Source organism: Methylophilus sp. YYY-1 (assembly GCF_029132825.1).
Lineage (GTDB): Bacteria > Pseudomonadota > Gammaproteobacteria > Burkholderiales > Methylophilaceae > Methylophilus > Methylophilus glucosoxydans.
This window is the reverse complement of sequence record NZ_WOVG01000002.1, coordinates 458885-515674: the sequence shown is the minus strand read 5'-3', so window position 1 is coordinate 515674 and position 56790 is coordinate 458885. Positions and strand designations below refer to the sequence as shown.

The following is a 56790-nucleotide window of genomic DNA, read 5'->3' as shown; positions in this document are numbered from 1 at the left end:
GCGGCAGTGACGTAAATCTGCGAAGAACGCAGCATGGACAGCACAGAAAAGCCTGACTCATCCATAAAGGTCAACAGACGCTCCGCGGAACGCGTACGCGGCATCACCCGCATGCCAACCAGACCCACAAATGTTTTATGTTTACGGACGGCTTTTTCTTCTGCCAGCAATTGCAAAAAGTCTTGCGTCGCACCGATATCAAATGCAGAAGGCGCCACGGGTACCAGTACCAGGTCGGCTTCAGTCACTGCATCAGAAATTTTTTTGTCCCGCAAACCACCAGGGGAATCGGTAATTACCCAGTCGGCCTTTTGCAGGGCGGACTTGCCAAGATCATCGGCATTGTAAACAGTGGCGACATGTGCGGGCCGACGCGCAAGCCAATCTGTGGTTGATTGCTGCCGGTCTATGTCTTCGAGCACAATCTTATGCCCCAGCTGAGCCAGATAGCCAGCAAGATTCGTGGCTAAAGTGGTTTTACCGCTGCCGCCTTTGGTATTTGCCACCAATACCCTGCGCATGCTTCGCTCCCCGTTTCAAGGTGTTGAATTTTGTCATGAAAACCAGCTGATATCACACCATATCAATATGAAATTTTTATGACAATTGATTTTGAACAAAAACAGTATAAACTGTTTTTACTGAACCCAACCAGGAGAATCTCATGGCCAGCAAACCAAATAACAAACCCTTGATCCAGAACAAACCGGCCACGACGCCAGCGAAACCGGCTGCCACCGCCAAAGCGCCTGTTGCCAATAAAACGGCTGCAAAGCCAGTGGCACCCGTAGCAGCCAAGCCAGCAGCCAAACCGGTATTAAAAACGGCTGCAGCGCCTAAAAAAGCGAGCGGCACACCAGCGATCAAGGTCGTGAACAAAGTCGCCACGGCACCTGAAAAAGACAAGGCCGACAAGGACAAACCAAAAACCAACAAGGTCAAAATGGAACGTGACAGCTTTACCATGCCCAAAGAAGAGTACGCACAAATCGCGACTTTGAAAAAACGCCTTGAAGCGCTGGATAAACCTGTCAAGAAAAGCGAATTGTTACGCGCTGGCCTGAAACTGCTGTCCGCCATGGATGATGCAGCATTGAAAGCGACACTGGCCAGCATTCCAGTGATTAAAACCGGCAGACCAAAAAAATAAGTTAGTTCACACGCGGCGCCTGCAGTGGCGGCAAGCCACTACGCGCTTACTTGATCAGCTCGGGGCTTTGCACGCTATATAATTTGTAGGGCGGCCCCGATTTGGGCAAGCGCAGCCACCAGACCGCGCCCTTCTTGATGCTGACCTGCCCCTCTGGCAAGCCCAAGGCATGCGCAACCAATTCGCCTATCCAGGGCTGATGACCGACCAGCATCATCGATTCAAACGGGCTTTGCGCCAGGATTTGCAGTAGCGGCTCTAGCGGCCTTTCCGGCGCCAGACGCGTATCTTCCTGCCAGTCGTCGCCCCAATAATCCACGGTTTCACGCGTACGCACGGCAGGACTCACCAGCACATACGTTTGTTTGGGCAAGTATTTTTTGAGCCAGGCGGACATTTGCTTGGCTTGTTTGTGTCCCTTGGCGGTCAACGGCCGCTCAAGGTCAGAGGCCCCATGCATGAGCACCTCTGCTTCTGCATGTCGCCATAAAATCAGGTTTTTAACAGGCATCACACACTTTTATAAAGAATGATACTGGCGTAGTAACAGGTGCTGGCAAGACAGGGGCTCGGCAGCTTCAGTCCGTGCGGCCTGTTGATATTGCCCATTGTCACTCAGTTGCCAGGCATCCAGATTATCTTGCAGATAAAGCTGCAGACTTTCGCGGTAAATGCGTTGCTGCATGGCGGGGTCTTTGATTGGCCAGGCCAATTCTACGCGACGAATCATGTTGCGGCTCATCCAGTCTGCGCTCGACAGCCACATCTGAACCTGACCATCCAGCTCAAAGTAAAACACGCGTGAATGCTCGAGCAGGCGACCGACAATGGATCTGACCCGGATGCGGCCTTTAACCGACGGCGCATCCACCGGCAAGATGCAGGCCCCACGCACAATCAAATCAATCTCAACGCCGGCACTGGCGGCCTTCATGAGTGCATTGACCAGCGGGACATCGGTCAGCGCATTCATTTTAGCAATCACCTTGGCGGGCTTGCCCAGTCTGGCCAGGCGCTGCGCCTTTTCCAGCTGCCGGATCATACTGTTTTGCAGGGTAAACGGCGCCACCAGCAGATGACGCATGGCCGGGATCGGCAGCTCGCTGGTCAAGTGACGGAAGACGGCTTCCATTTCCTTGGTCAGATTGGCATCCGCGGTGAGCATACTCCAGTCGGTATACAAACGCGTGGTTTTCGGGTTGTAGTTGCCGGTGGAAAGATGCCCGTAACGGTGTATCACCTTGCCCTCGCGGCGCATAATCAACAGCATCTTGGCGTGTGTTTTGAGGCCGACCACGCCATACACCACCTGCGCGCCCACCGACTCTAATGCTTCTGCCCAGTTGATGTTGGCTTCTTCGTCAAAACGCGCCTTGAGCTCAACCACCACCAGCACTTCCTTGCCACGGCGCACCGCCTCTTGCAGCAAGCGCAACATGCGTGGATCCGCCCCAGTCCGGTAAATGGTCATGCGAATGGCCAGTACATGCTCATCCTTGACCGCTTCTTCCAGTAGCTGGATCACCACTTCGAAACTCTCGTAAGGCTGGTGAATCAGCAAATCTTTTTCGCGCATTTGCGTCAGTAGCGAAACATTCTTTTTGATGTGCTGCGGCCAGTGCGGCTGGAATGGCACAAACTTGAGATGATCCCCTTTGGCCATGTCTGGCAGCTGAATCAGGCGGCCCAGATTCACCGGACCGTTCACGCGGTATAACGCCAGTGGCGGCAGGTTAAATTGCTTGAGTAAAAACTCGGCCAACGTGTCGTCGCATTCCTGTGTCACCTCAAGCCGTACCGCTTCACCATATTGCCGATGCGCCAGCTCTTCACGTAACGCCGTGCGCAAGTTGATCACATCATCTTCATCCACCTCAAGGTCACTGTTGCGGGTGACGCGGAACTGGGAAAAATGCAGGATGCTGGCGCCTTGGAATAAAACCTCCAGATTGGCGCGGATGATGCTAGTTAGTGAGACAAAGCACTGTTCACCTTTGCTAATAGACGGGGGCAATTGCACCAGGCGCGGAACCACACGCGGCGCACGTACGATGGCGATTTTCTCTTCACCATCGACGGCAATGCGCACAATAAAGTTGAGCGATTTATTGGCCACTTGCGGAAAAGGATGCGAAGGGTCCAGCGACACTGGCATCAAGAACGGCAACACTTCACGCTTGAAGTAATTGGACACCCAGGTGGTTTGCTCTGGGGTCCTGACCCCACCCGAGACCAGATGTACGTGCTCTTTTGCCAGCGCCGGCATCAGCGCATCGTTAAATAGCTGGTATTGCTGGGCCACCAGCGCATGCGCCATGGTCGCTACTTGCTCGCAGGTCGACGCAGTGACCGGGCCACTGGTCACGCCTTGCTGATATGCCTCCATCTGCAAAGGCATGCGGACTTCGAAAAACTCGTCAAGGTTATTGGTGACGATACACAAAAAGCGTAAACGCTCCAGCAAGGGATAGTCCTCTCGCTGAGCCAGAGACAACACTCGGGCATTAAAACTGAGGATACTTTGGTCTCTGTCTAGCAGGGCGGGCGTGTTATTTTTCATGGCGGATATTGTATCGGCTGCAATGCTTTCAATTGTGACAGTTTTATGAAATTACATCTTTCTTAATTCACGCCAGCCGCTTATAGCTGCGCGATGTGTTGCAATCGCAACCGGGCAGCCGTGGTGATCTCGTTCTTTTCTGCCGCGGAAAGTTTTGCCACATGTTTCACCATCAAACTGGTCCGCGGATTGCGTGCAAACAATGCCTCATGCTTGATTAAAAATGCCCAATACAAGGTGGTGAACGGGCAAGCCTGCGCCCCCGTTTTTTGTTTAGGGTCATATTTGCAGTGCTGGCAATAATTGCTCATGCGCTGGATGTATGCACCACTGGCCACATACGGCTTGCTGGTAAAGCGGCCGCCGTTGGCAAACAGGGCCATACCCGCGACATTGGGTAACTCCACCCACGCCACTGCATCAACATACACCGCCAAAAACCAGTCCGAAACCTGTTGCGGGGACAGCTCAGCCAGCGTTGCAAACAAGCCGAGCACCATTAGACGCTGAATATGATGCGCGTAACCATGCTGCAAAGTTTGCCCGATGCACTGCGATAAACAATGCATGCCAGTTTGCCCCGTCCAGAACCAGGCGGGAAGCGCCCCTTGATGGTTAAAATAATTGGCCTTTTCCAGCGCGGGCATTTCCAGCCAATATACGCCACGGATAAACTCGCGCCAGCCCAAAATCTGCCGGATAAATCCCTCTACACTGGCCAAAGGCGATTGCCCCTGCCGATACGCCTGCTCAGCGGCGGCAATTACTTCGCGCGGATTGAGCAATTTGAGGTTTAGGGCCGAGGCCAGCAGTGAATGCCACAAGTATGGCTCTGCTTGCCACATCGCATCTTGATATGGGCCAAACCGCGCCAGCTTTTCTGCAACAAAATGCGCCAGCAAGGTGAGTGCTTGCTCACGGGTGACCGCCCATTGAAAGTCATCCAAGGCTCCCGGATGATCATGAAAGGTCTGATTGACCAGGGTCATCACGGCCTGGGTCACAGCATCGGGTGCAAAAGTGGGTGGCGGCCGCAGGTCTTGTGGCCCCTGCTTGCCCAAAGACTGACGATTGTCCTGGTCATAGTTCCAGTCGCCGCCCTCGGGCGCATCCCCCGCCATTAGAATCTGGTATTTTTTACGCATGCTGCGGTAAAAAAACTCCATGCGCAAAGAAGTATTTTTTTCACCGTAGTGATCCGCCCAGCGCTTGAACTGGTCGATGCTGCACATAAAGTGGGTGTCTTGCAGCACCTGCAGTGGCGTGGCAGATTGCTCAGCCACGGCCTGTAATTGCTGCCAGATACGCCAGTCACCGGGCTCGCATACCTTGATGGCGAGTGGCCGATGCTGTTGCACCATCGCTTGCCAAACGGCTGGCAAATCGGGATAAGTGTGATCATCCAGCACAAAATAGGTCAGCGGAAAGGATTGTGCACGCAAGCACTCGGCAAAATGCCGCATGGCAGAAAGAAACAGGGTGATGCGCTGACGGTGGGACCAAACATGGGTAGATTCTTGCCTGACCTCGGCCATTACAATATGGTCTTGTGCAGGATCAAAATCCAGCAGGGCCGGGTTATCCAGCGTGAGCTGGTCACCCAAAATAATCACCAGATGCCTCATGACGGTGTTGTGCGAGGCTGGCGGCGACAACGTTCAGAACAATATTTGACCTGTTCCCAATTCTTGGCCCAGGCCTTGCGCCAGGTCATGGGCTTGCCACATTGCTGGCAAAGCTTGCTTGGTAGCTGTGTCTTGTTGCCTTTGAAGTCTGAAATCATGCCTCAAAGACTGGAATGGCGTCCGATGGTTCCTTAAATACCTTTTTTTGCTGATAGCAACGGCTGGCAATCTTGCAGATTTCGATAAAGTCTTCCGCCACCAGCGCCGCGCGCCCGAGCAAGCCGCCATCAATATCGGGCATGCTCAACAGGCTGTGGGCATTTTGCGGGGTCATGCTGCCGCCATACACAATGCGGATTTGGTCGGCAAATTCGCGATCACGCTCGGCAATCATCATGCGGATAAACGCATGCATCCGCTGCGCCTGATCCGGGCTGGCGTGCTCGCCGGTGCCGATCGCCCACACCGGTTCATAGGCGATCACCATGTTGAATTTTTTGGCCAGCGCAAATGCTTCGTCATCCAGGCCATATACCACATTCAGCATCTGGTTACGCACAATCAATTCGGCCATATCGCCATCGCGCTCATCAAGCGTTTCACCGACACAAAAAATCGGCGTCAGCCCGGCATGCAGGGCATTGAGCATGCGCTTGGTGGCAACCTGGTTGCTTTCCAGCTTGAGCGCACGGCGCTCGGAATGCCCGATAATGGTGTAGGTGCAACCGAACTCGGCGACCATTTTGGCCGAAATACAGGAGGTAAATGCGCCCTCTGTATACTGGCTGACATTTTGCGCGCCCCAGGCAATGGCCGAATCCTGCAACAGGGCTTGCGCCTGAAACAGGTAGACATAGGGCAGGCAGACCGCCGCATCCATGCCCTGCAGATCGTGCAGTTCTTGCTTGAGACGGTTGAGCAAGCCCTGGTTTTCGAGCAACCCACCGTGTAGCTTCCAGTTACCAACCACTAATTTTTGTCGCATGATGTTTCCTTTATTCATGCCCCCTCGTGCGGATTGTTGATGTGCTCAACTTATGTTTTACTTGTCTTGTCGTTTTACTGACCTTGTTGCTTGCGTTGATGCTGCGTATAACCCGGTGTCACCGGCGGTTAATAAATAGCCGCCATTTTCTCCAGTGAAATCACCTTGATTTTGCTGGCCTGACCGGCACTGCCAAAGGCCTCAAATCGCTCTTTGCACAAATGCTGCGCCGCGGTAATGGCTTCCTTGAAGTATTTGCGCGGATCGAACTCTTCAGGATGTTCGGCCATATGTGCACGGATCGCCGCAGTCATTGCCAGGCGGATATCGGTATCAATATTGACCTTGCGCACCCCGTTTTTAATGCCCTCGACAATTTGAGACACTGGCACGCCATAGGTTTCCTTGATATTGCCACCATATTGCCGGATCTGCTCCAGTAAAGACTGTGGCACGCTGGAGGAACCATGCATCACCAGATGCGTATTGGGGATTTTGGCGTGAATCTCGCGAATACGTTTAATCGACAAGGTTTCGGCTGAAGGCGGCCGTGTAAATTTATAGGCGCCATGGCTGGTCCCAATGGCAATCGCCAGCGCATCGACCTTGGTGGCCGCGACAAAGGCAGCCGCTTCATCGGGGTCCGTCAGCAGCTGTGACTCGTCCAGCTTGCCTTCGGCGCCTACGCCATCTTCCTCGCCAGCCATGCCGGTTTCAAGCGAACCCAACACCCCGAGCTCGCCTTCCACCGAGACACCCACCGCATGCGCAAACTCAACCACTCGGCGGGTCATCTCAACATTGTATTCATAACTGGCCGGTGTTTTACCGTCCTCTTTGAGCGAACCATCCATCATCACGCTGGAAAAACCACTACGGATCGCCATCTGGCAGACCTTGGGCGAAGCGCCATGGTCCTGGTGCATACACACCGGAATATGCGGATACTGCTCAATCGCTGCTTCCACCATTTTGCGCAGAAAAGACTCGCCCGCATAACCGCGCGCACCGGCAGAGGCCTGTAAAATCACCGGGCTATCCACTTCATCTGCCGCCTTCATGATGGAGAGAATCTGTTCCATATTGTTGATATTGAAGGCGGGCAGTCCATAACTGTGTTCGGCCGCGTGGTCCAATAATTGTCTGAGCGAAATTAATGCCATATGTCACACTCCTTTTAATCAGTGGCTTGCGGATGATCACTGTCTTGCCAATGATACTCGCGCAAGCGCTGTATTTCCTGTTTGGCGCCTAACAGTACCGGCACGCGTTGATGACAACTGTCCGGCTGGATAGCCAGAATCGGCTGCTTGCCGTCTATGCTCTCGCCCCCGGCCTGGCTTACCAGCAAGCTCATCGGGTTTGCTTCATAAAGTAATCTTAACCGCCCGGCCCTGACAGGTTGCTTACGGTCGTGCGGATAAAGAAACACGCCGCCTCGGGTTAAAATCCGGTGCACATCCATGACCATGCTGGCGCACCAGCGCATATTGAAGTCGCGACCGCGCGGACCATCGGCCCCTTGCAGGCATTCGCTGATGTACCGCTGCATGGCGGGTGCCCAGTAGCGCTGGTTGCTAGCATTGATGGCAAATTCCGAGGTCTCTTCGGCGATTTGTACCGTTTGCTGGGTCAGCATAAAGGTATTGCTGTCATGATCCAGCGTAAACACATGGGTGCCTTGCCCTAGGGTCAGCACCATTAACGTGGCCGGCCCATACATGAGATAGGCTGCGGCACGCTGGTCCTGGCCGGGTTGTAAAAAGGCCTGCTCACCGAGGGTAGAGACCCCAATATTCGGCAGCACCGAAAAAATACTGCCGACCACGCCGTTAATCGCCAGGTTAGAAGAGCCATCCAGCGGATCCATACTGACCAAAAATGGTGCATCCAGCGTCTCAAACAGCACCGGATGATCTTCTTCTTCTGACAGGACCCCAGCGACCACCGCAGAAGCGCGCAGTTGCGCCACCGCCAGTTCATGGCTGCGGATATCCAGCTTCATCTGGGTTTCGCCCTGCACATTGGTGCTGGTCATTTTTTCAGTCACGCCCTGCAGCGCCCCTTGGCGGATCAGCGCCGCAATCTCAATGCCCGCCTGGGCCAAATGAGAGACCAGTACATTCAGGCCGTGATTTACAGAGACTTTTTCTAAGAACACCTCTAATTGCATGGCAATCACCTTCAGGTTGAATATTGTTAGGCCATGTCACACTGTAACATTGATAGCCGTCATTAAAAGAGCGATGACGCACTGAAATCCAGTGCAGTTATCCCGCACAGGCTATAAAGAATTGCATGCAATGTTTATGCCTGCTATCTGGTAGACGCCCTCACACTGACAATGTTCAACCCAATTGATGACAGCCATGCTGTCGCAGCGGCGAATAGTTAAGTTGGCAGAGTGGAAGCTACTGCAGAAAGTAGCTGTTGAATCGCCTGCTGCGCGGCAATAAAACCCGCACTCGCCGTCACGCAGATACTGGAACCATAGCCCGCACAATGCAGGCCAGTCAGGCCGGCTTGAGGCGTCTCGCAAGCCTCCTGCGGGCGTTCCACGGGCTCATCTGAATACACGGCTATCAGGCCAAACTTGCTTGATTTTTTGTGATCCGAGGCTTTGGGAAAGCCATGGTCACGGCGCAATTGATTACGCACTTTTGACAGCATGCGGTCACCCTGCACATGCGCGAGGTCCGCCAGGCGCAACCGCGTCGCATCAAGCTTGCCCCCGGCGCTGCCGACCATCACCAGCGGTAAGCTGTGTTGTTTGCAATAAGCAGCCAGCGCAATTTTGGCTTTGGTATCATCCATGCAGTCCACAATCAGGTCTGGTTGCCCGGCCAGCATTTGCGTGAGATTGTCCGGCGTCACAAAATCCTCAATCTCGTTCACGACACATACGGGATTAATTTCGGCAATCCGCTCCTGCATGGCCGTGACCTTGGCCTTGCCCAGATTGCCTGACAGTGCATGAATCTGGCGATTCATATTCGATTCGGCAATATTATCCAGGTCTACCAGCGTGAGCTTGCCCACCGCATTGCGCGCCAGTGCCTCAGCGGCCCAAGAGCCGACGCCACCGATGCCGATCACCATAACATGCGCTTGCTGCAAACGCGCCAGGCCCGGCTCACCATACAAGCGGCGCACGCCGGAAAAGCGACGTTCCATGTCGACATCGACAGACAAGTCCAAATCCATTACCCCTAGCTCGTTTCCAGCACCACATACGCCAGGGCAAGATTTTTCTCATCACTGATGCTGATATGCGACTGGTGGATATGATGCTGTTTGAGAAAAGCCTGCAAAGCGGTAGATAATTGCAGCAAGGGACGCCCCAAGGCATCATGCGTCACCGCGATGTTATGGAAGCTGACTTCACCGCGAATGCCGGTACCGATGGCTTTGGCAAAGGCTTCTTTCGCCGCAAACCGTTTGGCCAGAAAGCGGGCTTTGAGCTGGCTAGCCTGGTAGTCAGCCCATTCGGCATCGGCCAGAATGCGCTTGGCAAAGGCCTCGCCAAACTGCTCCAGTGACGCCTGAATGCGCTCAACCTCAACAATATCCGCGCCTATGCCATAAATCATCGCCACTCCTTCTCTGCCATGGATGCGTGTTTATCTGCTGGAAAATTCTTTCATCAGTGCTTTCATTTCGCGCACGGCATGGTCCCAGCCCACAAACAAGGCATGCGCCACAATCGCGTGGCCGATATTCAGCTCTTCAAAGCCTGGCAAACGCGCAATATGATGCACATTGTGATAATGCAGGCCATGCCCGGCATTCACCACCAAACCGGCGGCTTTGGCATGATTGAGGGCAGTGGTAATTTTATCCAGTTCGGCCAGTTGCGCTTTTTCAGTTTCCGCATCGGCAAAGGTGCCGGTATGCAGCTCAATCACAGGTGCGCCCATCTTGGCGGCCGCATCAATTTGCGCCAGATCTGGTGCAATAAACAAGGAGACACGGATACCTTGCTCAGACAGTTTTTTAACGGCGTGTTCGACTTTGGCATAGTGAGTCAATACATCCAGCCCGCCCTCCGTCGTGCGTTCTTCCCGCCGCTCTGGCACCAGGCAGACATCCTGTGGTTTAACCTGAATGGCGATATCAATCATCTCGCTGGTCACCGCACATTCCAGATTCATTTTGGTTTGCAGTAACGGCCGCAAGGCAAAAATATCCGCATCCTGCATGTGGCGCCTATCCTCGCGCAAATGTAGCGTGATGCTGTCAGCGCCGGATTGTTCGGCACGCAATGCAGCTTGCACCACGCTGGGGTATTTGGTACCACGCGCCTGACGGATGGTGGCCACGTGATCGATATTGACGCCTAGTTTTAACATAGTTGACTGAGTAAGAGAACGGACAAAGCCCTATTTTACCTGCTGACAGTGTAAAACCATACCATTAAGCGTTGCCATCAACCATCAATCTGCGGAGCAGTCTGTGTAGATCACCAGCAAATGGAACCACAGTGCATGCCTAGGCCGCTGTCACGCGAATATATCTCGGCCGTCATCAAAGATTAACCCGCGTCCGCCATCATGCCCGCGTAGTAAACACTTTCAACACTACCATGCCCCAGCCTGGGGATGTTAATCAAGCGGGATAATTGTGAATAAATCAAAAGTATTTAAATCAACGGCCATGGTGGCCGCTGTCGCGGGCCTGTCATTCGGTGCCGTGTCGTTAGTCTCTGGCCTGGAAGTCAAGCCCATGCCTGCCCCTACCGAAGGTAAAGGTTCCTGGATGGCAGGTGACCTGCATACCCATACCGTGGAGTCTGATGACTCTCGCACGACGCAGACCCTGGACTTTTTGCTGGACAAGGCGCTCGGCACTTACAAACTGGACTGGATGATTCTAAGCAATCATTTGCGCTCTTCCAAATATGATCAGAACGGCAATTTGCTGGCCAAACCCGTGCCATTTGCCTATGCGATGGAGTCGATTGAGATTCCGCACGTGAAAGACATGCAGGCAGGCGGCACTTACGCAGACAAGATGATACTTTCGGCGGCAGAATGGGATATGCCTACCCACGACCATGCCAACGTGGTCATGTTCCAGAATGAATCGACGCTGGAGACGTCTACCGATGGCGCCAAAGAATTCCAGTACCTGTTTACCACCCTGTCTGAATCGTTGTTTAACCCGCAGGATGTCGCGGCCTGGAAAAACAGGAACGGCTCGGTGCGCCCGAACCAAACCGGGGCAGACGCATTATCAGCAATCGCCTGGTTAAAAGCCCATTATCCGACCACCAGCTTTGCCACCATCAACCACCCGTCTCGCAATCCAAACAAGTATACGATCAAGGACTTTCGTCAAATGAATGACTTGGCCCCGGATATCGTGTTTATGATTGAAGGCATGGTCGGTAACCAGATGGAGCCTGACCGTGGCGGCTATACCTCTGCCTATATTGACGCGAACCTGCCTAACCGCACCTATGGCGGCGTGGACGCCGTTGTTGCCAAAGTGGGCGGCGTATGGGATGCGCTTTTAGGCGAAGGTCGCCACGTTTGGAACATCGCAGACTCCGATTCACACTTCAAGATTGATGCGGCCAGCAATAGCAGCGGCTACTATCCAGGCGAATATGCCAAGAACTACGTGTGGATGCCAGAAAGCGGCAAAGGTACAGCCACCGGCTTGATCGCCAGTCTGCGTGAAGGCCGCATGTTTGGCGTGTTTGGTGACTTGATCAATGCCCTGGACTTCCGCGTCGTCGGTTCGTCTGGCACGGCATTTATGGGCCAGGAAATCAAGGTTGGTGCGGGTGAAAAAATCAAATTGACCATCCGCTTCAAGAGCCCGGATCTTAACAATTACCTGAAGCCGGTTGATGGTAACACCCTCGCCAACATGAAGCCTGTGGTCAACCATGTGGACTTAATTGTCGGTGATGTCACGCCCAAAGCCAGCCCGGACTCTGCGGCTTACAACGTTGCCACCAACCCGTCTACACGCGTGCTGAAGCGATTCACCGCAGCTGACTGGAAAGTAGGCAAAGATGGGTTTGCCTCGGTGACTGTGCAGCTGGTCGCCAACAAAAACCAGTACTTCAGATTGCGCGGCACCAATCTGGCGGTGGATGCGCCTGGATTCAGCTACAACGGCGAACCGCTGGCAGACCAGAAAACCTGGGTACTGAACAATCAGGGCGGCGTGGATAACAATGGTCGTGTCAACGCGATTAACGACCGCAACTACAGCAGCCTCTGGTTTTACTCCAACCCGGTGTTCGTTTCCGTTCGTTAAGATGAAAGAGGAGGCGCAAGACGCGCCTCTTCATCGACACATGACGGGCGTTTGATTGATTTAACTTTTTTAGGATTTGTGATGCAATTGATTAAATATTTAGTAGTGTTTCTGGCGCTCACCTTTGCTGGTAGCGGTGTAGCACTGGCCGATTATCGTTACAACATTGTGGCGGTCGATGATGTGAATGGCGACCCAACCTTCTCTGGCAGCATGACCACCAGCGCGCCATTTTCATTAAACTATCATTTCAGCGTGCTGGACTTTGTCCTGAATGACCCCTTGGACAACGTCAGCTATCGCTCTAGCGATTCCAGCATTAGCATAGACAAACAGGGGTTTACGTTTGCAGCCAATAACGGCGCGTCGACGTTTATCCTGACGTTGTATCCTGATAATAGCTATTTCTCTGAGTTCACCGCACAGGGACTATCCACGGTCAGCAATTCGGGCTATTTCAGTTTTGTTCAGCAAGCAACTGCCGTTCCTGAGCCAGAAACCAACGCCATGCTCCTGGCTGGCTTGGCTGTGTTTGGCTTGCTGGCACGTCGCCAACAGAAAGCCGCCTAAATTCAGGCCGGCTTTGTGAGACGTATTAAGCAAGGCCGAATCTAGCGCTGCCGGTCAGCTTATGACTGGACACCAAGCCAAGGTGAGTGCTGATCTGTCACTCACCTTGCACCCCCCGAGATCATTCCCAGTCGAACGCGAGATCGCGCCAATGACGGACTCAGAACCCTTGTAAATCCACCAGCAATTGCCGGGTATGCAAGGGCTTTTCACCCAGATAATGCTGTAATAAATAACGCATCAACTGCTTGCTTTGCGCTTGAGTGGTGCTATCGCTGTAGTCGCCACGCGCCATTTGTAGCAGCGTATTGCCCAGAATCAGCAGGCCGTTTTTAGTGGCAGACGGATCACAGGCGCCATAATCTGCCTCAAAACGGTAGGTGCTATCGGCATGGATGATTTCACCATGTTCATCATGGGTGAGCGGAACGGCGTAGCCGAGTTCTTGCAACATTTTGAGTTCAAACTTGCGCATGACCATGGCCAGTTGCGTGCCATCTACCGGCATCGGCAGGGCCGACAGTGTCTGTACGGTTTGTGCGTAATATTCAAATAGCTGCACATGGGCATCGTCGCGCGGCAGCAGCCGCAGCAACAGCTCGTTCATGTAAAAGCCGCACATCAGCGCATCGCCCCTGAGCAAGGTGAGGCCGGTCATCCACTCCAAGTCATGCAGGGTTTTGAGTTCATTTTTACCCGACCAGGTGCCAGCCAGTTGCTGAAAAGATTGCAGCATGCCACGCATGGCTGAAAGCGGGCGGCGCGCGCCTTTAGCCACGGCGGCAATGCGGCCCAGGTCGCGACTGAACATTTCGACGACCAGGCTGGTTTCTTTAAAGGGATAGGTATGAAGAATGAAAACCGGTTGCAGGCTTTGTTTGTGGCTGCCTGAATCAGAAGGTTTTACTGCCATGTGGATGCCAGTAGATAAGAACCTGCCAGGCTAGAAACCCAGGCTTTTTAGCGCGCGCGCATCGTCTGCCCAACCACCTTTTACCTTGACCCAGGTTTCAAGATAGACTTTGGAGCCAAACAGCTTTTCCATGTCCTGGCGCGCTTCGGTTGAAATCTGTTTTAATTTTTCGCCACCCTTGCCAATGATCATGGGCTTCTGGCTTTCTTTATCGACAATGATCGCGGCAAAAATGCGACGCAGGTTTTTCACCGTTTCAAACTTTTCAATTTCTACCGTCACCGAGTAAGGCACTTCATCACCCAACAGGCGGAACACCTTTTCGCGGACCAGTTCGGCGGCCAGAAAGCGCTCGTTTTTATCCGTCAGTTCATCTTCGGCATACATGGCAGCTTGCTCGGGCAGATGCTCGCGAATCGCGGCTAACAGCTCATCCAGATAAAGATTCTTTTTAGCACTAACCGGGATAATGCCCGCAAAGTCAAACAGCAAGTCAAAGTCCTGAATCAGGGGCAGCAAGTTGCCTTTGTCGCCCATGAGGTCGGCTTTATTCACCACTAGCAATACCGGTTTGTTCTTAGGCAGCAGTTTAAGCACCAACTCATCGGCCTCGCCCAGTTTCATCGGCTCGATCACAAACAGTACCACATCGACTTCGGTCAATACCTGGGTGACGGTCTTATTAAGCGACTTATTGAGCGCGTTAATATGCTTTTGCTGAAAACCCGGGGTATCGACAAACAGAAACTGCGTGTCTTCAGTGGTATGAATCCCGAGCAGACGGTGACGGGTGGTCTGCGCCTTGCGCGAAGTAATCGCCAGCTTCATGCCCAGAATATGGTTGAGCAAGGTCGATTTGCCCACATTGGGTCTGCCCACGATGGCAATGGTGCCACAACGGAAATGGTCTGAGGCTGTTGTCTGTTCTGTCATGATTGTATCTTGTCCATGGCCAATTTGGCCGCTTGTTGCTCAGCCACGCGGCGGCTGGTGCCCACGCCTGTGGTCGTCAACTTGAGTTTTTTAATTTCACATTGCACGGTAAACGTTTGTGCATGTGCTTCGCCTTCGATAGAGACCACCTGATATTCAGGCAAATCCATTTTTTTGCTTTGCAGGTATTCCTGCAACTGCGATTTGGCATCCTTGTCGATCGATGTTGGATCTATGGTCTGCAGCTTGTCGCGATATAACAAGGCCACTACTTGCTGCGCAGCGTCAAAGCCGCCATCCAGATAGACAGCACCGACAATCGCCTCCAGCGCATCGGCCAGAATAGACGGGCGACGCCAACCCGCACTTTTTAACTCGCCCTCGCCCAACTTGAGCGCATCGCCCAAATGCAGGCTGATGGCAATCTCGGCCAGACTGGATTCTTTGACCAGCTTGGCCCGCAATCGGCTTAAATCGCCTTCGGGGATATCGGGAAACAAATTGAACAGCTGGTGGGCAATGATAAAGTTTAAAACGCTATCGCCTAAAAACTCCAGCCGCTCATTATTAGTGGCCGAAAAGCTGCGGTGCGTGAGCGCTTGCTGCAACAAGTCAGGTTGCGAAAATTGGTAACCAATTCTGGTTTGTAAGACAGGCAGTACGCTCATTGAATGACGATCCCTTTTGCCACTAGGGTTTGCTGGCAGCATCAAAATCAATCAACAGAGACATGGTCTCAGTGAGCGGGATCTTTTTCTGGTAGCGCATGGCCACCGCCCCTGCACTGATTTCGAGCTCACGGCTGGAAACGTCTTTAATACTATCGACCTGCATCTGACGATCAAACGCCGTACGCATGTCCTGCTCGCTTTGCAACAGCGGGTCATGCGCAATCCGGTTAATCGTGGATTGAATCGAGAAATACTCCATATAGGCAGGCAAGGATTTCAAGGCGACTAGGCCCAAAATGCCAAATGCCGTCAATACCAGTAAAAAACCGATAAAGCCGATCCCGTGTTGATCAGAAATCTTTGAGTATTTCATAGATGCTTTCCTCAAAAAGAGACGTCTCGCCACGGCTGACCGCAGCATTAGCCGATACGTTGCCCGATACGGCGCCACTGGTCAAAATTGAACCAGATAAAGAAGGCTTTACCCACCAGATGTTTTTCAGCAACAAAGCCCCAGACACGGCTGTCAGAACTATTGTCACGGTTATCGCCCATGGCAAAGTATTCGCCTTCAGGCACGGTAATGGTTTCGCCCTGCATGAAGCGGTCACCCAGACTACCTGGGCCATATTGGTTCATGATGTCATGAATCAGCACATCATGCTTGACGTCACCCAATTGCTCGCTCAGGCGTGAGGCGGTGACATCCACCGCACGGGCGTTGCCGCTTTCGTCGTTGACGCTCAAGGCATATTGGTAAGGCGCGATAAAATCCAGGCTAATCACCTTGCCGTTAATAGTCAGCTGTTTGTCACGGTACTGAATCTTGTCGCCGGGCAGACCAACCACACGCTTGATATAGTCGATTGATGGGTCTGGCGGATAATGAAACACAAATACGTCACCACGCTGCGGCTTACCCATGGGGTAAAACACATTATTGAGGATGGGCACACGCAGGCCATAGGTGAATTTGTTGACCAGAATATAGTCACCCGCCAACAGCGTCGGCATCATGGAGCCGGAAGGAATTTTGAATGGCTCGACGATAAATGAGCGGACGGTAAATACCAGCAGAATGACCGGGAAAAAGCTTTTACTGTATTCCACATACCATGGATCAGGCACCTCTCCGAGCGCCCCGGCTTGGCGCTGCTTGCGCAGCACCAGGATATCCAGCAGCCAGATCACCCCTGACACCAGCAAAATCACCAACATAAAAATTGCAAAATACATGCTTGTTTCCTGAGTAAGCACCATCACGCGCGGTGATGATGAATCGTGATTATTTATCTTCTACACGCAAGATCGCCAGGAAGGCTTCTTGTGGAATTTCCACATTGCCCACCTGCTTCATACGCTTTTTACCTTCTTTTTGTTTTTCCAGCAACTTGCGCTTACGCGTAATATCGCCGCCGTAACATTTAGCCAGCACGTTTTTACGCATGGCCTTCACAGTTTCACGCGCAATAATATTGGCGCCAATGGAGGCCTGGATGGCAATATCAAACATTTGCCGTGGAATCAGCTCGCGCATTTTAGAAACCAGTTCGCGACCACGATAAATGCTGTTGGCGCGATGCACAATCAGGCTCAATGCATCCACACGCTCACCGTTCACCATGATATCCAGCTTGACCAGATCGGCCGCACGGAACTCGAGAAACTCGTAATCCATCGAGGCATAGCCACGCGAAACCGACTTCAGTTTATCAAAGAAGTCGAGCACCACCTCATTCAGCGGCATTTCATAACTCAACATCACCTGGCGGCCCATATACTGCATATTACGCTGGACACCGCGCTTGTTATTACACAAGGTCATCACCGGCCCGACATAGTCTTGCGGCATGAGCAGATTGACTACAATCATGGGCTCACGAATTTCTTCAATGCGTGAAGGCTCAGGCAGACGTGACGGGTTTTCGATTTGTATGACCTCGCCACTTTTGAGCAATAGCTCATAAATCACGGTGGGCGCGGTCGTAATCAGGTCCATATCGTACTCACGCTCCAGGCGCTCTTGTACGATTTCCATATGCAACAAACCGAGGAATCCGCAGCGGAAACCAAATCCCAGTGCTGTGGAGTTTTCTGGCTCGAACTGCAAGCTGGAGTCATTCAGGCTCAATTTTTCCAGCGCAGTACGCAATGACTCAAACTGGTTGGACTCGACCGGGTACAGCCCGGCAAACACTTGTGGCTTGACTTCTTTAAAGCCTGGCAGTGGCTCAGTGGCAGATTTCCCGGCCCCGGCAAGCGTCACCGTATCACCGACTTTGGCCGCCGCCAGCTCTTTAATCCCGGCAATGATAAAGCCGACCTCACCCGCGCTCAGTTGCTGGCGCTGCAGAGACTTGGGCGTAAACACCCCCACCTGCTCACACAGGTATTCGGCACCGGTGGCCATCAGGCGGATTTTTTCCTTGGCACGCAACACACCATCCACCACGCGCACCAGCATGACCACACCCACATAGTTATCAAACCAGGCATCGATCACCAGCGCTTTCAATGGAGCCGACACATCGCCTCTAGGCGGTGGCACTTTGGCAACCACTTCTTCCAGCACGTCTCGCACACCTTCGCCGGTTTTGGCTGAGCAACGCACCGCATCAGTGGCATCCACCCCAATCACATCTTCAATTTCCTGTGACACGCGCGCAGGGTCTGCCGATGGCAAGTCGATCTTGTTCAGGACGGGCGTCACTTCCACGCCGAGATCAATCGCGGTATAGCAGTTAGCCACACTTTGCGCTTCGACGCCTTGCGAAGCATCCACCACCAGCAATGCACCTTCACAAGCCGATAAGGAGCGGCTGACTTCATAGCTGAAGTCAACGTGCCCAGGGGTATCAATCAAGTTGAGGAAATAGGTTTCGCCATTATTGGCTTTGTATTGCAACGCCGCTGTTTGTGCCTTGATCGTAATGCCGCGTTCACGCTCGATATCCATGCTATCAAGCACTTGCGCTTCCATCTCGCGTGCTTCCAGGCCACCGCACAACTGGATAATGCGGTCAGCCAAGGTGGATTTGCCGTGGTCAATGTGGGCAATGATCGAAAAATTACGAATATTTTTCATGTTCTGTTATGCGTTATTTACAAGCAAGAAAGGCGCTTGAAGCGCCTTTCAAATCGTGCGTATTTTACAGCAAATGCATGAATATCAGTGATTTATTTTGTTTGCGGCAAGTGCGGGCGGCCCTGTAAAGCGCACAGCCAAACCCAGGAAAATTTCCCAATTAATCGCTTTTTAATGCGAACAGCATGCTCGCCTGACCGTTCTGCATTAAAGTTTGCAAACGTCCACGCTTATGGGGACGCTGCATTCACTAAAAACATATTTCAGGGAGTTAATCTTATGTACAAAGTCGTGCTTGTACTCACTTCAGCACTCTTGGCTGGTTGTGCCTCACCCGCCGCCATTGACAAAATGACAGTCAAACCGGCTAATAACAGCTCTTTGCCTAATGCTCAACTTAAAGAAAACGTCACCATTCAATCAGTTTCTGGCGGAAAATCGACCAATCCCCTGTGGGTTTCCAAGGTGGGCAATGATGGATTCAAGCAGGCACTTGAGGAGTCTTTGCGTAATGCACTGTTACTGAGCAACTCAGGACAAAGCAGCAAATACACACTGGACGCCAAATTACTAAGCCTGGATCAACCGGTTGCCGGGCTGGACATGACAGTGACAGCTGCCGTGGAGTACACCCTCACAGAACGCGCAACCCAAAAAGTCCTTTACTCAAAAATCATTTCTACGCCCTACACTGCAACGTTTAGTGACTCAGCGATTGGCTTTATTCGCATCAAAATTGCTAACGAGGGTGCCATCCATGAAAATATTCGCAGTGTGATTGAAGCGCTGAATCAATTAAAACTCAGCACTGACACTATTTCCATGCTCGCCTACTAAATCCCCCACCTCAAAAACAAAAAAGACAGGTCGCCCTGTCTTTTTTGTTCACTGCAAGCTGCCGTGCCTTATTTCACTTTAATCGGCACATACAGCGTGCTATCTCCGCGCTGCACCAGCACAGCAATCGTTTTGCCACTGGAAACCGCATTAATCTGCTTGTTAAATGCATCCACGCTCTGGCTTTCATTGTTATTCAAACCGAGAATGACATCACCGCGACGGATCCCGGCCTGTGCAGCCGCACCCACACTTTCAATCACAAGCAGGCCATTCTTGCCGTTGAGCTTTTTCTTTTGCTGTGGCGTCAATTCACGCAGGGTCAAGCCTATCTTGTTGGACTCTGCCTTAGTGGGTTCTTTGCTGGTTGCGGCAGCTTCAGGTTGCTCGCTCGGCATTTCACCAACGCCCAGTTGCAAGGTTTTGCTGGCGCCTTTACGCAGGATTTCTACCGGCACCACTTTACCCGGTTTGGTGGCTGCCACCACACGAGGCAAATCACTCGATGTCGTAATCGGCTTGCCGTCAAACTTGAGAATAATGTCACCGGCTTCCAGCCCACCTTTGTCGGCCGGGCTGTTTTTCTCGACGCCGGCAATCAAGGCACCGCTGGTTTGCTTGAGACCAAAGGACTCAGCCAGGTCCTTGGTCACTTCCTGAATGCCAATCCCGAGCCAACCGCGTGAAATGCGGCCATTGGCCTTGAGCTGGTTGGAAATATCAATGGCAACATCAATCGGAATACTGAATGACAAGCCCATGGAACCGCCATTCTTGCTGTAGATTTGCGAGTTGATGCCGACCACTTCACCGCGCAAGTTAAACAATGGCCCCCCCGAGTTACCCGGGTTAATGGCAACATCGGTTTGAATAAAAGGGACATAGTTTTCTTGCGGTAAGGCGCGACCCTTGGCACTGACAATACCGGCCGTCATTGTGTTTTCGAGACCAAATGGCGAACCAATCGCTGCCACCCATTCCCCAACTTTCAACGCATTCGGGTCCCCGACAGTCACCTTGGGCAAGCCAGTCGCCTCGATCTTAATCAAGGCCACATCGGTGCGCTTGTCAGCACCAATAATCTTGGCTTTGAATTCACGCTTGTCATACAGCTTCACCAGCACTTCATCGGCCTCGTTCACCACATGCGCGTTGGTTAAAATATACCCATCGCTAGTCAGGATGAAGCCCGAGCCCAGTGACTGGGTTTTATAATCCTGCCCACCTTCCTGACCTGGCATCCCGGGCATACCTGGAATGCCGAAGCGGCGCAAAAATTCTTGCAAGTTCTCATCGTTGGGCATGCCTGGAAAACCGATGGTACCGCCGCCATGCACCACCGAAGTAATGCTGATATTCACGACTGCCGGACCTTGTTTTTCCGCCAGTTCAGTAAAATCAGGCAAATCCTTGGCCTGGGCATGCAAGATTGGTTGGGTCAATGTGATGGCACACGCGAACATGAGGCCAGACATCCATCGTCTCATCATGATTATTCCTATCATTTAATGATTATTAAAAATTAAGTTGTTGATTGTACACGCCGAACATCCCTGACCAGCATGCGTTTGCTATTGCATGTAAATGGTGCCAATACCGAGAAATACAAGCGCCAGCTGACACGCGCCAAAGCACACCATAACAGCGAATGAAAGAGGATAGCAATGAAATATTGCGGCATGATTTCAAGGATGCGGGACCAAGGCTGGCACAAACAGACAGGCAGCCATTACTTTTTGAACGTCACTTGCTGCGCAATCTGTTCCACGGTTTGCGCCGGAACTTCCCCCACCACCACCAACTGGTAGCCATTGAGGACATGAGCGTACACATTGGTTGAGCCCATATTTTTCTTACCGACGCGGGGCTGCATGCCTTTTACCATCGGCTCGACAAACAGTGACACCGAAGCCAATCCATCAGAAAAAATCCATTGCTGCACGGGGGCAGTCCTGCCGGGCACTTTTAAACTGATCTGGTCAATTTTTTTATAGCCCGTCGGTAAATTCGGCACCACCACGTTATCTTCTACGTGCGTAAGCTCGGTGGTGTCATCCATCACATAAGGCTTGGTCGCATCAATCTTGGGCTGAAACCAATCCAGATCTTTGGTATGCAGCATAGACACCTGGTTAAACCCAATTTGCTCCAAGGTATGCCCTTGCATATCCATCATGCTCATTTTGAGCAACAAGCCATATTCAGTATCCGACCAAATGCGGTACTGGTAACGCAAATTGTCATTCGGCACCATGTCGATGACCTGTGCCAGACGCCCGGCAATGCGTTCCTGTCCGACAAACTTGAGCTTGTAATTTTGCTTGAGGGGATACAGCTGTGTGGGCAGCATGGCCGGGAACAGGTTTTGGCCACGGCGTTTCTCGATCACGACCTTGTCATTTTTGGCATTAAAAATGACGATATCATCGCCTTCACTGAATACTTCACGCGGGCGGCCATCCAGCACCACATTACGTGTGAATTCGCGGCCACCTTCATAAATGTGGGTGATTTGAACCGAACGGATCATGGAGCCATTGTGATAGACAAACAGCCCCTGATAATTGAGCTCTCTGGCAGCAGAGGCGGTTTTCTGCATGGTTGACCATAAATCTTCTTCAGCAAAGGCTGCCTGCTGCACCATGAACAGGCATGAAATCGAAGCAACAATCCGCCAAAACATAGCAGTAGCAACAACCAAATGATGAGTGAAAGAAATTTTATTCGCCAGCCGTATAGGCAACATTATGCGTGTAATAAGTCACACTACTCGGCGCATAATTATGATGAGCCAATACATATTGCTCGGTATCATTGTCGGCAATCTGCGCAGGGGCAGGCGCCTCAGGTTGATTAAGCACAAACATGCCAACAAAAAAGGCAGCAGCCACAGACGCGGCAATAGACCAGGTGTACTTGTCAAAACGCGGGCGGATACGCGTCACTTTGTCGGCATTGGCGATGGCTTGCGGCGCCAATAGTGTCGGTTCATCTTCAAGTGCGGTCATAATGCGACTGGTCATGTATGACTGCATCCACAGCTCATCGCGCATGACGTCACGGATCACATGATACTCGCGCCAGGCTTGTGCGACCTCGCCAGAAGATTTGGCCGCCAAGAATATATGTTCACAGCGTTCAACATCGACCTCACCGTCGACCAAGGCAGATAATTGCTGCTTCATAATAACCCCAAATCAATCAATGTTTTTATGTTAGCATTTAACAAAAAATTTGTCATAACACCTACACACCCAATCAAATTTTTATAACAAATCATGCCACTACCAGCGCTTATTGTGTGGCGTATCCAACAACGGCCTCAATTTGGCGGCAATGGTCTCACGGGCACGGAAAATACGGGATCGCACTGTGCCAATCGGGCACTGCATGACGCTGGCAATGTCCTCGTAACTCAAACCCTCTAGCTCACGCAAGGTGATCGCAGTGCGCAACTCATCTGGCAACGCAGCAATCGCATCATTCACGGTTTGCGCAATTTCCTTGGTCATCAGGGATGTTTCAGGCGTCTCCATCGTACGCATGTCTTCACCTTCATCGAAATTCTCGACATCCTCAATTTCGACATCCTGCATCACCTGCGGCTTGCGCCCCATGGACACCAGATAATTCTTGGCCGTGTTAATGCCAATCCGGTACAGCCAGGTATAAAACGCACTGTCCCCACGGAAACTGTGCAGCGCACGATAAGCCTTGATAAAAGACTCCTGCACCACATCTTCCACTTCTGCCTGATCGCGGATCATACGCGACAGCAAGCGGCCCAACTTGCGATGGTATTTTTCCACCAGCAATCCAAAGGCGCGTTTATCGCCTTGTTGAGCGCGTTCAACCAGCATCTGGTCAAACTCTTTATTCTCTTGCTGTTTGGCGCTCGCCGCCTGAACAGTCATATCGCGATGACTCCCTTGGGTAATTTTATGATTGGGAGTAGTATACGCTTTTGTGTTATTTTCGACGAACCCAGTGCGCGTTAACGCCTCTAAATTTGCTGTGTGTAACATCGTCTCATCCCTTAGTATTGTTTGCAGTTGCAACACGCAATGCGAACACTAGTACGACTGACCACCCTCTTCAAAAGTTCCGTTGACCACGCCCGTTTATGAATAAAGTGTTTGATGTCTTGATTATTGGTAGTGGCCTGGCTGGCCAATCGCTGGCCTTACGACTGGCCAATCAATACCGGGTATGCATCTTGAGCAAACGCGAACTGACCATGAGTGCCAGCAACTGGGCACAGGGCGGCATAGCGGCGGTACTCAATAGCGAAGATTCGGTAGAGGCGCATATCAAAGACACGCTGGACGCTGGCGCGGGCCTGTGCGACAGCGAAGTCACCCGCATGGTGGTAACCAGTGGCCGCGACAGCATAGACTGGTTATTGCAGCAAGGCGTGAATTTTACGCGTGAAGCTCAAGATGACCGCCTGCATCTCACCCGCGAGGGGGGGCACAGCCACCGGCGCGTCGTCCACGTGGCCGACGCCACGGGCCAGGCGGTGCAAACCACACTGACCGATCGCGTACGCGCGCATCCCAACATTACCATTCTGGAACACCATATTGCGGTGGACCTGATCACCACACACAAACTGTTCAAGCAAACCGAAAATGATGGCCCCAACCGTTGCCTGGGGGCCTATGTGCTCAACAACCAGACCGGCAAAGTAATCACACTGTCTGCCCAATACACAGTGACGGCCACAGGGGGCGCGGGTAAAGTCTATTTGTATACCACCAACCCTGACATCAGCACCGGCGACGGTATTGCCATGGCCTGGCGTGCGGGTTGCCGCGTGGCTAACCTGGAGTTTGTGCAGTTTCACCCTACTTGCCTGTATCACCCGCACGCCAAATCATTTTTGATTTCAGAAGTGCTGCGTGGCGAAGGCGGCTTGCTATTATTGCCTGATGGCACCCGCTTTATGCCTTGGCATGACGAGCGTGCGGAACTGGCCCCGCGCGATGTAGTTGCGCGCGCCATCGACTTCGAGATGAAAAAGCGCGGCCTGGATTGCGTTTACCTAGACATCAGCCATAAACCATTGGATTTCATCCAGTCCCACTTCCCGAATATTTACCAGCGCTGCCTGCAATTGGGCATTGATATCAGCAAACAACCGATTCCCGTGGTGCCTGCAGCGCATTACACCTGTGGCGGCGTCATGACCGACATCCATGGCCGCACCGATATTGACTGCCTGTATGCCATTGGCGAGACCGCCTGCACCGGCCTGCACGGCGCCAACCGCCTCGCCAGCAACTCCTTGCTGGAGTGTCTGGCCTTCAGTCGCAGCTGTGCCGAAGATATCCGGTCACAGGGTCAGCAACCGACCATTTCCTTGCCGGACTGGGACGAAAGCCGCGTTACCGATGCCGATGAAGAAGTGCTGATCACCCACACCTGGGACGAGTTGCGCCGGTTCATGTGGAACTACGTAGGGATTGTGCGGACCACCAAACGCCTGAGCCGCGCACTGCATCGCATCCATATGCTGCGCGATGAAGTACATGAGTTTTACAGTAACTTTAAAGTCAGTCACGACCTCATCGAACTGCGTAACCTGTTACAGGTGGCGGAATTGATTGTCCGCAGCGCCATCGAACGCCATGAAAGCCGTGGCTTGCATTACAGCAAAGACTACCCAGACCTGCTGCCCGAAGCCATTCCTACCGTCCTGACCCCGGACAACTATACCAGCTTGCTTGATTAGGACATGACCACTCGCGTTCGTGTGTTGTGCAGATGGCTGGCCCCCTGCCTGTGTCTCATGCTCTGCAATACCAGCATTGCAGCCCCAGAACTTGAAAAAATCATTGATGGCGACACGGTATTGATACAGGCTCAAGGCAGTCGTTATCGCTTGCGTTTGCTGGACATTGATGCGCCTGAGCTGCACCAAGCATTTGGCAAGCAATCCCGCCGCAGCCTGAGTCAACTGTGTACCGGCGCAAAGATTACGGTCAACACCCAAGACCAAGATCAATACGGCAGGCAACTGGGCCACCTCTACTGCGATGGCACGGAAGCCAGCCAGTTTCAGGTGGCGCAAGGGATGGCCTGGTTTAATGCGCGCTACTCCAAACGCACCGACTTGCAGGCCCTGCAACAGCAGGCACAACAACAAGGCTTGGGGTTGTGGCAATCAAGCGAGGCGATGCCACCCTGGCAATGGCGAAAATTATACGGTCAACATTATCGTCACCAAGACTGACACTGTCGCCACAATATCCTTTAGAATATTGTTTTAACAGCGAACTTTAGGATTCAACACATGCAAGTAGCAATGAACACCGTGGTCTCCATGACCTATAAACTGCAAAATAGCGATGGCGACATTCTGGAAGAAAGCCAGGAGCCGGTGGCCTACCTGCACGGCGGTTATGACAACATTTTCCCCAAAGTAGAAGAAGCCATGCATGGCAAAAATGTCGGTGACAAGGTAGAAGTGAGCCTGGACCCTGAAGACGCCTTTGGTGAGTACGACGACAATCTGGTGCAAATTGAACCGGCCAGCGCCTTTCCGAGCAAAGATCTTAAAGTCGGTATGCAGTTTGAAGGCGAAGACGAAACCGGCGACGTGATCCTTTACACCATCACCGATATTGCAGATGGTAAAGTCGTGGTCGATGGCAACCATCCGTGGGCCGGCCAGCGTCTGCTGTTCACGGCAACGATTGCCAGCGTACGCTCAGCCAATCAAGAAGAAATCGAGCACCAGCATGTGCATGGTGCCGGTGGTCATCACCACTAATCAACCCGCCAGCGCAAGCTGGCCTATCGCTTCTGGCTGGCGCAACTGCCCCTGCGCCAGCACATCATCGGCAATCTCTGCTAATTCAGCCCAGGCGATTTTTAAGCTTATCCCACCAGCACAAGCCGGTCAGCGACTGTTTGACATAAATTTCAACCGGAACGGGCAGGATACCGCGCGAGTGCCATCTGTTTGACCAAAGTCCCGCCCCCCCTCTATATCGTCATAACTCGCATACTTATTTACTGGCTATATTGTCTAAAAACTGGTTCATGCATCCGTCAGGCTGGCTGCCGCGAATATCATGCGTTTTTTTTCTTCAGCCCTGCTGAGCAATACATGTGTCATCAAGCGGATGAGACCGGCGACCAGCCATAGCACTTTATTCCTGTAGAGTGTGCCGCATCCCAGATCTTAATCATGCGCGCCTGATTGATGGCACGCGATAAAGCAAGGCTGTGATGCTATCATCGTTATATTCAAATAAATGTTATGGAACTTAAAAATACGGTTTTTTGAAAAAATCAGTTTTTTTGCAGATGCTGGGTGATAAAGCCAAGCTCATTCGCCGCTGCTTGCGCAGACTTTTGCAGGATGTGCTCATAGGCCTGGATGAGTGCCAAACCGAAGGCCGTGACCTGTGCGCCGCCGCCGTGCGCGCCTCCAGCGGCACTGATGACGACCGGCTCGTCAAAACAATGATTCATCAAATCAACAAGCTCCCATGCCCGGCGATAAGACATGCGCATTTGCTTGGCAGCGGCTGAAATGGAACCGTGTTGCACAATGTGCTGCAACAACTCGATTTTGCCTGGACCGAGCGCGATGTGGCCTTGATAGCTAATCCTGATTTTAAGCAGTGAGGCGGACATAGGTAAACTACTCTGACTGAATATCTGTTTGCACAAAGGTTTCAAAAGGCGGCAACTCGGCCAGCGAACGCAAGTTCAAATCATCAAGAAAATGTTTGGTCGTGGCATACAGCGACGGGCGTCCAGGCACTTCACGCTGCCCGACCACATCGATCCAGTCACGCTCCTGCAATTGCCGGATCACATTCGGGTTAACCGCCACGCCGCGGATCTGCTCGATATCGCCCCGCGTCACCGGTTGCCGGTAGGCAATAATCGCCAGTGTCTCCATCACTGCGCGTGAGTATTTTGGCTGCCGCTCAGGACTCAGACGCGCCAGGTATTCGCTGTATTGAGCTTTGGCCTGAAAGCGGTAGCCGCTGGCCACTTGTACCAGATCCAGCGTTTTATCCGACCAGTCGGCCTTGAGTTCATCGAGCAACATGCGCAATGTCGCACGCTCCATGCGTCCGGCAAACAATTTGAGCAAATCGTCCAGAGACAGCGGCTGCGGCGAGGTGAGCAAGGCAGCCTCCAGCACTTGTTTCATCTCGGTAATGTTTTCCGGGGTATGCACGTCAAGCCTCCCGGCCAGTGGTATTGGCTTGCAGGTAAATGGTACCAAAAGCCTCCTGCTGCGTGATCAGAATCAAGCCTTCTTTGGCCAGCTCCAGCATGGCCAGGAAATTCACCACCAGCTTGGGCACGCCCTCAGTTCCCACATCGAACAGCTCGTCAAACCGTAATACCGGCGTTGCCGACAAGCGCCGCAACAACAGACTCATATGCTCGCGTACAGAGAGTTCCGCCCGCCCCAGTTTATGGTGCTGATTGAGCCTGGCACGCTTGAGCACATTGCGCCACGCCTCTACCAGATCGTCCAGACTGACTTCAGGCGGCTTGACCAGTGACAGCCGCTCGTAATAGGCCGCAGCCACCTCAATGTCTACGCCGACTTTGGGCAAGGCATCCAGCCGCTGTGCAGCTTGCTTGATCGCCTCATACTCCATCAGCCGTTTGACCAACTCAGCGCGCGGGTCGTCTTCCTCCTCCAGCTCTTGCGGCTTGGGCAACAGCATGCGTGACTTGATCTCAATCAGCATGGCTGACATGAGCAAATAGTCGGCAGCCAACTCCAGATTCACCGCTTTCATTTTTTCCACATAGCCCATGTACTGCGTGGTCAGCTCAGCCATGGGGATATCGAGAATATCCAGATTGTGCTTGCGGATCAGGTACAGCAGCAAATCCAGTGGCCCTTCAAAGGTCTCCAGATACACTTCCAGCGCATCCGGCGGAATATACAAATCTTGCGGCAAAGCCGAGAGCGGCTCGCCATTGATTCTGATCTGGGTGCTGTTGACGGAAAGCTCCATGCACGGATTGTAGCGACTTGTCGCCGGCGCTTAAAGTTTATTCTGCATAAGGGTTGGGGAAGCCCAGCTTTTGCAGGATGCCGATCTCCAGCGCCTCCATCAGCGCCGCCTGCGCCTCAACCTCATGGTCGTAGCCATGCATGTGCAGGACGCCATGCACCGTCATGTGCGCATAATGCGCCAGCACGGACTTGCCCTGCTCAGCGGCCTCTCTGCTAATCACCGGCGCGCAGATCACAATGTCGCCCATCAGGCAGGGCTCCTCCGCCAACGGGAAGGTGAGCACATTGGTCGCGTAATCCTTGCCGCGGTAACTCGCATTCAGTTGCTGGCCTTCTTCAGCATCCACAATACGGATCGTCAGGCTGGTATCTACGCGCAAGCTGGCGCGGATCCAGCGCTTGAATTGCGACACGCTGGGCACATCTGCCGCAGGTGTCGCCACTTGCAATGAAAAATCGAGTTGAGGCATAGCATCAAGTTTTATGTACAATATCCGACATTATAGAAACAAAACCGTCAAAGGAAATGGTGTGATGACAAATCGCCCCAAGCTGGTGGTTGCCAACCGCAAAATGAACGGCAACCTGCCAGACAATGCCCGCTTTCTGCAAAGTGTATTGCAAGAGACGCGCCATCACCGGGCGCGCTATGCGGTGTGCCCGCCACATCCCTATTTGCAGCAGGCGCAACAATTACTGCAACACAGCCATGTGGCCTGGGGCGGACAAAACATGAGCCGCTTTGAGCGTGGTGCCTACACAGGCTCCGTCTCGCCGCTCATGCTCAAGGAGTTTGGCTGCACCTACGTCATTATCGGCCACTCTGAACGCCGCTTACGTGGGCACGAAAGTGATGAAAGCTGCGGAGAGCGTTTTGAAGCAGCCCTCAAGGCTGGGCTGACGCCCATCCTGTGTATAGGCGAAACCCTGGAAGAATACGAACTGGGCGAAACCGATCTCGTGGTAGTGAGGCAGTTGAACCCCGTCATTTCACATGTAGGCATCCAAGCGCTCGCCAAAGGCGTCATTGCCTATGAGCCGATCTGGGCCATCGGCACGGGTAAAGCCGCCAGTCCGCAACATGCCCAAGCAATTTTGTCTTTCATCCGCGGCCATATTGGGCTACTGGACGAACAGGTTGCAGAACAGATAACCTTGCTCTATGGTGGCAGCGTCAATCCCGGCAATGCTGCGCAATTGATGAGCATGCCAGATGTCGATGGCGGGCTGATCGGCGGTGCATCGCTGATCGTCGAAGACTTTATTCAAATCTGCCAGATTGCCAACGAGTTATCCTCCCTCAAGTCAGCTGCCTGAAAACACGTACCGTCCCGCCCCTGAGTGGTTGAGGTGCTCAGCGCGCAGCCAATAAAAAAGCCGACTTTCGTCGGCTTTTCTACATCCAAGTAAAACCAGATTACGGATGTCTGGATTACTTAGCTTCTTCAGCAGGAGCAGCTTCAGCAGGTGCAGCTTCAGCAGGAGCAGCTTCGGCTGGTGCAGCTTCAGCAGGAGCTTCAGCAGCAGGAGCTTCAGCAGCTGGGGCTTCAGCAGCAGGCGCTTCAGCAGCAGGTGCTTCTTCAGCTGGTTTTTCACCACAAGCAGTCAAAGCCAAAGCCAACAATGCAGCCAACAATGCAGAACGTGTCATCTTTATTTCCTTAGTATGTATGAGCAAAAAATTATGTACGGGTAACGCTGCGGGTGCAGAATCAACCGAGTGAAAAAATTGTATCAGCAATTGATTAAAAAAAGAACGAAAAACCAGTGAAAAAGAAAGGATTTTTTTGTGTCAGAACAACAACTCTGTGTTTTTTTCACAAAAAATCCGCCAAATCCTTTGCAATCAATGCAAAATTAACCGGCTCAATCAGAAAAATGCACGTATCCAGACAGGTAAATCCCCTGCAACCAGGGCAACAAGGGATGAATGGCTGCTGTTTGGCAGTCTGCGGCCGTCAACAGCCGCTGGTTAGCGAATGTATTGAGCAAAGGCCCCGCCTCCGCTGACACACTCACGCGCTCGCCATTGATAAAATACTGGCCTTGCCAATGCAACATCTGCGTCTGCAAGTCCATCACCAGCCCAGATTGCTGGGCGCGTTGCAAAAACTTCTCTGCACTCAGTTTGCGGTTGGGCGAAAACACAACATACGCTTTGGGCTCTGAAAAATACTTTGCCAGAAACGGTCCCAGTTGCTCGGTCTCCCAGGGCAAGCGGCGCAACATGCCAGCCACTTGACTGACCATCTGCTGGTCAATCGCTGCGGCATCTTGAGCGGGTTGCAACTCAGGGTCGCGATACAGTTCGTCAGGCAGCATCTCCTGGCGGCAGGCCTCAAGAAACTCAATGGCCAGTTCACGCGCGGCGGGCGCCCGGAAGCCGATGGAGTAGGTCATGCAATCATCATCTTCTGCAATGCCCCAATGCGCGACATTGGGCGGCAGATAGAGCATGTCGCCCGGTGCCAGCACCCACTCCTGCTCACATTCAAAGTGCGACAAAATGCGCAAGGGTGCATCGGCAATCAATCTTAAATCTGTTTGCTGGCTGATACGCCAGCGGCGGTGCCCCGCGCCCTGCAGCAAGAAGACATCATAGCTGTCGATATGTGGCCCGACGCCACCACCGGTCGGCGCATAACTGACCATGACATCATCGAGTCTGGCGTTGGGGACAAAGCTGAACTGCGACAGCAAGGCTTGTGCCTCTGGCAGCACATGGTTCACCCCCTGCACCAGCAGGGTCCAGTCGCGTGCAGGCAAACTGGTAAAGTCTTCGTCATCAAACGGGCCTTGCCTGACCTGCCAGCCATCTCCCTGATTCATGCGCTCAGAATCAAACTGTATTAGTCTGGCCGGCACCTCAGCCTCACAGGCCAGCCCCGCCAGCTCGCTTGGCGTCAGCAACCCCTCAAAACCAGGGATAGCACCCCGGATTAATAGTGGTTTCTTTTGCCAGTAGTCTGCCATGAATTGTGCAGGGCTTAATCCGTTCAGTAGGGTCAGGGCTTGATGCATGATGATGAAGATTATCTAAAAGGAAGAAAAGGGGCGGTCGTGATGCTTTGTGTCAGCCGCGAGATCAAGCGCTGCGACTTCTCGGCCAAGGTCAAGGCCAGCAAATCTGTGCGGGCAACCAGCTTGCTAAACTCGCGCTCAAAGCTCAGATTCTGTACCTCACCTGTCAGGCTATTGGTCAGCAACAACAGTTCGCCCTGGGCATTTTTGGCATTCGCCAGTTTCCACATGGCGATTTCAATATTTCTGGCGGCATTGTATAGGTTTTGCGGATCTATGCTATCCAGCAAGAAAAAAGACGCCTTGCTGCCATGCGCGCGGTAAAGCATGGACTGGATACCCACCACCAGTGCCAGTACGCGATCGCCACCAAATTGCGGGTTTAATGCCAGCTTGATCGCAGCGGTGTCTTGCGCATGCCCAAGCGCCTCCAGTTGCCAGCCATGCACGTGAGCCTGCTCAAACACATAGGTGGCGATCTGTTCGGGCCCGCCCAAGCCAGATTTCTGCGCTTCAGCCGGGTTGCGTTTATACAGTTTGAGCATCAGCAAGCGCAAGGTGCTGACGTTTTCGGCATATTCAATATCCGCCAGGCGATCCAGATCGGTTTTCACCAGTTGATGCAAGGCATTCCGGTCTTGCCGCACTGGCACCGGACGTCCATTCGGCGAATCGACATACCCTGAATGAGGGGAGGTCGTACAGGCGACCAGCAGCAATAGCAACATCAGGCCACTGCAGCCGATGCAACTCATGCAGGCAAGATCCTTTGCGCAGGAAACACGATGCGGAAACAGCTCCCCAGCCCAGGCTCACTCTCCACCTGCAAGCTGGCCTGATGATGATGCAGAATATGTTTGACGATAGACAAGCCCAAACCTGTGCCGCCGGTATCGCGGCTCCGGCCGCTGTCCACACGATAAAAACGCTCGGTCAGTCTGGGTAAATGGTGTGCTTCAATACCGATGCCATTATCTTGGACGCTGAACACCACGTCCTCCCCCCGCATTTGCCAATAAATATCAATCTTGCCTTGTGGCGGGGTATAGCGTACAGCATTGGTGGTCAGGTTGCTCATGGCACTCATGAGCTCATTATAACTGCCCGTCAGGTTAACGTTCGCCTCCATATGCAAGGTGACCTGATGCTGCCCCTGGCTCAATGCCTGAGCATCGCGATGCAATTGCTGCAACATGGCCTTCATGTCAATCTCGGTTTCATCCTTGAGCGTGACATTATTCTCCAGGCGTGACAAGGTCAGCAAGTCCTCGATAATGCGGCGCATGCGCGTCGTTTGCGCCTGCATCATGTCAAAATAAGGCTGGATATCGGGAGAAATCTCCCCCTGCATGTCGCTGATGGTTTCCAGAAAGCCACCAATCACGGTCAGCGGTGTACGCAACTCATGTGACACGTTGGCAATGAAATCGCGGCGCATGACTTCGGTTTTTTCAATGGCGGACACATCGCGGCAAATCAGCAGTCGCTGCTTGCTGGCAAACGGAATAATCTGCAACTCCAGCGTGATATCGGGGCTGCGCCAGGATTTAAGCTTGAGTGGTTCGCTGTATTCTTCGGCTTGCAGGTATTCCACAAATTCGGCCTGGCGCAATAAATAATAAATCGGCTGACTTTCGTCATGGTGGCGCTTGAGACCCAGGCGTTGTACGGCAGGCTCATTAAACCATTCGATTTCATTACGATTATTGAGTACGACCACGCCATCCGGCAAAGCACTGGTGGCATGACGCAAGCGCTCCAAGGTACTGCTTAACTGGCTTTGGCTACGCGAATGGCGGCGCATTTCATGATAGAGATTGGCAAAAATATCTTCCCAGATACCTTTGCCGTTGGGGATGAAATTCAGGCTGGGCTTAAGGGCCCACTGGTACAGACGGTGTATCCAGTACAAATGTCCAGCCAGATAGGCCAGCACACCACATAAATAAGTCAACCACGCCAGATGCGCATTTGTGAACCAGCCAAGGAGCAAGCAACCAAATGCCCACAGAAACAAAGTCCAAAACGCTTTTAAACGAATATCTTGCACAAGCCAATCTCACCGGATAGATGGCAGCGATTATACGACACAACGATGCAGGCACAATGACAGGAAAATGACGTAAGCGCAGGTGCAATGACCATCGCTCACTCATCCACCACCTGGACGCTTTTGGCGTAGGGTTTGGCCAGCGGCTCGCCAATAAACACGCCCTGCATCGGCCATTTCACGCTTTTCCAGTAGGCCTCAATCAGGGTTTCACCGGCCAGATAATGGCCAATTAACACCTGCGGGTTGGGGAATTTTTGCCAATAATTACAAGGCTCAGACACAGTGCCATAACTGCCGGTAACCCCCGCATCCAGCCAGCGCGAGGCAGGCATTTGCGGATTGTAATTAGACAAAATGCCTCCGGTCGAGGTCAAATGATCGGCAATGGCACCCGGCAAATAACTGTTGGTAAGCAGATAATCGACCGATTTTTGCCCGGTGAAATAAAACATGACTGAGGGCTGTTTTTCTATCGTCTCCTGACTCAAGGTATGCAAGGTCAGTTTTTTGGATTTGACCGTCATGCCCTCTTGCGGGAAAAAAGGTTCACGTGGCTTGGAACGTGCCGCATCCTGGGTTTTTAGAAAAAACCCATTCGCGTCATTTAAACTGAATTCACTCATGACGCCACGGTCTATGAGTGCCTTGGCCGCAGCGACACTGGTGATGGGCAACAACATGGACAAACGCAAATGGTGATCCGCCCATGGCCGTAATGAGGGGCTGTTAAAGTAAGGGCTGTCGCGGCCGGGGTCACAGGTCTTGCGGCATTGATTGAGATCCAGCCCGAGCGTCAGCGCACTGGTAAGGCTGTTACATTGCACGGCAAACGGGGTGCGCCAGACCAGCAAGACCACTTGCTGCGTGGTCAACTTGGCGTCCAACTGGGCTTTGAGTGACTCAAACTCGGGAACCGTCAGCGCATCTTTAAAATGCCGGGGCAATTCCACTCCGATCAGATTTTCCGCAGGGACTTGCCTGGCTTGCAGGTAGTAACGGGCGACCTCTTCGCTTTGCGCGTCATTGAGGTTATACACCACTGCCACATCTTCCGGCTTTAATAATGAGGGCCGCAACGGGATTTGCTTGCTGAGGTCTACCGCGCCAGCAACACTGCTCACCATAAAAAGCAGGCAGATACCCACTGCCCCCCACTGACTGATCAGCCACTGCTTTACTGCCTTCAACTCAACACTCCATTGCGATTGCAAAGATACTACGCCTGTCATTTCAACCCGCGTAGAATGACATCATAACTTAAATTAAACCACTGCATGAAGGCGAGGTTCACAGCATGAATACACAAACCATCTTAATCACTGGCGGCAATCGCGGCCTCGGCCTCGAGTATGCCAGGCAATATGCCGAAAGCGGCCAGCAGGTCTACGTTACGGTACGCGATCCCGCCCAGGCCCCCGCGTTACAACAACTGGCCAGTCAACACAGCAACCTGCAGCTGCTTGCGCTGGATGTGGCTGATGTCGATTCAATCCGGGCGCTGGCAAGCCAGCTGTCAGCACTGACGCTGGACATTCTGATCAGTAATGCGGGCACCTATCCTGAGAGCAGCTTTGGCCAGACCGACGTGCAAGCCTGGTTACAGGCTTTTCAGGTCAACACCCTGAGCACTTACTATCTTGCAGAGGCTTTCTTGCCGCAGCTGCGACGTGCCCCGCAGGCAAAGCTGATTGCCATGACCAGCAAAATGGGCAGTATAGAAGACAATGGCAGTGGCGGTGAATATATCTATCGCAGCAGCAAAACTGCACTGAATATGGTCGTCAAAAGCCTGTCTATCGATTTGCGCGGCTTTAACATTGTCGTTGCTGCACTGCATCCGGGCTGGGTGCGCACAGACATGGGCGGTCCAAACGGCCTGATTGATACCGAAACCAGCGTGCAAGGCCTGCGCCAGGTGATTGCCAGTTTGACTGCTTCACAATCGGGCCAGTTTATCGCCTATGATGGCAAACCGATTCCCTGGTAACGCAATCACGTCGATAAAGGGATATGCGGTAGGCCAGTGTCATTGATATCCGGTATGTTTTTGTATGGACTGCGCTCCTCTAGCTCATTGACATATTGCTGCATGCCCTCGGCCTCCCGGCGCAGAAAGCGCGCCACACTCTGGTGAAAATCGGGATGGCTGAGCCAGTGGTAAGAACAGGTGGGGTAAGCGACAAAGCCACGGGCAAGCTTATGCTCGCCTTGTGCACCGCCTTCAAAATAGCGGATCTGCTCGCGGATACAGAACTGCTGCGGCTGGTAATAGCACAACTCGAAATGCAAGCAAGAAATATCGCGCAAACTCCCCCAGTAGCGGCCATACAGCGTCGCTTCACCCAGCACACACAGACTGGCCGCCACATCCTCGCCATGCTGCGAAGCAATAAATAACTGTAAATGCCCGGGCAGGTAGCGCTGCAAATGCTCGAAAAATGCCAGGGTCAGATAAGGTGAACTGTGGTGGCGGAGATACGTCTGGCAATAGCATTGATAAAACAAGGCCAGGTCTTGCGCAGTCATGTCGTGACCACTTACCACGCGGCAGGTCACACCCTGGTGCGCAACTTTTTGCCGTTCTTGCCGGATTTTTTTGCGCTTGTCCCGGCTCAATACGGCCATAAAAGCATCCCAGTCGACATATCCCGCGTTTTCCCAGCGGAACTGCACGCCCTCACGCCTTAGCCACCCCTGCTGTTCACAAAAGTCAGCCGACATGGCATCGGGAAACAACAGATGCGCGCCGGACAGGGCATGTTCCTGACAAAAAGCCTGCAGCTGCTTGAGCATGGCCTCTGCAATCAACGCAGGCGCGTCACAGGCCGGGTCTATCAGCAGGCGTGGGCCAGTGACGGGTGAGAAAGGAATGGCGGAGATCAGCTTGGGATAATACTTCCCACCCGCTTGCTCACAGGCCTCGGCCCATGACCAGTCAAAGACATACTCGCCGTAAGAGTGCGTTTTGAGATAACAAGGCATAGCTGCCACCAACTGCCCCTGGTCAATCGCAGTTAAATGATAGGGCATCCAGCCCGTCTGCGCACCGACACAAGCGGTGGCCTCAAACGCCAGCAAAAACTGGTAGTCGAGCATGGGGTGCGTGCCCGCCAGGCGCTGCCAGTCGGCAGGGTCTATCTCCTGCAGGCCACGGGACCAGACAAAGGATAATTGCGAGGGCAGCATCAAGCGGGTCCAGAGTCAGCGACAAAGCCACTAAACAGCAAAAATAATGAAGGCAATCTGCTGGTTTGACACGCCGAAACGCTGAATGGCATGTGCATGTTGAGACAAAGGAAATTAACTGGGACGCTTACGAATGACCGAAACGTCTTTACCGCTTGAATTGACAGGGCTATTGGCAGGAATCACTGCCGAGCTTGCTTTGGATTTGTTTCTGGACTTGGCATCAGGCTCTGAGTCGCTGACGATATTTTGCTGATTTTCGATTTTTGCTTCGGTTCTGGCTTCGGCTTCACGTTGACGCTCGACCATTTTGGCATAGGCGGTTTCAAGTTCGTCTAGCGTGATCACGCCATTGCCATCAAGATCAACATAGGAAAAATGGCGGGCCACTTGTGGCAAACACAGCGTCGCCTCTTCGCGGTCTAGCGAGTCGTCATTGTCGCGGTTACACTCATTGAACCGTTGCGCGATGCTGTCATGCATGGCCTTGCGCTTTTGCAACATCAACTGATGGTCGGGATCGGTGTTACGGGCGTAATCAGAAAGGGCCTTGCGCAAACGTGCACGGTCTTCTGGGCTAAAGTTGTGCTCTAGCGTTTTGGAAAGGCCGGTATCATCATTGTCAGCCAGACGGATCTCTGTCAATCGGACTGGCAATTTAAGATCAGCCAAAGCAGGGAATGCCAGCAACATGGAGGTTGTCAGCAATACAATTCGTTTCAAATGTTTAATCGCTCTACACATCCAAACGCAATACCTTTATTCCTGTTCCATCGAAAGCACTTGTGTTTAAGCTATTATTGGGTGCTCTCAAGCATGAATCTCATGGCAAACGAGGGACCGATTTTAAAATCAGGTCGATCACATTAACGCAATTGCAACTTTAGCGGCAACAAATTTAACAAAAAATAGCGTTTTCGGATGCCCCTGCCGATAGCAGAAGGCAATCATGCATCAGGATTGTAACTGCAATATTTCATCCCCAACGCTATTTGTAACGAAGTTGTAACTGGCACACTTCATGCGCTCCAATGCTTGGAGTATAATTATTAAGGATAAGTTTTTGGCCTTGCCGTATTTATCTTCCTGCGGTCATCCTGATCGCAATAAAATGCGTTAAGCAAACACTTGCTTCAAATAACAAAGGTCCGTATGTCAGAACAGTTAAAAAAAATCTTGATGGTCGATGATGATTTACGTATGCGCGAGCTGTTACAGCGCTACCTGACTGAACAAGGTTTTAATATCAAGTCCGTATCAGATGGCAAGGAGATGGACAAAACGCTGGCCAATGAACATTTTGATCTGTTGATTCTGGACCTGATGCTGCCGGGCGAAGATGGCCTCGCCATTTGCCGCCGACTGCGTGGAGCCAACCACATGACCCCCATCATTATGCTGACTGCGCGCGGCGATGAAGTGGACCGCATTGTCGGCCTGGAAATGGGGGCAGATGACTACTTGCCCAAACCCTTTAACCCGCGTGAACTGCTGGCCAGAATCAATGCGGTCCTTCGCCGTCACGAGATTTCGCCCAAACAGGCAGTTGAAGAAAAATCCGCTGCGTTCCAATTCGGCGAGTTTGTGTTCGACACCAGTACCCGTAGCCTAAGTAAAAACGGCGTACCCATTACGATTACCAGTGGGGAATTCACCTTGCTGAAAGTCTTCACCGAACACCCACGCCAACCGCTGTCACGTGACCGACTCATGCAACTGGCACGTGGCCGCGAGCTGGATGTATTTGATCGCAGCATAGACGTGCAGGTCTCGCGCCTGCGCCGCATTATCGAGCCAGATCCGGCACACCCTCGTTACCTGCAAACCATGTGGGGCTTTGGCTATGTGTTTATTCCAGATGGTGAATCTCCGCAATAATCCGGCCATGCTTTAATCCCCGTGCGCTTACTGCCCCGCCGACTGCTGTCCCGCATCATGTTGCTGATCGCCATCTTACTGGCGGTCAGCATCTATGCTTCGCTCAAAATCTTTGATTATTTTGACCGCGAACCACGCGCAACCGCCGCTGCCCTGCAAGCCGTCACCATCGTCAATTACACCCGCGCCTCACTGATCGCCTCGCACGAAAACCGCCGCCTGGCCTTGTTATCCGAATTATCAGGCCGTGAAGGCGTGCGCGTCTATGCCGCCGACTTTCTGGAAGATATCGAGCCCTTACCCGCAGACCCTTTTATTAATCTGGTCGCACTCAAAATCCGCGAACGGCTGGGCGAAGAAACCATTATCACGGTCAATCATTATGATATCCCTGGCTTGTGGATCAGCTTTAATGTCGGCCAGGATGACTTCTGGGTGGTCATCCCCAAAATTCAGGTAGACCGCCCTTTCCCCTGGCACTGGCTAGGCTGGGCGGCGGTGGTCGGCTTGCTTTCACTGGTGGGTGGCTATTTACTGACGGCCCGCATCAACCGGCCGCTGACCATGCTGGTGCATGCCGCAGAACGGCTGCGTAATGGCGAGCCCGCGCCTAAACTGCCGGTGGATAGCGTCGAAGAGTTACGCGAAGTGACGCAGACCTTTAACGAGATGGCGGAATCCCTGGCCCGCCTCGATGCGGAACGCACGCTGCTGCTGGCAGGGGTCTCACATGACATCCGCACGCCGCTGGCGCGGTTGCGGCTAGCGGTAGAAATGCTGCCGCAAGAAGCCGATTATATGAAACAGGGCATGATTGAAGACATCTCCGATATGGACAATATCATTCACCAGTTTCTGGATTTTGTGCGCGGCGTAGAGGGCGAGCCCACGCGCATGATGGATATTAACGATTTGCTCAATGCACTGGCAGAACGTCAGCGTCGCGCGGGCCGCGAGCTCAAAATTTCGCTAGGCCCCAAATACTTTATCCCCATCCGTCCGCTAGCCATGCAACGCCTGCTCGACAACCTGGTCGGCAATGCTTACAACTATGGCAAAGGCAAGGTCGAGGTGCGCAGCCAAGTCATGGCCGACAAGATCGTCATCAGTGTGCTGGATAACGGCCCCGGCATACCGCCTGAACATGCAGACCGCTTGCTGCGACCTTTTGAGCGCATGGACAGCGCGCGCAACAAATACGAAGGTGGCAGCGGCCTGGGCCTGGCGATTTGCAACCGCATTGCCGCTTTACATAGCGGTCAACTGGCCTTGCTCAACCGCCCGGAAGGCGGGCTGGAAGCCAGGCTTTCACTGCCGATCCTACCTAACACTTAAGCTGGCTGAGCGCAGCGATTAATCCGCCGACGGCGTAAACCAGTTCAGTCGCTCGCGCAATTTCACCACTTCGCCAATAATCGTCAAACTGGGCGGCTTCAAGCCCGCGGCCGCCACCTCTGCTGCCAGATGCTGCAAGGTAGATTCCACCACGCGTTGCTTCTGCGTCGTGCCCTGCTGGATCACTGCCGCCGGCATGTCCGGCGACACGCCTTGTGCCATCAGCTTGCTGCAAATCTGCTCCAGCCCTACCAGACCCATATAAATCACCACCGTCTGCTTGGGTCTGGCCATCGCCTGCCAGTCCAGATCAATGGTGCCATCTTTGAGGTGGCCGGTAATAAATAAACAGGCCTGGGCGTAATCCCTGTGCGTGAGCGGAATCCCGGCATAGCTAGAGACACCGTTGGCCGCGGTAATGCCGGGCACCACTTGAAATGGCACCCCATGCTGCATCAGGGTTTCGATCTCTTCGCCGCCACGCCCAAAGATAAACGGGTCGCCGCCTTTAAGCCGCAATACGCGCTTGCCTTCCAGCGCCAGCCTGGCCAGCAAGGCATTGATTTCTTCTTGCGGCAAGGTGTGCTGGTCACGTGATTTACCCACGTAAATCAGCTCGGCATCGCGACGCACCAACTCCATCACCTCTTTGCTCACCAGCTTGTCATAGACACAGACATCGCATTGCTGCATCAGTCGCAATGCCCTGAACGTCAGCAGATCCGGGTCACCCGGCCCACCGCCCACCAGATAAACCTCGCCACGCGCAGGCGCATCTTCACGCTGATTGAGCAACTCGGCCAGCAAAGCCCGTGCTGCCTGCTCCTGCCCCGACAACACGCGCTCCACCAACGGCCCGTTCAACACATCCTCCCAAAAGCGACGACGTGCAGGCAGGTTGGAGAATTTGGCTTTCACCTGGTCGCGGAATTCACCTGCGATGTTCGCAATCCGGCCATAAGCCGCAGGCAACATGGTTTCGATTTTGCTGCGGATATGCCTTGCCAACACCGGCGCATTGCCTTCACTCGAAATCGCAATCACCACCGGGCTGCGATCAATCACCGAGCCCATGGTAAACGTGCATAACGCAGGCGCATCGACGACGTTCACCGGAATATTCAGCCGCTTTGCCGCCACAGAGACCGCTTCATTCACCGCTTCGTCATCGGTGGCAGCAATCACCAGGCAAGCACTGGTCAATTGTTCGGCCTGAAACTCGGCAGCCACATAGTCAATCTCGCCCTGCGCATGCATCTCGCGTAACTCATCGCACAATTCGGGCGAGATCACGGTGACCTGCCCTTGTGCCTTGCGTAGCATGATCACCTTGCGCGTCGCGACATCGCCACCGCCGATGACGATACAAGGGCGTTGTGCAATATTGAAAAAAATCGGTAAAGCTTGCATGCAGATGGGACTTCAACAAGAAAAGCGTATTTTACCGCAGTCCCCAGTGTTAGCTGGGGTTTCCCCTGCAAATACGCTAAAATACTGTTTTTGTGAGAAATTTAGCGTTCGATGAAGCACGAAAGCGGAAAAAAGATATTCATTAAATCGTTTGGTTGCCAGATGAACGAATACGATGCGTCACGCATGATAGACCTGATGCGCGAGCATGAAGGCATGACGCAAACCGAGAACATGGAAGAAGCAGATGTGATCCTGCTTAATACCTGTTCGGTCCGCGAAAAAGCCGAAGAAAAAGTGTTTAGCCATCTCGGCCGCATGATTCCGCTTAAAGAAAAAAATCCCAACCTGGTGATTGGTGTCGGCGGTTGCGTGGCCAGCCAGGAAGGCGAGGCCATCATTCAGCGCGCGCCCTATGTCGATGTCGTGTTTGGTCCGCAAACCCTGCACCGCCTGCCCGAGCTGATCAAAGCCAAACAGGCTGCCGACAAGCCACAGGTAGACATTGCCTTCCCCGAGATTGAAAAGTTTGACCATTTGCCGCCGCCCCGCGTCGAAGGGGCGACTGCCTTCTTGAGTATTATGGAAGGCTGCAGCAAATATTGTAGCTTTTGCGTAGTGCCTTATACCCGTGGCGAAGAGTTCTCGCGTCCGTTTGAAGACATCATCACCGAGGCGATCCAGTTGGCTGAGCAAGGCGTCAAAGAGATCACGCTGCTCGGCCAGAACGTGAACGCCTACCGCGTGCCTTATCAAGGCATCGAGGCCGATTTGCCACTGTTGATTGAAACCATCGCAGAAATTCCGCAAATCGAGCGTATCCGTTACACCACCAGCCACCCCAACGAAATGAGTGAGCGCCTGATTGCGTGCCATGCAACGGTGCCCAAGCTGGCCAACCAATTGCACCTGCCAGTGCAGGCAGGCAGTGACCGTATCTTGATGGCAATGAAGCGCAACTACACCGCGCTGCAATACAAAGGCCTGATCCGCAAACTGAAAGCTGCCAATCCGGCGCTGACTATCACCAGCGACATCATCGTCGGCTTTCCTGGTGAAACCGAAAAAGACTTTCAGGCCACACTCAAACTCATGCGCGATGTGGGATTTGATTACAGTTTCAGCTTTTTATACAGCCCGCGCCCAGGCACGCCGGCCAGCTACCTGCCCGACGAAACCCCACAAGCCGACAAAGCGGCCTGGCTCAAGCAACTGCAAACCGAGAACGAAACCAATGGCGACGCCATCAGCCGCGCCATGCTGGGCACCGTACAACGCGTGCTGATCGACGGCCCATCGTGGAAAGACCCCAATTTGTTGGCAGGCAAAACCGATAACGGCCGCGTGGTGGATATCGCAGCCGATGCCCGCTATATTCACCAGATGGTGCAAGTCAAAATCACCGACGTCTACAACCCCAAACGCCTGGTTGGCGAAATTGTGAATTAAGCATGGAAATTACCCTCAGCCCCGAAGACAACCTGATGCTGGCCAACCTGTGCGGCCCGCTTGATGAAAATATCCGCCAACTGGCGAATGGTCTCGATATCGACATCAACCGCCGCGGCAGCACGTTTTACTTGAGCGGCAACCAAACCAATATGCGGCTGGGCGCGCAAATGCTAGAAAACTTCTACGCCCGCTCAAAAAAGCCGATTGAACTCGAAGATATTCAGCTCGGCCTGGTAGAAATCGACAAACTCAAACCCGAAGAAGTCAGCAGCAGCGCTATGCCGACACTGATGACACGTCGCGGTGACCTGCATGGGCGTACTCCACGTCAGGTTAGCTACCTGCAACAGATACAAGACCATGACATCACCTTTGGCATCGGCCCCGCAGGTACAGGTAAAACCTATCTGGCTGTCGCCAGTGCAGTGGATGCCATGACACGTGACCGCGTGAAAAGAATCGTGTTAGTTCGCCCGGCCGTAGAAGCAGGCGAACGCTTGGGCTTTTTGCCCGGCGACCTCAACCAGAAAGTCGACCCCTACCTGCGCCCGCTTTATGACGCACTTTATGACTTGGCCGGTTACGACACCGTGAACAAAATGTTCGAACGCGGCGCAATTGAAGTCGCCCCGCTCGCGTATATGCGCGGCCGCACCCTCAACCAGAGCTTTATCATTCTGGATGAAGCGCAAAACACCACGCCCGAACAAATGAAAATGTTCTTAACCCGGATTGGTTTTGGCACCAAAGCGGTGATTACCGGTGATGTCACGCAGATTGACCTGCAACGCCACCAGAAAAGCGGCTTGGTCGAAGCACAGAAAATTCTCAAGGAAGTCAAAGGCATCGCCTTTACACATTTTATGTCGCAAGACGTGGTAAGACATCCGTTGGTGCAGAAGATTATTAATGCTTATGAGAAGTTTGAGACCTCGCAGAAAGATTAGTCATAACGATACATCAACTTTAACCTAGCCCAATTTACTTTGATTCAATTGAGTAGTTTCTGATTACAATCGCCATATAAATTTAAGAATAAATCTTTTTGGTCACTACCGATAGATTTTATAACGCTAAACCCCTGAACCTTAGAGACAGTTAACTTAACTGTATGAGGACTCATTCCCATAATACTGAATCAAAAGTAAAAGATTCATAGTCCCTACGCCAAATCACTTCTTGAGTATTCACAACCAGCCACCAAGTCTGCTTTTCTGGTCTAGGCGTATTCTCTTTAAACGCTTGCGGAGTTAATACTGCAATACACCACGCTGGTTGCGGGTCTCTCACAGAGGTGTAAATAATGGCGCCTAACTTCACCTCCCTTGCGGTTACAGCCAAAGCTTGGGTAGGTTGACAGTTGGTTTTGTGTTGCCATGCCGGGTCTTGATTAAACGGTGGATTTCTTAAATCAATGGCTTGTGTGGCGAGTGACACTTGAAAAGCGGTGTGTGGCACGGGCTCTATGCGGCTGAGTGCAGGCGCATCCATGAGAAAGCGCCAGCGCCAATAGCCTAGCTCGGCTGCGGCGGTACGTACTGTTTCTGCGGCATAAAACACGCCGGGGTCATTTGGACCGCGAAAGCGTGAACCTCCAGCGCGGCTGGGGTAACGGAATGGTGTGGAGAGCAAGTAATCAAGATGCTCGGTATCCGCGGCGTACGGTGGCTTGTTGCTATCGAGCAATGCTTCAAGCAGGGTTTGCTCGGCCTCAGTATCGACCAGCTTCATGGTGGAGGCGACATGTTGCGCCTCGACCATGCGCCAGGCCAACGATGCCCAAGCAAAAGCCTCAGACGATACCGCGTGAGGTGTCCAGATATTGGACGACACGAACCAGGCCTTCAGTTTGTTTAATCAGGTCGATGGGGCGCGCATTGAGCGCCAGGTTTTGATTGTTTAACCAGACACGGGCGGTTTCATCATTGTTGACAATGGAATCCAACGAGCGGAACGCTCGGACAAATAGCAAAGCAAAATCCCACTCTTTGCGTTTTTGGTCGAGGACATATTCACCACTATACAGGCGGGTGATGGTGGCAGGACTCAGGCCAAGAATGCTTGCCAACAAGGCTTTGGAAATCTGCAAACGCTCAGCCGCGCGACTTACCGCTTTGGTTAACACGGATTGTGCATCGGCTTGGGGGACGTTATTTTGTGTGGTCGCGACCATAGAAATTCCTTTCCATGGAAACTCTAACACAATATTATTTCAACAGGAATATTTACTGTGTGTAAGTTGGAAACTTCTGCATCACTTTTTCAAATAATGGGCTTTGCAACCACCCTTCTAACCAGACACGCAATTTTGGATATGCGCTGCTGGCAAACCAATCCGCATCAACCGCTGCAAACTGGCGGATAAACGGAAATATGGCGACATCGGCCATGCTAGGTTTATCCCCAAGCAAATAGTCATGCTGCTCTAATGCAGCTTCTAACCTCTGCAAAAACTGCTCACCTTGTTCACGATAACCCAGTTGCGCTTGCTCGTGGTAACGGTCAGGGTATTTATAGCGGTCAAGTGCTTGTTTAAACTCACCATCATTGATAGTTATCAGCGCGTTCACTGCATCGTGGTCTGCATTCAACCAACCTTGAGGATCGTTCTGGGCAAGTGCCCACTGCATAATATCCAGACTTTGCTCCAGCACAGTGCCGTCAGGCAATTGCAATACCGGCACGGTGCCTTTGGGGGAAATCTGTAGCAAATGTGCAGGTTTTTCACGCAATGAAATCTCGCGCACTTCTACCTGAATATTCGCCGCCCAGATCGCCATACGGGCGCGCATGGCGTAGGGGCAGCGGCGGTAGGAATAAAGGATGGGCTTCATTCTGATGGGCACTTCTATAAACTAAAATTCCGTCGCGATACTGCGTTGCTCATAAAAAATTTCTCCTGACATATCAACTATATGTGGCGTCACAATTTTTAATCGCGCCTTGTCTGGCTTAGCAATTTGAATTTATAGAAGCGCCTGATAACAAGGGAGCTTTAAATAAGTGATTGAGTGTGATGAAGTGCAAGGCGCACGGAACACAGAAACCGGAGCGTACAGATAGTACGTGAGGATTTCGCGTACCGCGTAACGCCGCAATTCGCCCAATCAATCATTTAGTTAAAGTTTCCCAGCGCTTTGCGGCAGTCTTTAATCAGTTGCGGGCCTTTATAGATGAGTCCGCTGTAGAGTTGAACCAGGCTGGCACCGGCCGCTATTTTCTCTTTGGCATCGTCGCCATTGAGAATACCACCGACGCCGATAATCGGCAGGCTGCCTTGCAAACTGGCCGCCAGTGTTTGAATCACGCGTGTAGAACCCGCTTTTACCGGTGCGCCTGACAACCCACCCGCCTCTTCCGAGTTTGGCAAACCGGCCACTGCATCGCGCGACAAAGTGGTGTTGGTGGCAATCACGCCGTCCATTTGGTGCTGCATGAGCAGTTCAGCGATTTCTTGTACTTGTTCGGTGGTTAAATCGGGGGCGATTTTGAGCACAACGGGGACATATTTGCCATGCAGTTGCGAGAGGATTTTTTGCTCGGCTTTGAGCGTCGCGAGCAGTTGGCCCAGCGCCTCTTTTTCTTGCAGGGCGCGCAGGTTTTTGGTGTTGGGTGAGGAGATATTCACCGTGATATAACTGGCATAGTTATACACCTTGCGCATGCAGCTCAGGTAGTCTTCAGCGGCACGGTCGTTCGGCGTATCGAAATTTTTGCCGATATTAATGCCCAGGATGCCTTTGAATTTGGAGGCCTTCACATTCTGGATCAGTTGATCGACACCGAGGTTGTTAAAGCCAAAGCGGTTAATAATGGCCTCGGCTTGTGGCAAACGGAACAAGCGTGGTTTGGGGTTGCCCGGCTGCGCGCGTGGCGTGACGGTGCCCACCTCAATAAAGCCAAAGCCTAGCGCGGCCATGCCGTCAATCACAGCGGCATTTTTATCCAGCCCGGCCGCCAGGCCGACCGGATTGGGGAACGTGAGGCCCATGACCTGCGTCGGTTGTGCAGGTAAACGGCAGGCGGCGAGTGCGAGCAGGCCGAGCTTTTCTGCACGTTTAAGCGATTGCAAAGTAATATCGTGTGCTTGCTCTGCATCCAGTTGAAACAGCAGAGGTTTAAGCAGCGAGTAAACATTCATCCGTTTGATTCCTGAACTTTTAATTTTCCAACTCTATCGTTGCATTTTGCCAGCAGTGACTACTAGACAATACAGTCACCAGGTGTCGCTGACATGACTTTTGCGTTACATCAAAAACCATGATGTCATAAGGGTTCAAAATCCTCTACAGATTCATTGCGTGCAACATGATTCGCTTACTGGAGGAAACCCATGAAAATTTTGATTGATTTGTTATCGACTGACTACGGTTTAATGAGTTTTATCGTGATTGCTGTGATTTTAGTGGTCATGATTTGGGCAGGTATTTATGTCTATGTCAAAGCGCGACAATCATAAATCCTTTGCGCTGACACGATACGCCGCCACTTGAACAAACCCCGCTTGCGCGGGGTTTGCGGGTTTACAGCAATACTTTCTCAATGCCACCGTTATTGGCCTTCTGGATGTAATTTTCCATCCAGTTTTCACCCAGCACGTGCTTGGCCATTTCCACCACAATGTAGTCAGCTTCAATGCCAGTGTCATCGCCATAGCGTGACAGACCTTGCAGGCAGCTAGGGCAAGACGTCAGGATTTTGACTGGCTGCTCGGGGGCGCCTACGGTCAAGCCCATTTTCTCCATGCCTTTTTCCAGCTCTTCCTGTTTGCGGAATTTGACCTGGGTAGCAATGTCAGGACGCGCCGCAGCAAAAGTGCCGGACTCACCGCAGCAGCGGTCATTCAACGCCACCTCGGTGCCCATCAGCTTGTTGGTGACTTCCAATGGCTTGTACGTCTTCATCGGCGAGTGGCATGGGTCATGATACATATAACGCGTACCGGTCACGCTTTGCAGGCGCATGTCTTTTTCCATCAGGTACTCGTGGATGTCGAGCAGACGGCAGCCCGGGAAAATCTTCTCGAACTCGTATTTCTGCAACTGATCCATACAGGTGCCGCAAGACACAATCACGGTCTTGATATCCAGGTAGTTCAAGGTGTTGGCGACACGGTGGAACAGCACGCGGTTGTCCGCCGTAATTTCCTGACCCTTGTCGTGGTTGCCTGACGCCGTTTGCGGATAACCGCAGCACAGGTAGCCTGGCGGCAAGACCGTAATCGCGCCCACCTCGTACAACATGGCTTGAGTCGCCAGGCCGACGTTAGAGAACAGGCGCTCGGAACCGCAGCCCGGGAAGTAGAACACGGCTTCCGAATCCTCATTCACCTTTTGCGGGTTGCGGATGACCGGAATCATGGTGTCATCTTCCACGCCCAGCATGGCACGTGAGGTCTTGGACTGCATTTTCTTCGGCATCGGCCGGTTGATGAAGTGAATCACCTGCGCCTTGATCTCTGGCTTGCCTACCGTCGCCGGTGGTGCTTTTTTGTCCTTGAGCAGGCCAAATTTCTTGGCCAGGCTGTTAGCAATATTAATCGCCTTGTAGCCCATGCCTATCATGGTTGCACGCAAGAACTTGATGGTGGCCGGATCTTTGGCATTCAGATACAGCATACCCGCAGCCGTGCCAGGGTTGAATTTCTTCTTGCCTTGCTCGCGCAGGAAGTTACGCATCTTGACGGACACATCACCAAAGTCAATATTGACCGGGCAAGGTTTTTCACAACGGTGGCAGACCGTACAATGGTCAGCCACATCGTTGAACTCGTCAAAGTGCTTGAGCGAAATGCCGCGACGGGTTTGCTCTTCGTACAAGAAGGCCTCGATCAGCAAGGAGGTGCCGAGAATCTTGTTACGTGGGGAATACAGCAAATTGGCGCGTGGCACGTGGGTAGAACACACGGGCTTACACTTGCCGCAACGCAAGCAGTCAGAAATATCATCGGCAATCTCGCCTATGGCAGACTGCTCCATGATGATGGACTCTTGCTCGAGCAAACCAAAGCTGGGGGTATAGGCGTTTTCCAGCCCGGAACCCATCATGAGTTTGCCTTTGTTGAAACGGCCTTCGGGGTCTACCTTGGCTTTGTAAGCAGCAAAGGTATCAATGGTGGCCTGATCCAGGAACTCCATCTTGGTGATACCGATCCCATGCTCGCCAGAAATCACGCCATTGAGGCTACGTGCCAGGGCCATCACACGCGCAACAGCGGCGTGGGCGTCTTGCATCATGCCGTAGTCGTCAGAGTTAACCGGGATATTGGTATGCACGTTACCGTCACCAGCGTGCATGTGCAGCGCGATAAACACGCGGCTCTTCAACACGGTTTTCTGAATCTCATCCAGCTTGTCCAGAATCTTCTGGTATTCACGGCCAGCAAAAATATCCGCCATTGGCCGCTTGAGTTCACGCTTCCAGGAAACGCGCAAATCGTAAGACTGCACGGCGCGGAACACGTTTTCATATTGGGCATAGGCCTTGCCCATCTCGCCCAGCACAGACACGGGCTCGTCCAGGGTATTCAAAATCAGGCGCCATTTGGCACGCACATCACGCAACAACTGCAGGGCAATGTTTTGTTTGGATTTGACACCTTCGGGGTCGGAGTTGCCGTCTTCATCCGGCTGCAAAGGCAGGTCGCCAGCGACAAAGGCTTCCAGCGCATCCACCAGACGCAGCTTGTTATTGATAGACAGCTCGATATTGATACGCTCAATGCCGTCGGAGTATTCGCCCAGGCGCGGCAATGGAATCACCACGTCTTCGTTAATCTTGAAGGCGTTGGTATGGCGCGCAATTGCCGCCGTGCGTGAACGGTCCAGCCAGAATTTTTTACGGGCCTCGGCCGAGACGGCAATAAAGCCTTCACCGTTACGGGCATTACACATGCGCACTACGGCAGAAGCCACTTCACCGACGGCGTTTTCATCATCAGACGCGATATCGCACAACAACACCATTTTCGGCCGTTGCTGACGCGCAGCCTTGGTCGCATAGCCCACGGCTTTCACATAACGCTCATCCATGTGCTCCAGACCGGCCATGATCACCGACGGGTCTTGCTTGGCAGTAGCGTCCAGATAATCCTTGATCTCGACAATCGCGGGCACGGCATGCGACACATTGCCAAAAAACTCCAGCGCAATGGTGCGTACATGTTTGGGCATGCGGTGCAAAATAAAGGTCGCAGAGGTAATCAGGCCGTCACAACCCTCTTTTTGCACACCAGGCAAACCGGACAGAAACTTGTCGGTCACGTCTTTACCCAGGCCGACCTTACGGAAGCTCGGTCCCGGAATTTCAAGAATCTCAGGCTCGGACAGCAGGTTTTTATGGTCGATGTCGTAGCGGCTGATTTTAAAGCGCGCCATGTCAATATCGTGAATTTTGCCCAGGTTGTGATCCAGACGCTCCACTTCCAGCCAGGTCGCATCTGGCGTCACCATGCGCCATGAGGCGAGGTTATCCAGCGCGGTCCCCCACAGCACGGCTTTTTTACCACCGGCGTTCATGGCGACGTTACCGCCAATGCAACAGGCATCGGCAGAGGTCGGGTCGCAGGCGAATTCCAGGCCGGCAGCAGTGGCCGCATCCATGGCGCGACGGGTCACTACGCCCGCGCCGCACTCAATCGTAGCCACCTGACGGGAGACGCCGGGCAAGGTGCGCATTTGCACACCTGTGTGTTGGTCCAGTTTTTCGGTGTTGATGACTGCAGACAATGGCGTCAACGGTACCGCGCCGCCCGTGTAACCCGTTCCGCCCCCACGTGGAATAATGGTCAGACCCAATTCGATACAGGCGCGCACCAGATAAGATATCTCGGCTTCAGTATCCGGGTTGATCACCACAAATGGATATTCGACGCGCCAGTCGGTGGCGTCTGTCACATGTGAGACACGCGCCAAGCCATCAAACTGCACATTGTCTTTGCGAGTGTACTTGGTCAGTTTGGCCAGGGCTTTTTTGCGTAACTCGGCCGTTTGCTTGAAATCATCGGCAAACTTCTCTACCGCTTTGGTCGCGGCAGACACCAGTTTTTGTACTTTTTCATTGCCACCGCTACGTTCTTGAATGGCAGAAATACGATGATATAGCGCCTCGATCAAGGCCTTGCGACGCTTGGGGTTTTCCAGCAGGTCATCTTGCAGATAAGGGTTGCGTGACACCACCCACAAATCGCCCAACACCTCAAACAGCATGCGCGCACTGCGGCCTGTTTTACGCTCGGCGCGCAGCACATTGAGGATTTCCCAGATTTCTTCGCCGAGAAACCGGATGACGATTTCGCGGTCAGAGAAGGAGGTATAGTTGTACGGAATTTCGCGTAATCGTGCGAGAGGGGTAGAATTGCGCTTTAACAAATCTGCGTTGACAGGTGCGTTCATTGATAATTTATCAAAAACAAAAGTCAATTATACCATGTCGTATACAGCACAAACACGTTACACGGCCTATGGTTTTTAGCGTGCATTTTTGAGTCATCCGTTTCTTAAGAGGCTAAGTTGAAATCAATATTCAGAACATGGGGCGTAGCAATAGTTGCATTGGCGCTCATCGCAGGCCTGGTATTTGCTGTCATGCAAAAACCGCAGGCACCAGAAGTCACCTTCACCACGCTGGATGGCCAGAAAATCAGCATGCAAAGCCTGCGCGGCAAAACGGTGCTGGTCAATTTCTGGGCGACAGACTGCCCGGGCTGCATCAAGGAGATGCCTGACCTCATCCACACTTACCAGCAATACAAAGACAAAAACCTGGTGGTGATTGCCGTGGCGATGCCCTACGACCCGCCTGCGCAAGTGCTCAATTACACCAAGGAAAAAGCGCTGCCGTTTGCCGTCATGCATGACGGTTACGGCGAAATGGTCAAGGCGTTTGGTAATGTCAACCTGACCCCGACCACCTTTATCTTTGACGGCAACGGCAACCGCATCCAGAAAACCATAGGCGAACTCAACTTTGCCGAATTACGCAAACTCCTGAATCAGAAAGCCAGCTAAATGTTGTGGGTCAAAGCGCTACATATTATTTTTGTCACCAGTTGGTTCGCCGGCCTGTTTTACCTGCCCCGTATCTACGTCAACCTGGCGATGGAAACTGAAACTCACGCCTATGCGCGCTTGCTGCTCATGGCGCAAAAACTCTACCGCTTCATGCAGCCCCTCATGCTGCTGGCGCTCGCATTTGGCTTATGGTTATGGCTGGGTTACGGCATCACTGGCGGCTGGATGCATGCCAAACTGACCCTGGTCATCCTGCTGATTGGCTACCATCACTATTGCGGCAAACTCCTTAAACAATTTCTTGCGCAGCAAAACAAGCGTAGTCATGTCTGGTTTCGCTGGTTTAATGAAGTCCCGGTGCTGATCCTGTTCGCCGTGGTGATTCTGGTGGTCGTCAAGCCATTTTAAGCCGGTATGTTGCACGCATTATTACAATCAGATTGGCTGATAACCATGCTGGACAAGTCCGGCAAGCAGGCCGCGCACAAGCTGCTAGGCTTATTCAACATTCTGGATGACTTGCTCTCCAGCCCGCTCGCAGAGGTGCAAACCACGCCCGCGACAACATCTACCCAGCCTGGGCGACTGCAGGCATACCTGAGCACACAGGCACAACTGGCAGGCGCGCGCCTGCCTGACATGCTCGCTAACCAGTTATATTTCATGGCACTCAGCGCCTGTCAGGAAAAGCTGGCACACAGACAATCCAGCGCCCTGCAACATGCAAAACAGGCAGCAAAAGCACTTATCGACGAGCAAACCAAACTGCAAATCGACTGGCTGGCCATCCGCAACTATGGCGTGGTGGCGGTCACCTTGGTCTGTGGCGTCGTGGGCGGTTATTACTGGCATATGCAGCTCGAATCCGCGCCCAGCCTCCAGACCGCAGCGGTGCATCAGCCTCCGCCCCGCCCGTTATCATTCGAGGCCAGTCCCACCGAAACCGCAGCCATTTACAGCCGCCTCGAAACCATGAAACATGGCGATTGCCGACTGATCGAAGCGATTCAACTGCCAGAACGCTTGAAAAGCGTTTACATCGAAAACATCATCAATGGTCACGTCACAACCAACCGCGACGAACAAGTACTGGTCAACCAGCTGCTTGATCAGGTGCAGTGCAATTACACGCCCAAACTGATGGCCAACTCCAGACAGTAGACTGCCTGACAATAAAACAGGCCGTCATTGCACAACAAAAAAGCCGCCACTGCTCGTGACGGCTTTTTTTTACAGCAAACGCTGATTTATTGGAACAGAGTTTTAAGCTGATTCAAACCACCATCGTAAACGCCTTTGATCGCGTCAGAGGCTGCTTTTTCATCTGCAGGCGCTTTTGGCAAGAAATGACTTTCCCACACCACCACAGACTTGCCATCCCCATTGCTATGCACACTGACGGTAGATGCGTAGTCATTCACAGGCAACACGCCATCAGTGATTTTGTAGCCATAGCTTTTCTGTTTTGGATTGTAAGCAGTCAGTGTTTCATTCACTTTGCCGCCATCCTTGAGCGTCAGCACGCGCTTGGCGCCCACGCTGTTATTTTTACCCGAAACGATCTCGGTTTTGGCAACGGCTGGATGCCAGGCACCCAAATCGCCAAAGTCAGAGACTTTTTTCCAGACCACGTCTACCGGCTGATTCAGCTCCACAGATTTAACGACATACAGTGGCTCGGCCGCAAATGCCGTGCTTGAGAGGGCGAACAGGCTAGCTAATAATAATTGACGCATGATTTTCTCCTTGTTGTAGATGAAGTACATTGTAAATAAATTGACCATAAATGTATACTATACGGTATAGTATATTTAACACGACAAGCAAAGTCAAACAATAGGATTTGTTCCCTGGCTGAAAGTTCTGGGGGTATACAAACTTGTATAGGGTGTTATAATTTTAGGCATGAATGCGCTTAAGCAAAAAATTTTGCAGGTATCGACGGATCTGTTCCAGACCCGTGGCATTAATTCCACGGGGGTAGACACGATTGTGGCTGTCGCAGGCACCACCAAAATGACGCTTTATAAGTATTTTGAAAACAAGGAAGAACTGATCCTGGCCGTGTTGCAACAGAGCCATCAGGACTTTCAGGACTGGATGAATGAAAAACTGGGCGGTCTTGGTGGCAGCCCAAATGAAAAAATCCAAAAACTGTTTGAATTTATTGAAGAGTGGGTGACTTCCCCCTCGTTCACCGGGATCGCTTTTATCAAGGCTTCCGCCGAATTCCCCAATGAAGAAAACCGGATTCATCAGCTGTCTTCGCAACAGTCCCGTGAATTCAGGCAATTTATTACCAAGCTGGCACAAGAAGCCAATATCAAAGATGCCGAAGGCCTGGCGCTGCAACTCTCCATTCTATTTGAAGGTGCCGTACAGGCCGAGCAAATCAAACGCGGCTCAGGCGCGATCAAGTCTGCCAAAAAGGCTGCCAAAACGCTGATTGATCTGGCCATCAAGCAGTCCTGACCACTCTTAGCCGCTCGTAACACTTGCCACACTGCTGGCGCACAGCAATAATAGCCCTACTTTTATCCAACCCCGTATTCACTTCATGAAAATTCTTATTTGCGGCTCACTCGCCTACGACACCATCATGGTGTTCCCTGACCAGTTTAAAAATCATATTCTGGCAGACAAAATTCATAAACTGAGCGTGGCATTTCTGGTCCCTGAAATGCGCCGCGAATTTGGCGGCACCGCGGGCAATATTGCCTACAACCTGCAATTACTCGAAGGCCAGCCGCAGATCATGGCGACAACCGGGGATGACTTTGCCTCCTATGAGGCATGGCTGAACCAGCATCATATTGATACGCAGCACATCAAGGCGATTGCCGGCACCTACACTGCTCAAGCATTTATCACCACCGACATGGATGATAACCAGATTACCGCGTTTCACCCCGGGGCCATGCAATATGCGCATACCAACAGCGTGAACGACGCCAAAGATATTGCCTTGGCCATCATTGCCCCAGATGGTCGCGATGCCATGTTCCAGCACGCAAAAGAGTGTCATGAGGCCGGGATTCCCTTCATGTTTGATCCAGGCCAGGGCTTGCCGATGTTTAATGGCGAAGAGCTCATGCACTTTATTGAAATGGCTGACTATCTGGCAGTGAACGATTACGAGTCACAAGTCATCCAAGACAAAACAGGGCTCAGTCTGGAACAACTGGCGGCCAAGGTCAAAGCCTTGATTGTGACTTTGGGTAGCGAGGGCTCGCATATTTATGCTGACGGTCAACGCCATGACATTCCGTGCGTTAAAGCAGATAAGGTCGTAGACCCAACAGGGTGTGGCGATGCTTACCGTGCTGGCCTGTTGTATGGCATTGTGCGTGGCTGGGACTGGAAAGCCTGTGGCCGGCTGGCGTCTACCATGGGCGCGATCAAGATTGCGAGCCGTGGCGGGCAAAATCATCAGCCGAGCCGGGCCGAGATTGAAAACATTTACAGTCACGCCCTGGTACAGGATGCCCTGAAAGAGGATCCTAGTCTGGGCCAGGCTACCCATTAAAAGAAGCTTGTTCAATATTGGAGAAAAAAATGAAAACACGTGTATTGCAATGGCTTGCTGTCGTATTGGTCACCGGCATTCTGGCCGCGTGCGCGAGCTCTAACTCTGGTAGTGTGTATTCGCGTGATGAAGCACGCAGAGCACAAACGGTGAAAACCGGGGTAGTGGAAAGCGTGCGTGCCGTCAAACTTGAAGGTACCAAGTCCCCTGTCGGCACGATTGCAGGGGGGGCAATTGGTGGGATTGCTGGCAGCTCAGTGGGCGGTGGTCGCGGCAGCGCGATTGCAGCTGTCATTGGTGCCGTCGCCGGTGGCCTGGCTGGTTCAGCCGCCGAAGAAGCCGTCACCCGCAAAAACGCATTGGAAATCACCGTCAAACTGGATGGTGGCGGCCTGGTGGCCATCGTGCAGGAAGCGGACGAACAGTTTAATGCGGGCGACCGTGTACGCATCGTTGAAAACGGCGGCACCTCACGCGTTTCCCACTAACAGAAGCTGGTGTTAAGCGCCGCATGGCAACCATCACCTTCTGGGGTGTGGTGATTAAAAAGAGCAGCCTAGGCTGCTCTTTTTATTAGTGCATGGGGCACGTCCACCACGATAGTCAACGTCACAGAATTGTCATGTGAACGTCACCAATCATTCATGTGACACTTCTAATATCACCCTAAACCTCAACCAAGGAGTCGCGTGATGTTAGAACGCAATTTGCAGGAACATGGCCTATATCAAGCCGAAATTCAGCCAACTACCGAGAACAACCGTAAAGTCAACTCAACGCTGAGTGTTGCTCTGGCAACAACCGCAGAAGAAATCATGGAAGCGCAACGCTTGCGCTATCAGGTGTTTGCTGAAGAAATGGGCGCGCAGATCAAGAGCCAGAATGGCCTTGATGTAGACGGCTTCGATGCCTTTTGCGATCACTTGCTGGTCCGCGATGATACCACGCAGCAAGTGGTGGGCACTTACCGCATCCTGAACCCGATGCAGGCCATGCTGGCAGGCGGTTACTACTCTGCCGGAGAGTTTGATTTGAGCCGTCTGGCCCCCTTGTCTGACCGGATGGTAGAAGTGGGCCGTGCCTGTGTGCATGCCGATTATCGCACCGGTGGCACCATCACCATGTTGTGGGCAGGCCTGGCCAAATACATGATGGCCCGCCAGTATGAATACATGATTGGTTGCGCCAGCATTTCCATGCACGATGGCGGCCACACCGCTGCCTCGCTGTTCAACAGCCTGCGCGAAGACTATCTGTCTCCCGCGGAATATCGTGTGTTTCCGCACCATCCATTGCCGATCGAGGCCCTGGATCA

General features: G+C 52.7%; 60 protein-coding genes (2 of these 60 only partly in view). 21 read left to right on the top strand and 39 right to left on the bottom strand.

Annotated features, from left to right (window positions below):
• Nucleotides 1-521 carry the 5' portion of a ParA family protein gene (locus GOC95_RS09135; RefSeq protein WP_194749503.1) on the bottom strand. The gene continues 100 nt to the left of window position 1, outside the view, so the window shows 521 of its 621 coding nt (coding positions 1-521); its start codon is at nt 519-521; its stop codon lies beyond the left edge, outside the window.
• 143 nt (nt 522-664) lie between these two features.
• On the opposite strand from GOC95_RS09135, the gene GOC95_RS09130 reads away from it, so the two are divergent.
• Nucleotides 665-1150 (top strand): hypothetical protein, encoded by a 486-nt coding sequence (locus GOC95_RS09130; RefSeq protein WP_275356775.1) that lies wholly within the window; start codon nt 665-667, stop codon nt 1148-1150.
• 46 nt (nt 1151-1196) lie between these two features.
• Here GOC95_RS09130 and GOC95_RS09125 read toward each other — a convergent pair whose 3' ends face one another.
• From GOC95_RS09125 to pdxJ, 10 genes are all read right to left on the bottom strand, one after another.
• A complete protein-coding gene (locus GOC95_RS09125; RefSeq protein ID WP_275356774.1) occupies nt 1197-1661 on the bottom strand; it encodes a histidine phosphatase family protein in 465 nt (154 codons plus the stop codon).
• 9 nt (nt 1662-1670) lie between these two features.
• Nucleotides 1671-3710, bottom strand: a complete 2040-nt coding sequence (gene ppk1 / locus GOC95_RS09120; RefSeq protein ID WP_275356772.1) for a polyphosphate kinase 1 — start codon at nt 3708-3710, stop codon at nt 1671-1673.
• Between the two features lie 80 nt (nt 3711-3790).
• Entirely contained in the window at nt 3791-5335 is a 1545-nt protein-coding gene (locus tag GOC95_RS09115) for a cryptochrome/photolyase family protein (protein WP_275356771.1), read from the bottom strand.
• Complete coding sequence (locus GOC95_RS09110; protein WP_255521191.1) at nt 5332-5424, bottom strand: DUF2256 domain-containing protein; 93 nt, start codon at nt 5422-5424, stop codon at nt 5332-5334. Before GOC95_RS09110 ends, GOC95_RS09115 begins: the two co-directional genes overlap by 4 nt.
• Nucleotides 5425-5489: 65 nt before the next feature.
• Complete coding sequence (tpiA, locus tag GOC95_RS09105; RefSeq protein WP_275356770.1) at nt 5490-6320, bottom strand: triose-phosphate isomerase; 831 nt, start codon at nt 6318-6320, stop codon at nt 5490-5492.
• A 128-nt stretch (nt 6321-6448) separates the two neighbouring features.
• Complete coding sequence (fba, locus tag GOC95_RS09100) at nt 6449-7483, bottom strand: class II fructose-bisphosphate aldolase (RefSeq protein ID WP_194749496.1); 1035 nt, start codon at nt 7481-7483, stop codon at nt 6449-6451.
• Between the two features lie 14 nt (nt 7484-7497).
• Complete coding sequence (locus GOC95_RS09095) at nt 7498-8493, bottom strand: class 1 fructose-bisphosphatase (protein ID WP_275356769.1); 996 nt, start codon at nt 8491-8493, stop codon at nt 7498-7500.
• A gap of 218 nt (nt 8494-8711) precedes the next feature.
• The gene (locus GOC95_RS09090) at nt 8712-9524 is read right to left on the bottom strand and encodes a tRNA threonylcarbamoyladenosine dehydratase (RefSeq protein ID WP_275356768.1); all 813 of its coding nucleotides are present in this window, start codon (nt 9522-9524) and stop codon (nt 8712-8714) included.
• A 5-nt stretch (nt 9525-9529) separates the two neighbouring features.
• Complete coding sequence (gene acpS / locus GOC95_RS09085; protein WP_275356767.1) at nt 9530-9910, bottom strand: holo-ACP synthase; 381 nt, start codon at nt 9908-9910, stop codon at nt 9530-9532.
• 30 nt (nt 9911-9940) lie between these two features.
• A complete protein-coding gene (gene pdxJ / locus GOC95_RS09080; RefSeq protein WP_275356766.1) occupies nt 9941-10669 on the bottom strand; it encodes a pyridoxine 5'-phosphate synthase in 729 nt (242 codons plus the stop codon).
• 271 nt (nt 10670-10940) lie between these two features.
• On the opposite strand from pdxJ, the gene GOC95_RS09075 reads away from it, so the two are divergent.
• On the top strand, nt 10941-12590 hold the full coding sequence (locus GOC95_RS09075) for a hypothetical protein (protein WP_228518932.1): 1650 nt from the start codon (nt 10941-10943) through the stop codon (nt 12588-12590).
• Between the two features lie 81 nt (nt 12591-12671).
• Complete coding sequence (locus GOC95_RS09070) at nt 12672-13160, top strand: PEP-CTERM sorting domain-containing protein (protein ID WP_194749483.1); 489 nt, start codon at nt 12672-12674, stop codon at nt 13158-13160.
• A gap of 160 nt (nt 13161-13320) precedes the next feature.
• On the opposite strand, the gene recO is transcribed toward GOC95_RS09070, so the two are convergent.
• From recO to lepA, 6 genes are read right to left on the bottom strand one after another with little or no spacing between them, the layout of a single operon-like run.
• Entirely contained in the window at nt 13321-14073 is a 753-nt protein-coding gene (gene recO / locus GOC95_RS09065; protein ID WP_194749482.1) for a DNA repair protein RecO, read from the bottom strand.
• Between the two features lie 30 nt (nt 14074-14103).
• Nucleotides 14104-15006: a GTPase Era gene (gene era / locus GOC95_RS09060; RefSeq protein WP_194749481.1), complete on the bottom strand. Its 903-nt coding sequence runs from the start codon at nt 15004-15006 to the stop codon at nt 14104-14106.
• The gene (rnc, locus tag GOC95_RS09055) at nt 15003-15674 is read right to left on the bottom strand and encodes a ribonuclease III (protein ID WP_275356765.1); all 672 of its coding nucleotides are present in this window, start codon (nt 15672-15674) and stop codon (nt 15003-15005) included. Before rnc ends, era begins: the two co-directional genes overlap by 4 nt.
• 22 nt (nt 15675-15696) lie before the next feature.
• On the bottom strand, nt 15697-16050 hold the full coding sequence (locus tag GOC95_RS09050) for a DUF4845 domain-containing protein (RefSeq protein WP_275356764.1): 354 nt from the start codon (nt 16048-16050) through the stop codon (nt 15697-15699).
• A gap of 47 nt (nt 16051-16097) precedes the next feature.
• Nucleotides 16098-16913, bottom strand: a complete 816-nt coding sequence (lepB, locus tag GOC95_RS09045; RefSeq protein WP_194749478.1) for a signal peptidase I — start codon at nt 16911-16913, stop codon at nt 16098-16100.
• 49 nt (nt 16914-16962) lie between these two features.
• Complete coding sequence (gene lepA, locus GOC95_RS09040; protein ID WP_194749477.1) at nt 16963-18762, bottom strand: translation elongation factor 4; 1800 nt, start codon at nt 18760-18762, stop codon at nt 16963-16965.
• A gap of 279 nt (nt 18763-19041) precedes the next feature.
• On the opposite strand from lepA, the gene GOC95_RS09035 reads away from it, so the two are divergent.
• Entirely contained in the window at nt 19042-19599 is a 558-nt protein-coding gene (locus GOC95_RS09035; protein WP_275356763.1) for a hypothetical protein, read from the top strand.
• Between the two features lie 68 nt (nt 19600-19667).
• Here the strand turns inward: GOC95_RS09035 and GOC95_RS09030 are convergent, their stop codons facing one another.
• From GOC95_RS09030 to rpoE, 4 genes are all read right to left on the bottom strand, one after another.
• Entirely contained in the window at nt 19668-21089 is a 1422-nt protein-coding gene (locus GOC95_RS09030) for a DegQ family serine endoprotease (protein WP_275356762.1), read from the bottom strand.
• Nucleotides 21090-21328: 239 nt separating this feature from the next.
• Nucleotides 21329-22282 (bottom strand): MucB/RseB C-terminal domain-containing protein, encoded by a 954-nt coding sequence (locus GOC95_RS09025; RefSeq protein ID WP_228518931.1) that lies wholly within the window; start codon nt 22280-22282, stop codon nt 21329-21331.
• A gap of 37 nt (nt 22283-22319) precedes the next feature.
• The gene (locus GOC95_RS09020; protein ID WP_275356761.1) at nt 22320-22784 is read right to left on the bottom strand and encodes a sigma-E factor negative regulatory protein; all 465 of its coding nucleotides are present in this window, start codon (nt 22782-22784) and stop codon (nt 22320-22322) included.
• Nucleotides 22785-22883: 99 nt separating this feature from the next.
• On the bottom strand, nt 22884-23513 hold the full coding sequence (gene rpoE, locus GOC95_RS09015; RefSeq protein WP_194749473.1) for an RNA polymerase sigma factor RpoE: 630 nt from the start codon (nt 23511-23513) through the stop codon (nt 22884-22886).
• Between the two features lie 209 nt (nt 23514-23722).
• Here rpoE and nadB point away from each other — a divergent pair, with 209 nt between their 5' ends.
• The 3 genes from nadB to GOC95_RS09000 are packed head-to-tail and all read left to right on the top strand — an operon-like array spanning nt 23723 to nt 26374.
• Nucleotides 23723-25333, top strand: coding sequence for an L-aspartate oxidase (nadB, locus tag GOC95_RS09010; RefSeq protein ID WP_275356760.1), 1611 nt, complete (start codon nt 23723-23725; stop codon nt 25331-25333).
• A gap of 3 nt (nt 25334-25336) precedes the next feature.
• Nucleotides 25337-25834, top strand: a complete 498-nt coding sequence (locus GOC95_RS09005) for a thermonuclease family protein (RefSeq protein WP_275356759.1) — start codon at nt 25337-25339, stop codon at nt 25832-25834.
• A 60-nt stretch (nt 25835-25894) separates the two neighbouring features.
• Nucleotides 25895-26374, top strand: coding sequence for a peptidylprolyl isomerase (locus tag GOC95_RS09000; RefSeq protein WP_194749471.1), 480 nt, complete (start codon nt 25895-25897; stop codon nt 26372-26374).
• A 524-nt stretch (nt 26375-26898) separates the two neighbouring features.
• Here the strand turns inward: GOC95_RS09000 and GOC95_RS08995 are convergent.
• The 4 genes from GOC95_RS08995 to ybeY are packed head-to-tail and all read right to left on the bottom strand — an operon-like array spanning nt 26899 to nt 29073.
• Nucleotides 26899-27246 (bottom strand): LysR family transcriptional regulator, encoded by a 348-nt coding sequence (locus tag GOC95_RS08995; protein WP_275356758.1) that lies wholly within the window; start codon nt 27244-27246, stop codon nt 26899-26901.
• Nucleotides 27247-27253: 7 nt separating this feature from the next.
• Nucleotides 27254-27802, bottom strand: a complete 549-nt coding sequence (gene scpB, locus GOC95_RS08990) for an SMC-Scp complex subunit ScpB (RefSeq protein WP_275356757.1) — start codon at nt 27800-27802, stop codon at nt 27254-27256.
• A gap of 1 nt (nt 27803) precedes the next feature.
• On the bottom strand, nt 27804-28601 hold the full coding sequence (locus tag GOC95_RS08985) for a ScpA family protein (protein ID WP_275356756.1): 798 nt from the start codon (nt 28599-28601) through the stop codon (nt 27804-27806).
• A 37-nt stretch (nt 28602-28638) separates the two neighbouring features.
• Nucleotides 28639-29073, bottom strand: a complete 435-nt coding sequence (gene ybeY / locus GOC95_RS08980; RefSeq protein WP_275356755.1) for an rRNA maturation RNase YbeY — start codon at nt 29071-29073, stop codon at nt 28639-28641.
• Between the two features lie 64 nt (nt 29074-29137).
• On the opposite strand from ybeY, the gene tpiA (GOC95_RS08975) reads away from it, so the two are divergent.
• A complete protein-coding gene (tpiA, locus tag GOC95_RS08975; RefSeq protein WP_275356754.1) occupies nt 29138-29920 on the top strand; it encodes a triose-phosphate isomerase in 783 nt (260 codons plus the stop codon).
• On the opposite strand, the gene GOC95_RS08970 is transcribed toward tpiA (GOC95_RS08975), so the two are convergent.
• The 5 genes from GOC95_RS08970 to GOC95_RS08950 all read right to left on the bottom strand — a co-directional run bounded on the left by GOC95_RS08970 (nt 29909) and on the right by GOC95_RS08950 (nt 34864).
• Nucleotides 29909-30199: a hypothetical protein gene (locus GOC95_RS08970; RefSeq protein ID WP_275356753.1), complete on the bottom strand. Its 291-nt coding sequence runs from the start codon at nt 30197-30199 to the stop codon at nt 29909-29911. The genes tpiA (GOC95_RS08975) and GOC95_RS08970 overlap by 12 nt on opposite strands.
• Nucleotides 30200-30469: 270 nt before the next feature.
• Nucleotides 30470-31624, bottom strand: a complete 1155-nt coding sequence (locus GOC95_RS08965) for a cupin domain-containing protein (RefSeq protein ID WP_275356752.1) — start codon at nt 31622-31624, stop codon at nt 30470-30472.
• 11 nt (nt 31625-31635) lie between these two features.
• Complete coding sequence (locus GOC95_RS08960) at nt 31636-32379, bottom strand: hypothetical protein (protein ID WP_228518929.1); 744 nt, start codon at nt 32377-32379, stop codon at nt 31636-31638.
• Nucleotides 32376-33674, bottom strand: a complete 1299-nt coding sequence (gene phoR, locus GOC95_RS08955; RefSeq protein WP_194749463.1) for a phosphate regulon sensor histidine kinase PhoR — start codon at nt 33672-33674, stop codon at nt 32376-32378. The genes GOC95_RS08960 and phoR overlap by 4 nt, the downstream gene beginning before the upstream one ends.
• A gap of 98 nt (nt 33675-33772) precedes the next feature.
• Nucleotides 33773-34864: a TIGR03790 family protein gene (locus GOC95_RS08950; protein WP_275356751.1), complete on the bottom strand. Its 1092-nt coding sequence runs from the start codon at nt 34862-34864 to the stop codon at nt 33773-33775.
• 107 nt (nt 34865-34971) lie between these two features.
• On the opposite strand from GOC95_RS08950, the gene GOC95_RS08945 reads away from it, so the two are divergent.
• Nucleotides 34972-35664: an SDR family oxidoreductase gene (locus GOC95_RS08945; protein ID WP_275356750.1), complete on the top strand. Its 693-nt coding sequence runs from the start codon at nt 34972-34974 to the stop codon at nt 35662-35664.
• A 5-nt stretch (nt 35665-35669) separates the two neighbouring features.
• Here the strand turns inward: GOC95_RS08945 and GOC95_RS08940 are convergent, their stop codons facing one another.
• Nucleotides 35670-36863 (bottom strand): GNAT family N-acetyltransferase, encoded by a 1194-nt coding sequence (locus GOC95_RS08940; RefSeq protein WP_275356749.1) that lies wholly within the window; start codon nt 36861-36863, stop codon nt 35670-35672.
• Between the two features lie 114 nt (nt 36864-36977).
• Complete coding sequence (locus tag GOC95_RS08935; RefSeq protein ID WP_275356748.1) at nt 36978-37586, bottom strand: EF-hand domain-containing protein; 609 nt, start codon at nt 37584-37586, stop codon at nt 36978-36980.
• 429 nt (nt 37587-38015) lie between these two features.
• Here GOC95_RS08935 and ompR point away from each other — a divergent pair, with 429 nt between their 5' ends.
• Together ompR and GOC95_RS08925 are read left to right on the top strand one after the other, a co-directional pair.
• Entirely contained in the window at nt 38016-38741 is a 726-nt protein-coding gene (gene ompR / locus GOC95_RS08930) for a two-component system response regulator OmpR (RefSeq protein WP_275356747.1), read from the top strand.
• A gap of 21 nt (nt 38742-38762) precedes the next feature.
• Complete coding sequence (locus GOC95_RS08925; RefSeq protein WP_313987167.1) at nt 38763-40076, top strand: ATP-binding protein; 1314 nt, start codon at nt 38763-38765, stop codon at nt 40074-40076.
• Nucleotides 40077-40094: 18 nt separating this feature from the next.
• Here the strand turns inward: GOC95_RS08925 and cysG are convergent, their stop codons facing one another.
• Complete coding sequence (gene cysG / locus GOC95_RS08920; RefSeq protein ID WP_275356746.1) at nt 40095-41486, bottom strand: siroheme synthase CysG; 1392 nt, start codon at nt 41484-41486, stop codon at nt 40095-40097.
• A 111-nt stretch (nt 41487-41597) separates the two neighbouring features.
• On the opposite strand from cysG, the gene miaB reads away from it, so the two are divergent.
• Together miaB and GOC95_RS08910 are read left to right on the top strand one after the other, a co-directional pair.
• Complete coding sequence (miaB, locus tag GOC95_RS08915; protein WP_275356745.1) at nt 41598-42935, top strand: tRNA (N6-isopentenyl adenosine(37)-C2)-methylthiotransferase MiaB; 1338 nt, start codon at nt 41598-41600, stop codon at nt 42933-42935.
• Between the two features lie 2 nt (nt 42936-42937).
• Entirely contained in the window at nt 42938-43885 is a 948-nt protein-coding gene (locus tag GOC95_RS08910; RefSeq protein ID WP_275356744.1) for a PhoH family protein, read from the top strand.
• Nucleotides 43886-44057: 172 nt separating this feature from the next.
• Here the strand turns inward: GOC95_RS08910 and GOC95_RS08905 are convergent, their stop codons facing one another.
• The 4 genes from GOC95_RS08905 to GOC95_RS08890 form a co-directional block, all read right to left on the bottom strand.
• A complete protein-coding gene (locus GOC95_RS08905; protein ID WP_275356743.1) occupies nt 44058-44771 on the bottom strand; it encodes an RES family NAD+ phosphorylase in 714 nt (237 codons plus the stop codon).
• On the bottom strand, nt 44731-45111 hold the full coding sequence (locus GOC95_RS08900; RefSeq protein WP_275356742.1) for an antitoxin Xre-like helix-turn-helix domain-containing protein: 381 nt from the start codon (nt 45109-45111) through the stop codon (nt 44731-44733). The genes GOC95_RS08905 and GOC95_RS08900 overlap by 41 nt, the downstream gene beginning before the upstream one ends.
• A 52-nt stretch (nt 45112-45163) precedes the next feature.
• A complete protein-coding gene (locus tag GOC95_RS08895; RefSeq protein WP_275356741.1) occupies nt 45164-45772 on the bottom strand; it encodes a glutathione S-transferase in 609 nt (202 codons plus the stop codon).
• Nucleotides 45773-46053: 281 nt separating this feature from the next.
• Nucleotides 46054-47079 (bottom strand): quinone-dependent dihydroorotate dehydrogenase, encoded by a 1026-nt coding sequence (locus tag GOC95_RS08890; RefSeq protein WP_275356740.1) that lies wholly within the window; start codon nt 47077-47079, stop codon nt 46054-46056.
• Nucleotides 47080-47271: 192 nt separating this feature from the next.
• Between GOC95_RS08890 and GOC95_RS08885 the strand changes: the two genes are divergently transcribed.
• Nucleotides 47272-47397, top strand: a complete 126-nt coding sequence (locus tag GOC95_RS08885; protein ID WP_194749452.1) for a DUF3149 domain-containing protein — start codon at nt 47272-47274, stop codon at nt 47395-47397.
• A gap of 64 nt (nt 47398-47461) precedes the next feature.
• Here the strand turns inward: GOC95_RS08885 and GOC95_RS08880 are convergent, their stop codons facing one another.
• Nucleotides 47462-51331: a DUF3683 domain-containing protein gene (locus GOC95_RS08880; RefSeq protein WP_275356739.1), complete on the bottom strand. Its 3870-nt coding sequence runs from the start codon at nt 51329-51331 to the stop codon at nt 47462-47464.
• 117 nt (nt 51332-51448) lie between these two features.
• Between GOC95_RS08880 and GOC95_RS08875 the strand changes: the two genes are divergently transcribed.
• The 3 genes from GOC95_RS08875 to GOC95_RS08865 are packed head-to-tail and all read left to right on the top strand — an operon-like array spanning nt 51449 to nt 53110.
• Nucleotides 51449-51946, top strand: a complete 498-nt coding sequence (locus tag GOC95_RS08875) for a TlpA disulfide reductase family protein (protein ID WP_275356738.1) — start codon at nt 51449-51451, stop codon at nt 51944-51946.
• Nucleotides 51947-52357: a CopD family protein gene (locus GOC95_RS08870; protein WP_194749449.1), complete on the top strand. Its 411-nt coding sequence runs from the start codon at nt 51947-51949 to the stop codon at nt 52355-52357.
• A gap of 6 nt (nt 52358-52363) precedes the next feature.
• A complete protein-coding gene (locus GOC95_RS08865) occupies nt 52364-53110 on the top strand; it encodes a hypothetical protein (protein WP_275356737.1) in 747 nt (248 codons plus the stop codon).
• 86 nt (nt 53111-53196) lie between these two features.
• On the opposite strand, the gene GOC95_RS08860 is transcribed toward GOC95_RS08865, so the two are convergent.
• Complete coding sequence (locus GOC95_RS08860; protein WP_194749447.1) at nt 53197-53685, bottom strand: SRPBCC family protein; 489 nt, start codon at nt 53683-53685, stop codon at nt 53197-53199.
• Nucleotides 53686-53854: 169 nt separating this feature from the next.
• Here GOC95_RS08860 and GOC95_RS08855 point away from each other — a divergent pair, with 169 nt between their 5' ends.
• The 4 genes from GOC95_RS08855 to GOC95_RS08840 form a co-directional block, all read left to right on the top strand.
• Nucleotides 53855-54421 (top strand): TetR/AcrR family transcriptional regulator, encoded by a 567-nt coding sequence (locus GOC95_RS08855; protein ID WP_194749446.1) that lies wholly within the window; start codon nt 53855-53857, stop codon nt 54419-54421.
• Nucleotides 54422-54506: 85 nt separating this feature from the next.
• Nucleotides 54507-55475, top strand: a complete 969-nt coding sequence (locus tag GOC95_RS08850) for a carbohydrate kinase family protein (RefSeq protein ID WP_275356736.1) — start codon at nt 54507-54509, stop codon at nt 55473-55475.
• 29 nt (nt 55476-55504) lie between these two features.
• The gene (locus GOC95_RS08845; protein WP_194749444.1) at nt 55505-55963 is read left to right on the top strand and encodes a glycine zipper 2TM domain-containing protein; all 459 of its coding nucleotides are present in this window, start codon (nt 55505-55507) and stop codon (nt 55961-55963) included.
• A 204-nt stretch (nt 55964-56167) separates the two neighbouring features.
• Nucleotides 56168-56790, top strand: the 5' portion of a protein-coding gene (locus GOC95_RS08840; RefSeq protein ID WP_275356735.1) for a GNAT family N-acyltransferase. The gene runs 166 nt beyond the window's last position; 623 of the gene's 789 nt are visible here — the first part of the coding sequence; the start codon lies at nt 56168-56170; its stop codon lies beyond the right edge, outside the window.

Bases quoted from the DNA above. Each gene is read 5' to 3' on its own strand.
- GOC95_RS09130 (WP_275356775.1), top strand. From the start codon at position 665: ATGGCCAGCAAACCAAATAACAAACCCTTGATCCAGAACAAACCGGCC.
- GOC95_RS09125 (WP_275356774.1), bottom strand. From the start codon at position 1,661: ATGCCTGTTAAAAACCTGATTTTATGGCGACATGCAGAAGCAGAGGTG.
- ppk1 (WP_275356772.1), bottom strand. From the start codon at position 3,710: ATGAAAAATAACACGCCCGCCCTGCTAGACAGAGACCAAAGTATCCTC.
- GOC95_RS09115 (WP_275356771.1), bottom strand. From the start codon at position 5,335: ATGAGGCATCTGGTGATTATTTTGGGTGACCAGCTCACGCTGGATAAC.
- GOC95_RS09110 (WP_255521191.1), bottom strand. From the start codon at position 5,424: ATGACCTGGCGCAAGGCCTGGGCCAAGAATTGGGAACAGGTCAAATAT.
- tpiA (WP_275356770.1), bottom strand. From the start codon at position 6,320: ATGCGACAAAAATTAGTGGTTGGTAACTGGAAGCTACACGGTGGGTTG.
- fba (WP_194749496.1), bottom strand. From the start codon at position 7,483: ATGGCATTAATTTCGCTCAGACAATTATTGGACCACGCGGCCGAACAC.
- GOC95_RS09095 (WP_275356769.1), bottom strand. From the start codon at position 8,493: ATGCAATTAGAGGTGTTCTTAGAAAAAGTCTCTGTAAATCACGGCCTG.
- GOC95_RS09090 (WP_275356768.1), bottom strand. From the start codon at position 9,524: ATGGATTTGGACTTGTCTGTCGATGTCGACATGGAACGTCGCTTTTCC.
- acpS (WP_275356767.1), bottom strand. From the start codon at position 9,910: ATGATTTATGGCATAGGCGCGGATATTGTTGAGGTTGAGCGCATTCAG.
- pdxJ (WP_275356766.1), bottom strand. From the start codon at position 10,669: ATGTTAAAACTAGGCGTCAATATCGATCACGTGGCCACCATCCGTCAG.
- GOC95_RS09070 (WP_194749483.1), top strand. From the start codon at position 12,672: ATGCAATTGATTAAATATTTAGTAGTGTTTCTGGCGCTCACCTTTGCT.
- recO (WP_194749482.1), bottom strand. From the start codon at position 14,073: ATGGCAGTAAAACCTTCTGATTCAGGCAGCCACAAACAAAGCCTGCAA.
- era (WP_194749481.1), bottom strand. From the start codon at position 15,006: ATGACAGAACAGACAACAGCCTCAGACCATTTCCGTTGTGGCACCATT.
- rnc (WP_275356765.1), bottom strand. From the start codon at position 15,674: ATGAGCGTACTGCCTGTCTTACAAACCAGAATTGGTTACCAATTTTCG.
- GOC95_RS09050 (WP_275356764.1), bottom strand. From the start codon at position 16,050: ATGAAATACTCAAAGATTTCTGATCAACACGGGATCGGCTTTATCGGT.
- lepB (WP_194749478.1), bottom strand. From the start codon at position 16,913: ATGTATTTTGCAATTTTTATGTTGGTGATTTTGCTGGTGTCAGGGGTG.
- lepA (WP_194749477.1), bottom strand. From the start codon at position 18,762: ATGAAAAATATTCGTAATTTTTCGATCATTGCCCACATTGACCACGGC.
- GOC95_RS09035 (WP_275356763.1), top strand. From the start codon at position 19,042: ATGTACAAAGTCGTGCTTGTACTCACTTCAGCACTCTTGGCTGGTTGT.
- GOC95_RS09030 (WP_275356762.1), bottom strand. From the start codon at position 21,089: ATGATGAGACGATGGATGTCTGGCCTCATGTTCGCGTGTGCCATCACA.
- GOC95_RS09025 (WP_228518931.1), bottom strand. From the start codon at position 22,282: ATGTTTTGGCGGATTGTTGCTTCGATTTCATGCCTGTTCATGGTGCAG.
- GOC95_RS09020 (WP_275356761.1), bottom strand. From the start codon at position 22,784: ATGAAGCAGCAATTATCTGCCTTGGTCGACGGTGAGGTCGATGTTGAA.
- rpoE (WP_194749473.1), bottom strand. From the start codon at position 23,513: ATGACTGTTCAGGCGGCGAGCGCCAAACAGCAAGAGAATAAAGAGTTT.
- nadB (WP_275356760.1), top strand. From the start codon at position 23,723: ATGAATAAAGTGTTTGATGTCTTGATTATTGGTAGTGGCCTGGCTGGC.
- GOC95_RS09005 (WP_275356759.1), top strand. From the start codon at position 25,337: ATGACCACTCGCGTTCGTGTGTTGTGCAGATGGCTGGCCCCCTGCCTG.
- GOC95_RS09000 (WP_194749471.1), top strand. From the start codon at position 25,895: ATGCAAGTAGCAATGAACACCGTGGTCTCCATGACCTATAAACTGCAA.
- GOC95_RS08995 (WP_275356758.1), bottom strand. From the start codon at position 27,246: ATGTCCGCCTCACTGCTTAAAATCAGGATTAGCTATCAAGGCCACATC.
- GOC95_RS08985 (WP_275356756.1), bottom strand. From the start codon at position 28,601: ATGGAGCTTTCCGTCAACAGCACCCAGATCAGAATCAATGGCGAGCCG.
- ybeY (WP_275356755.1), bottom strand. From the start codon at position 29,073: ATGCCTCAACTCGATTTTTCATTGCAAGTGGCGACACCTGCGGCAGAT.
- tpiA (WP_275356754.1), top strand. From the start codon at position 29,138: ATGACAAATCGCCCCAAGCTGGTGGTTGCCAACCGCAAAATGAACGGC.
- GOC95_RS08965 (WP_275356752.1), bottom strand. From the start codon at position 31,624: ATGCATCAAGCCCTGACCCTACTGAACGGATTAAGCCCTGCACAATTC.
- GOC95_RS08960 (WP_228518929.1), bottom strand. From the start codon at position 32,379: ATGAGTTGCATCGGCTGCAGTGGCCTGATGTTGCTATTGCTGCTGGTC.
- GOC95_RS08945 (WP_275356750.1), top strand. From the start codon at position 34,972: ATGAATACACAAACCATCTTAATCACTGGCGGCAATCGCGGCCTCGGC.
- GOC95_RS08940 (WP_275356749.1), bottom strand. From the start codon at position 36,863: ATGCTGCCCTCGCAATTATCCTTTGTCTGGTCCCGTGGCCTGCAGGAG.
- ompR (WP_275356747.1), top strand. From the start codon at position 38,016: ATGTCAGAACAGTTAAAAAAAATCTTGATGGTCGATGATGATTTACGT.
- cysG (WP_275356746.1), bottom strand. From the start codon at position 41,486: ATGCAAGCTTTACCGATTTTTTTCAATATTGCACAACGCCCTTGTATC.
- miaB (WP_275356745.1), top strand. From the start codon at position 41,598: ATGAAGCACGAAAGCGGAAAAAAGATATTCATTAAATCGTTTGGTTGC.
- GOC95_RS08910 (WP_275356744.1), top strand. From the start codon at position 42,938: ATGGAAATTACCCTCAGCCCCGAAGACAACCTGATGCTGGCCAACCTG.
- GOC95_RS08900 (WP_275356742.1), bottom strand. From the start codon at position 45,111: ATGGTCGCGACCACACAAAATAACGTCCCCCAAGCCGATGCACAATCC.
- GOC95_RS08895 (WP_275356741.1), bottom strand. From the start codon at position 45,772: ATGAAGCCCATCCTTTATTCCTACCGCCGCTGCCCCTACGCCATGCGC.
- GOC95_RS08890 (WP_275356740.1), bottom strand. From the start codon at position 47,079: ATGAATGTTTACTCGCTGCTTAAACCTCTGCTGTTTCAACTGGATGCA.
- GOC95_RS08885 (WP_194749452.1), top strand. From the start codon at position 47,272: ATGAAAATTTTGATTGATTTGTTATCGACTGACTACGGTTTAATGAGT.
- GOC95_RS08880 (WP_275356739.1), bottom strand. From the start codon at position 51,331: ATGAACGCACCTGTCAACGCAGATTTGTTAAAGCGCAATTCTACCCCT.
- GOC95_RS08870 (WP_194749449.1), top strand. From the start codon at position 51,947: ATGTTGTGGGTCAAAGCGCTACATATTATTTTTGTCACCAGTTGGTTC.
- GOC95_RS08865 (WP_275356737.1), top strand. From the start codon at position 52,364: ATGTTGCACGCATTATTACAATCAGATTGGCTGATAACCATGCTGGAC.
- GOC95_RS08860 (WP_194749447.1), bottom strand. From the start codon at position 53,685: ATGCGTCAATTATTATTAGCTAGCCTGTTCGCCCTCTCAAGCACGGCA.
- GOC95_RS08855 (WP_194749446.1), top strand. From the start codon at position 53,855: ATGAATGCGCTTAAGCAAAAAATTTTGCAGGTATCGACGGATCTGTTC.
- GOC95_RS08850 (WP_275356736.1), top strand. From the start codon at position 54,507: ATGAAAATTCTTATTTGCGGCTCACTCGCCTACGACACCATCATGGTG.
- GOC95_RS08845 (WP_194749444.1), top strand. From the start codon at position 55,505: ATGAAAACACGTGTATTGCAATGGCTTGCTGTCGTATTGGTCACCGGC.